This window comes from Kitasatospora sp. NPDC015120, from assembly GCF_043080305.1.
Lineage (GTDB): Bacteria > Actinomycetota > Actinomycetes > Streptomycetales > Streptomycetaceae > Kitasatospora.
Window position 1 is genome coordinate 1 of sequence record NZ_JBIBVJ010000032.1, and the last position, 56145, is coordinate 56145.

At 74.6% G+C, this 56145-nt stretch carries 45 protein-coding genes, 1 tRNA gene, 1 rRNA gene and 1 pseudogene; 15 read left to right on the top strand and 33 right to left on the bottom strand.

What is annotated here, in order from left to right; genetic code table 11:
• Both ACF1AK_RS34735 and fabV read left to right on the top strand, forming a co-directional pair.
• Positions 1-2137 (top strand): type I polyketide synthase (locus ACF1AK_RS34735; RefSeq protein ID WP_391502824.1); only part of this gene is annotated, 2137 nt, incomplete at its 5' end.
• Positions 2138-2156: 19 nt separating this feature from the next.
• Positions 2157-3365 (top strand): enoyl-[acyl-carrier-protein] reductase FabV, encoded by a 1209-nt coding sequence (gene fabV, locus ACF1AK_RS34740; RefSeq protein ID WP_391502825.1) that lies wholly within the window; start codon positions 2157-2159, stop codon positions 3363-3365.
• Between the two features lie 68 nt (positions 3366-3433).
• Here the strand turns inward: fabV and ACF1AK_RS34745 are convergent, their stop codons facing one another.
• The gene (locus tag ACF1AK_RS34745) at positions 3434-4444 is read right to left on the bottom strand and encodes a ketoacyl-ACP synthase III family protein (RefSeq protein ID WP_391502826.1); all 1011 of its coding nucleotides are present in this window, start codon (positions 4442-4444) and stop codon (positions 3434-3436) included.
• A 215-nt stretch (positions 4445-4659) separates the two neighbouring features.
• Between ACF1AK_RS34745 and ACF1AK_RS34750 the strand changes: the two genes are divergently transcribed.
• The 4 genes from ACF1AK_RS34750 to xerC all read left to right on the top strand — a co-directional run bounded on the left by ACF1AK_RS34750 (position 4660) and on the right by xerC (position 7461).
• Positions 4660-4920: an acyl carrier protein gene (locus tag ACF1AK_RS34750; protein WP_391502827.1), complete on the top strand. Its 261-nt coding sequence runs from the start codon at positions 4660-4662 to the stop codon at positions 4918-4920.
• Between the two features lie 45 nt (positions 4921-4965).
• Positions 4966-5775: a class I SAM-dependent methyltransferase gene (locus tag ACF1AK_RS34755; RefSeq protein WP_391502828.1), complete on the top strand. Its 810-nt coding sequence runs from the start codon at positions 4966-4968 to the stop codon at positions 5773-5775.
• A 264-nt stretch (positions 5776-6039) separates the two neighbouring features.
• Complete coding sequence (locus ACF1AK_RS34760) at positions 6040-6513, top strand: 4'-phosphopantetheinyl transferase family protein (RefSeq protein ID WP_391502829.1); 474 nt, start codon at positions 6040-6042, stop codon at positions 6511-6513.
• 414 nt (positions 6514-6927) lie between these two features.
• Positions 6928-7461: a tyrosine recombinase XerC gene (gene xerC / locus ACF1AK_RS34765; protein ID WP_391502830.1), complete on the top strand. Its 534-nt coding sequence runs from the start codon at positions 6928-6930 to the stop codon at positions 7459-7461.
• A 12-nt stretch (positions 7462-7473) separates the two neighbouring features.
• On the opposite strand, the gene ACF1AK_RS34770 is transcribed toward xerC, so the two are convergent.
• The 7 genes from ACF1AK_RS34770 to ACF1AK_RS34800 form a co-directional block, all read right to left on the bottom strand.
• Entirely contained in the window at positions 7474-8256 is a 783-nt protein-coding gene (locus ACF1AK_RS34770; RefSeq protein ID WP_391502831.1) for a hypothetical protein, read from the bottom strand.
• A 681-nt stretch (positions 8257-8937) separates the two neighbouring features.
• Positions 8938-9011: transfer RNA gene (locus ACF1AK_RS34775), tRNA-Pro, on the bottom strand.
• A gap of 134 nt (positions 9012-9145) precedes the next feature.
• Entirely contained in the window at positions 9146-10498 is a 1353-nt protein-coding gene (locus ACF1AK_RS34780; protein WP_391502832.1) for an MFS transporter, read from the bottom strand.
• An 82-nt stretch (positions 10499-10580) separates the two neighbouring features.
• On the bottom strand, positions 10581-11372 hold the full coding sequence (locus tag ACF1AK_RS34785; protein ID WP_391502833.1) for a DUF1684 domain-containing protein: 792 nt from the start codon (positions 11370-11372) through the stop codon (positions 10581-10583).
• A 202-nt stretch (positions 11373-11574) separates the two neighbouring features.
• The gene (tesB, locus tag ACF1AK_RS34790) at positions 11575-12435 is read right to left on the bottom strand and encodes an acyl-CoA thioesterase II (RefSeq protein WP_391502834.1); all 861 of its coding nucleotides are present in this window, start codon (positions 12433-12435) and stop codon (positions 11575-11577) included.
• 270 nt (positions 12436-12705) lie between these two features.
• Complete coding sequence (locus ACF1AK_RS34795; protein WP_380297588.1) at positions 12706-13314, bottom strand: alpha-ketoglutarate-dependent dioxygenase AlkB family protein; 609 nt, start codon at positions 13312-13314, stop codon at positions 12706-12708.
• A 285-nt stretch (positions 13315-13599) separates the two neighbouring features.
• Positions 13600-14391, bottom strand: coding sequence for a transglycosylase family protein (locus ACF1AK_RS34800; protein WP_391502835.1), 792 nt, complete (start codon positions 14389-14391; stop codon positions 13600-13602).
• Between the two features lie 638 nt (positions 14392-15029).
• On the opposite strand from ACF1AK_RS34800, the gene ACF1AK_RS34805 reads away from it, so the two are divergent.
• Together ACF1AK_RS34805 and ACF1AK_RS34810 are read left to right on the top strand one after the other, a co-directional pair.
• A complete protein-coding gene (locus ACF1AK_RS34805; RefSeq protein ID WP_391502836.1) occupies positions 15030-15911 on the top strand; it encodes a hypothetical protein in 882 nt (293 codons plus the stop codon).
• A 228-nt stretch (positions 15912-16139) separates the two neighbouring features.
• A complete protein-coding gene (locus tag ACF1AK_RS34810; RefSeq protein ID WP_391502837.1) occupies positions 16140-16886 on the top strand; it encodes a hypothetical protein in 747 nt (248 codons plus the stop codon).
• 111 nt (positions 16887-16997) lie between these two features.
• Here the strand turns inward: ACF1AK_RS34810 and der are convergent, their stop codons facing one another.
• The 3 genes from der to ACF1AK_RS34825 all read right to left on the bottom strand — a co-directional run bounded on the left by der (position 16998) and on the right by ACF1AK_RS34825 (position 20767).
• The gene (der, locus tag ACF1AK_RS34815) at positions 16998-18452 is read right to left on the bottom strand and encodes a ribosome biogenesis GTPase Der (RefSeq protein WP_391502838.1); all 1455 of its coding nucleotides are present in this window, start codon (positions 18450-18452) and stop codon (positions 16998-17000) included.
• A 187-nt stretch (positions 18453-18639) separates the two neighbouring features.
• Positions 18640-19353, bottom strand: coding sequence for a (d)CMP kinase (gene cmk, locus ACF1AK_RS34820; protein WP_391502839.1), 714 nt, complete (start codon positions 19351-19353; stop codon positions 18640-18642).
• 328 nt (positions 19354-19681) lie between these two features.
• Positions 19682-20767 carry a prephenate dehydrogenase gene (locus ACF1AK_RS34825; RefSeq protein ID WP_391502840.1) on the bottom strand — a complete coding sequence of 362 codons (1086 nt, stop codon included), beginning with the start codon at positions 20765-20767 and terminating at the stop codon, positions 19682-19684.
• A gap of 273 nt (positions 20768-21040) precedes the next feature.
• Here ACF1AK_RS34825 and ACF1AK_RS34830 point away from each other — a divergent pair, with 273 nt between their 5' ends.
• The 3 genes from ACF1AK_RS34830 (at position 21041) to ACF1AK_RS34840 (ending at position 25385) form a co-directional block, all read left to right on the top strand.
• Positions 21041-23353, top strand: coding sequence for a DUF4139 domain-containing protein (locus tag ACF1AK_RS34830; protein WP_391502841.1), 2313 nt, complete (start codon positions 21041-21043; stop codon positions 23351-23353).
• 3 nt (positions 23354-23356) lie between these two features.
• Complete coding sequence (locus ACF1AK_RS34835; protein WP_391502842.1) at positions 23357-24928, top strand: DUF4139 domain-containing protein; 1572 nt, start codon at positions 23357-23359, stop codon at positions 24926-24928.
• A gap of 94 nt (positions 24929-25022) precedes the next feature.
• A complete protein-coding gene (locus tag ACF1AK_RS34840) occupies positions 25023-25385 on the top strand; it encodes a DUF952 domain-containing protein (RefSeq protein ID WP_380296862.1) in 363 nt (120 codons plus the stop codon).
• A 78-nt stretch (positions 25386-25463) separates the two neighbouring features.
• Here the strand turns inward: ACF1AK_RS34840 and ACF1AK_RS34845 are convergent, their stop codons facing one another.
• From ACF1AK_RS34845 to ACF1AK_RS34890, 10 genes are all read right to left on the bottom strand, one after another.
• Entirely contained in the window at positions 25464-26447 is a 984-nt protein-coding gene (locus ACF1AK_RS34845; RefSeq protein WP_391502843.1) for a transcriptional regulator, read from the bottom strand.
• Between the two features lie 230 nt (positions 26448-26677).
• Entirely contained in the window at positions 26678-27946 is a 1269-nt protein-coding gene (locus ACF1AK_RS34850; protein ID WP_391502844.1) for a pseudouridine synthase, read from the bottom strand.
• Positions 27947-28009: 63 nt separating this feature from the next.
• Positions 28010-28603: an SMC-Scp complex subunit ScpB gene (locus ACF1AK_RS34855; RefSeq protein WP_391502863.1), complete on the bottom strand. Its 594-nt coding sequence runs from the start codon at positions 28601-28603 to the stop codon at positions 28010-28012.
• 326 nt (positions 28604-28929) lie between these two features.
• On the bottom strand, positions 28930-29865 hold the full coding sequence (locus ACF1AK_RS34860; RefSeq protein WP_391502845.1) for a segregation and condensation protein A: 936 nt from the start codon (positions 29863-29865) through the stop codon (positions 28930-28932).
• A gap of 207 nt (positions 29866-30072) precedes the next feature.
• Positions 30073-30765 (bottom strand): hypothetical protein, encoded by a 693-nt coding sequence (locus ACF1AK_RS34865; RefSeq protein WP_391502846.1) that lies wholly within the window; start codon positions 30763-30765, stop codon positions 30073-30075.
• Complete coding sequence (locus ACF1AK_RS34870) at positions 30762-31829, bottom strand: ParA family protein (protein WP_376090262.1); 1068 nt, start codon at positions 31827-31829, stop codon at positions 30762-30764. The genes ACF1AK_RS34865 and ACF1AK_RS34870 overlap by 4 nt, the downstream gene beginning before the upstream one ends.
• Positions 31830-32303: 474 nt before the next feature.
• Entirely contained in the window at positions 32304-33419 is a 1116-nt protein-coding gene (ald, locus tag ACF1AK_RS34875) for an alanine dehydrogenase (protein ID WP_391502847.1), read from the bottom strand.
• A gap of 260 nt (positions 33420-33679) precedes the next feature.
• A complete protein-coding gene (locus tag ACF1AK_RS34880; protein WP_391502848.1) occupies positions 33680-35857 on the bottom strand; it encodes a tetratricopeptide repeat protein in 2178 nt (725 codons plus the stop codon).
• 279 nt (positions 35858-36136) lie between these two features.
• Entirely contained in the window at positions 36137-36781 is a 645-nt protein-coding gene (locus ACF1AK_RS34885) for an NUDIX domain-containing protein (protein ID WP_391502849.1), read from the bottom strand.
• Between the two features lie 93 nt (positions 36782-36874).
• The gene (locus tag ACF1AK_RS34890) at positions 36875-38518 is read right to left on the bottom strand and encodes a CTP synthase (RefSeq protein WP_391502850.1); all 1644 of its coding nucleotides are present in this window, start codon (positions 38516-38518) and stop codon (positions 36875-36877) included.
• A gap of 815 nt (positions 38519-39333) precedes the next feature.
• On the opposite strand from ACF1AK_RS34890, the gene ACF1AK_RS34895 reads away from it, so the two are divergent.
• Complete coding sequence (locus ACF1AK_RS34895) at positions 39334-41334, top strand: glycoside hydrolase family 15 protein (protein ID WP_391502851.1); 2001 nt, start codon at positions 39334-39336, stop codon at positions 41332-41334.
• Between the two features lie 27 nt (positions 41335-41361).
• Here ACF1AK_RS34895 and ACF1AK_RS34900 read toward each other — a convergent pair whose 3' ends face one another.
• The 3 genes from ACF1AK_RS34900 to ACF1AK_RS34910 all read right to left on the bottom strand — a co-directional run bounded on the left by ACF1AK_RS34900 (position 41362) and on the right by ACF1AK_RS34910 (position 45327).
• Positions 41362-42543: a glycosyltransferase family 4 protein gene (locus ACF1AK_RS34900; protein WP_391502852.1), complete on the bottom strand. Its 1182-nt coding sequence runs from the start codon at positions 42541-42543 to the stop codon at positions 41362-41364.
• Between the two features lie 224 nt (positions 42544-42767).
• Positions 42768-44501: a DNA repair protein RecN gene (gene recN / locus ACF1AK_RS34905; protein ID WP_391502864.1), complete on the bottom strand. Its 1734-nt coding sequence runs from the start codon at positions 44499-44501 to the stop codon at positions 42768-42770.
• 88 nt (positions 44502-44589) lie between these two features.
• Positions 44590-45327 (bottom strand): YitT family protein, encoded by a 738-nt coding sequence (locus ACF1AK_RS34910; RefSeq protein ID WP_391502853.1) that lies wholly within the window; start codon positions 45325-45327, stop codon positions 44590-44592.
• Between the two features lie 135 nt (positions 45328-45462).
• Here ACF1AK_RS34910 and ACF1AK_RS34915 point away from each other — a divergent pair, with 135 nt between their 5' ends.
• Positions 45463-46959 (top strand): PLP-dependent aminotransferase family protein, encoded by a 1497-nt coding sequence (locus ACF1AK_RS34915; RefSeq protein ID WP_391502854.1) that lies wholly within the window; start codon positions 45463-45465, stop codon positions 46957-46959.
• 66 nt (positions 46960-47025) lie between these two features.
• Here the strand turns inward: ACF1AK_RS34915 and ACF1AK_RS34920 are convergent, their stop codons facing one another.
• From ACF1AK_RS34920 to ACF1AK_RS34935, 4 genes are all read right to left on the bottom strand, one after another.
• Positions 47026-47928: an NAD kinase gene (locus tag ACF1AK_RS34920; RefSeq protein ID WP_391502855.1), complete on the bottom strand. Its 903-nt coding sequence runs from the start codon at positions 47926-47928 to the stop codon at positions 47026-47028.
• Positions 47929-48020: 92 nt separating this feature from the next.
• Entirely contained in the window at positions 48021-48827 is an 807-nt protein-coding gene (locus tag ACF1AK_RS34925) for a TlyA family RNA methyltransferase (RefSeq protein WP_380295802.1), read from the bottom strand.
• Between the two features lie 45 nt (positions 48828-48872).
• On the bottom strand, positions 48873-49148 hold the full coding sequence (locus tag ACF1AK_RS34930) for a hypothetical protein (RefSeq protein ID WP_391502856.1): 276 nt from the start codon (positions 49146-49148) through the stop codon (positions 48873-48875).
• Positions 49141-50031: a hypothetical protein gene (locus tag ACF1AK_RS34935; protein ID WP_391502857.1), complete on the bottom strand. Its 891-nt coding sequence runs from the start codon at positions 50029-50031 to the stop codon at positions 49141-49143. Before ACF1AK_RS34935 ends, ACF1AK_RS34930 begins: the two co-directional genes overlap by 8 nt.
• 185 nt (positions 50032-50216) lie before the next feature.
• Between ACF1AK_RS34935 and ACF1AK_RS34940 the strand changes: the two genes are divergently transcribed.
• Positions 50217-50564, top strand: a complete 348-nt coding sequence (locus tag ACF1AK_RS34940; protein WP_391502858.1) for an alkyl sulfatase C-terminal domain-containing protein — start codon at positions 50217-50219, stop codon at positions 50562-50564.
• An 18-nt stretch (positions 50565-50582) separates the two neighbouring features.
• Here the strand turns inward: ACF1AK_RS34940 and ACF1AK_RS34945 are convergent, their stop codons facing one another.
• Positions 50583-51626: an HAD-IIA family hydrolase gene (locus ACF1AK_RS34945; protein WP_391502859.1), complete on the bottom strand. Its 1044-nt coding sequence runs from the start codon at positions 51624-51626 to the stop codon at positions 50583-50585.
• Positions 51627-51737: 111 nt separating this feature from the next.
• Positions 51738-52340, bottom strand: coding sequence for a tetratricopeptide repeat protein (locus tag ACF1AK_RS34950; protein ID WP_391502860.1), 603 nt, complete (start codon positions 52338-52340; stop codon positions 51738-51740).
• 92 nt (positions 52341-52432) lie between these two features.
• Here ACF1AK_RS34950 and ACF1AK_RS34955 point away from each other — a divergent pair, with 92 nt between their 5' ends.
• Positions 52433-53803: a DUF1015 family protein gene (locus tag ACF1AK_RS34955; RefSeq protein ID WP_391502861.1), complete on the top strand. Its 1371-nt coding sequence runs from the start codon at positions 52433-52435 to the stop codon at positions 53801-53803.
• A gap of 108 nt (positions 53804-53911) precedes the next feature.
• Here the strand turns inward: ACF1AK_RS34955 and ACF1AK_RS34960 are convergent, their stop codons facing one another.
• The 3 genes and pseudogenes from ACF1AK_RS34960 to rrf all read right to left on the bottom strand — a co-directional run.
• Positions 53912-54775 (bottom strand): hypothetical protein, encoded by an 864-nt coding sequence (locus tag ACF1AK_RS34960; RefSeq protein WP_391502862.1) that lies wholly within the window; start codon positions 54773-54775, stop codon positions 53912-53914.
• 150 nt (positions 54776-54925) lie between these two features.
• Positions 54926-55846, bottom strand: a pseudogene (locus tag ACF1AK_RS34965) (hypothetical protein); the annotation flags it as partial.
• Positions 55847-56053: 207 nt separating this feature from the next.
• Positions 56054-56145: ribosomal RNA gene (gene rrf, locus ACF1AK_RS34970) — 5S ribosomal RNA — on the bottom strand; the annotation flags it as partial.

Here is a 56145-nt window from a genome sequence, read left to right on the forward strand (position 1 = left end):
CACACGCCCTATCCGCATCGACGCACGCCCCGACACCAGCGCCGAGACATCATGGACCTGCCATGCCACCGGCACCCTCGACCCCCACACACCCATCCCCGACTGGGACCTCACCACCTGGCCCCCCACCGGCGCGCAACCCGTCGACATCTCCTACGACACCCTCACCACCCACGGCTACCACTACGGCCCCACCTTCCAAGGCCTGCACAAAATATGGCGCCACAACGACCACACCTACGCCGAAATCACCCTCCCCACCGACCCCGACACCTACACCATCCACCCCGCCCTGCTCGACGCCACACTCCACGCCACGTACACCGAGGGCCCTCGACTGGCGACGTCGTGGCATGGAGTCGCCGTGCACGCGGTCGGCGCGTCCGCCCTTCGGGTGCGGATCGGCCCGAACCGCGCCGGTTCGGTGTCGATGATGCTGGCCGACACCGTAGGTGATCCGGTCGCTGAGTTCGGAGTCGGCACCACCCCCGTCGATTTGACAGAGCTGCAGGCGGCCAGGGTCGCGCAACTCGACGCGCTGTACCGGGAGGTGTGGATCGACCACGTCGCGAACCCGTCGCCTCGGAAGACGAACTGGGCAGTCGTAGGCGCGGATCCGCTCTGCGCCGTGGCGGGACTGACCACGGTGGGCGGGTACGTACAGGCGTACTCGGGACTTGACGCCTTGGCCGAAGCCAGCGGGGACGTGCCGGACTACCTGGTGCTCACCGTGCCAGCGGGCGCGGAGGTTGCCGTCACCTCGCGGGAGACACTGAGCCAGCTGGACGCCCTACTGGCTACCGAAACGCTCGCCACGGTGACCGTGGTGTTCCTGACTTCCTCGGCGATGCCAGCCTTCGACCATGCCGGCACCGACCTCGCCGGAGCCGCGGTGTGGGGGCTGATCCGGTCTGCTCAGGCGGAAAACCCCGGAAGGTTCGTACTCGCCGACGTGGACGCCGCCGAAGCATCGTGGCGTGCGCTTCCGAGGGCCGTCAGATCCGGCGAGCCACAGATGGCTCTGCGCGAGGGCCGGGTCAGGGTGCCACGGCTCGCACCGGGCGGGTCTGCAAGCGGCACGGAGCAGTTCGCCGGAGACGAGGGCACAACGCTGATCACCGGCGGGACGACGCCCATGGGCGAACGGCTGGCGCGCCACCTGGTCACCGTGCACGGAGTGCGGCACCTGGTGCTCACCGACGCCGAGGCCCCCGTGCTGACCGCGGAACTCGCCGCGCTGGGCGCCACCGTCACCACCGCGGCCTGCGTTCCAAACGACCGTACCGCGTTGCGCGAGCTGATCGACGGTCTGCCCGCGGAGCATCCGCTAACCATGGTCGTACACGTACCGCAGGTGCTGCCGGGCGACAGGACGGCTGCTCCGACACCGGATTCGCTCGCCGAGGCGTTGCGCGCGACGGTCGGTGCTGCGGAGACCCTCGACCAGGAGATCGGGGCCGCCACCCTCGTCCTGTGCTCATCGTTCGCCGGGACCGTCGGCGGCAGTGGCACCGCCGTCTCGGCCGCGTCGGCGGCCGCACTGGACGCGCTCGCCCGACGGCGCTGGGCGAGCGGTACCCCCGTGGTGTCGCTGGCCTGGGGGCCCTGGGCGCTGGGCGACGCACCGTCCCGTACCGGGATCGCAGGAGTGGATGTGCTGGGGGCGCGGGAGGCCGTTGCGCTGTTCGATGCCGCCTGCCGTGCAGGCGAACCCGTGGTGATTCCGGTGCGACTGGATCTGGCCGAGCTGGCTCGGCAGGGCAGGACCGGGAGTGCGCTGCCGCCGGCGTTCAGGTCGCTGGTCAGGATCACCGGCAAACGCACAGCGGGCGCCGGAGCGGTCTCGGCGACCTCGCTACGGCAACGGCTCGCGTCGATGTCGGACGCTGACCGGGACCACACGCTGTTCGAGCTGATCTCCACGCAGATTTCGGCGGTCCTCGGGCTCGGGTCAGCTGACGCCGTGCAGCCGCACCAGATCTTCCAGGATCTCGGATTCGACTCGCTGTCCCTCATGACGCTACGAAACCGCCTGAATTCGGCGACGGGCCTGCGCCTGGACACCTCGTCGATGTTCCACCGGTCGACACCGTACGACGTGGTCGAGCGCCTCAAGCAGGCGCTGCTAGAAAACTGATGCGGCAGAGGAGAAGATGATGCACCCACCACTTTCGCAGTCCGAACGCGTCGTCGCCCCGACGGGACGTGGTTATCTGCTGCTCGATTCGCATCCGGCTGGATGCTTTCGCAGTGTCGAGTTGATGCGGTCCGAGGTGCCGGCCCCCGAGAAGCCACTGGCACGGCGGCCGACGGCGCTGGTGATCGGGTCGAGTGCGGGCTACGGCCTGGCGAGTACGATCGCCGGGCTGGTGCGATACGGCATCGACGGTGTGGGCATCGGCTTCGAGCGGCCAGCCGGGCACCGCAGTGCGACCGCCGGGTGGTACCGCACCCTCGCCACCGACGCGATCGCCCGCGAGCTCGGAGCGAATTTCTCGTTCCGCAACGCCGACGCGTTCGCCGACACCACCAAGGCCGAGACGCTGGGCCTGCTGGCCGAACGGTTCGGCGGTGTGGACTACCTGATCTACAGCGTGGCGGCGCCCCGGCGCACCGATCCACGAAACGGCACCACCTACCAGTCGGTGCTCAAGCCGCTCGGCGCGCCGCACACCACCCGGAACCTGGAGTTCGCCGATGACGGGGCCGCGTACGTGCGCGAGGTCACCGTCGCCCCGGCGACCGAGGCCGAGACCGCCGCGACGGTGCGTGTTATGGGGGGCGAGGACTGGTCCCGCTGGGTCACCGCGCTGGCGGAGCGCGGGCTGCTGCGCAACGGGTTCCGTACGGTCGCCCTCAGCTACCTCGGGTCGCCGCTGACCGCGGCGATCTACCGCGGGGGCACGATCGGCGCCGCCAAGGCCGACCTGGAGTCCACCGCGGGCGCCCTGACCGAGCAGTTGGCCGGAGTGGGCGGTCGCGCCTACACCTCGGTGAACGGGGCCGCAGTCACCCAGGCGTTGACCGCCATCCCGGGCATCCCGCTCTACGTCAGCTTGCTCCGGGGCGTCCTGGGCGACCGCTTCCCGTCCCCCGTCGAGCAGTCGCTCCAGCTGTGGGACCAGCTCACCGCGGATGCGCCCGACCTGGACGAGTCCGGGCGCATCCGCCTCGACCGCTGGGAGCTGTCCGAGCCAGTCCAGTCCGCCGTGGCCGACCGCTGGCGGTCGGTCACGCACGACACCGTCAACGAGTTGGCTGACCCTCCGTGGTTCCGTGCCCAGTTCCGCGCCCTGTACGGCTTCGACGTTCCCGGCGTCGACTACGCCGCCCCGGTCGAGACCAACCTGCCCTGGCCAAGCTGACAGTGAGTACGAAGCCCGGCCGGGTGATGGTCAGTCCGACCCCCGGCCGGGCCACCACTGCCACAGGCTCACGGCCCGGCGACGATCTCCAGGACGCCGACCGTCCAGGTGAAACCGGCGCCGACGCTTGCCAGCACGCAGGTCTGACCGGGCTTCAGGGAGTCCGCGGCGATCAGGTGGGCCAGGCCCGCGAACTGGTCACCCGCGCCGAGGTGCCCGACCTGTCGGCCCCATGCCCAGGTGGAACGCTGCGGGTCGATGCCGAACGGGTCGAAGTACTGCGCCCGCATCCGGGTGCGGCCAAGGTTCGGCAGCACGAACCAGTCGATGTCGCTGAGCTTCACGTCCGCTTGGACGCAGGCCCGATCGAACGCCTCGCGCTGACCCGCCTCGATGCGGCGTAGCAGGCCCTCCAGCCCGAGCTCGCGCACCAGTGAGTCGCTGTTCGGGTTCAGGTCGACCGGCCCTCCCCTGGCCAACGGTGCGTCGCTGAACCGGTCACCCCGGCCACCTCGCTCCAACTCGGGGTCGGACACCGTGGCGAGCCCGCGGAGCTCAGCGAATCCGGCGCGGGTGGACAGCACGACGGCGGTGGCACCGTCGCCGCAGACGGTGCTCGGGTCGCTGCGCCACCGGTCGAAGCCGGGCAGGCAGAACCGGTCGGCCGTGGTGATCAGAGCAGCCGCCCGATCGTCGGCAAGCAGGTACCCCGCCGCGAGCTCCAGGGCCGCCATCCCGCCGTTGGACATCTGGCGGACCTCCATGGCCGGACACGTGCCGCCGCCGGAGAACTGCTGGATGTACGACGCTGACGGCCACATGTCGTGCCCCTGGTGGTAGGCGCAGGCGTGCAGCATCAGGTCGAGGTCCTGCGCGCCCGACCCGGCGCGTTCGAGCGCGTCCCGCGCGGCCAGCACCGCCATCTCCGGCGCAGACTTGTCCGGCGAGACGCAAACCGACTCGATACCGGTGTTCCACACCCGCGACCGCTCGACGAGACCGGCGGATTCGGCCTCGTCGAGCGTCATGCGCGCGGGCAGCCACGAACTCGCGGCGGCGATGTAGAGTTCGCGGCTCATGGTCACGCTCCTATAGATCGAATCGGGTACCTGCATGGGCCCAGGATCACCAGCTCCGGCGGAGTCTCGTTCGAGGCCGGGGCGAGGCGGAGACGGCCCGGAACCGCGCGCGACGGTCCCCCACGACCGTGTCTCGCGGTCGATCGGCACTCGATCCAAGGTCGAAGCGCCCCGGCGATGTTAGTCGCGATGTGACGAGACGAAGGGGAGCAGCAATGGCGACTTTCACTCTGGCGGACCTGGTGGAGTACGTACGGCGGGGCGGGGGTGAGGACGACTCGCTCGACCTGGACGGCCAGATCGCCGAGACCACGTTCGTCGATCTCGGCTACGACTCGATCGCGATCGTGGAGATCACGCTCCTGATCGAGCGCGAGCTCGGGATCAAGCTGCCGGAGGAGGCGGACAAGAACGTGACACCGGCCCAATTCGTCGACATTGTCAACGGGTTGCTGAGCGAATCGGTCCAGCCGTAGCAGCGTGAGCACTGAGCCGACAGACAGGCCGACGAGGAGACGCCCATGTACAACACGACCCACAAGCAGCGCTTCGACAACGACGCGCCGGCAGCACCCGAGCAGCTGAGCCTGCTCTCCGAGATCCTGAACCGGGAGACGTTCAGCATCCTGGGCACCGAGGTGGCCGTCGGCCACGGCTGGCGCTGCTGGGACGTGGGCACCGGGGACGGCTCGGTCGCCCGCTGGCTGGCCGCCCGGGTGGGAACGAACGGGCATGTCGTGGCCAGCGACCTCAAACCGCAGCACGTACCCGTCCATCCGCGGATCGAGGCGATCAGTCACGACCTCACCAGTGACCCCTGGCCGGAGCCGGGGTTCGACCTGATCCACGCCCGGTTGCTGCTGATGCACCTGGCCGACCGGGACGCCATCGCGGCGAAGTTGACCGCACACCTACGGCCGGGCGGCGCACTGGTGCTCACCGACTGGTTCTGCGGCTGCGCCACCGAAAGCTTGATCAAATCGCCGATCGACGACTACCAGGCGCGTATTTTCCAGGAATTCCACGACGGCGTGCACAAGCTCGGCGCGGAGACCGGGATGGACTTCGACTGGGGGTCGCGGACCGCTGACGTGCTCCGCGCTGCCGGCCACAAGGACGTCACGGTGCGGGACTACCAGGCACCGGGGCGGGGTGGAGAACCGACCGCGCTGCTCGCCCGGCTGCACAGCAGCATGCTGGAGCCCTACCTGCTGAGCCAGACCAGCCTGACCGCGGCCGACCTGGCTGTCATCCGGGAAACGCTGATCGACCCGGAGTTCGAGATGCTGACAAATCACACCTACACGACGATCGTGCGGGTTCCAAAGTGATCGGTTCTGACGAACTACCCGCTTGATGCCCTTTCGTCCTCGTGGTGTTCGGGGTGTGGGCAGGACCGGTTAATTCCCGTACCGCCCGGGTGGGCGGCGGCTGCCACAGGCCGGGGGCGCTGCTTGTGGCTCCATCCAGTCATGCAGGCCAAGGCCCACACCCTGATGCCGCCTTGGGCGGCAGCTCCGCCCTCGTCTTAGCCCCTCTGCGCAGACCAGTGTCCAATGCCGTGTCTCCGCCTGACACCGGATGGCCCGCCGCCCATGCCCGCCACTGCCGCCCCGCCATTGACACCCCTGCCGTTCGCCCCCTCCCCTGGAACAGCACCGTTCGTACGGCTGTGGCTGACCGACATCTCCGGTGCGGCCGAGGACGACTTCGACGCGGACGTACTCGGCCCGGACGGGCACTCACGCTGCGCCGCGTTCGTCCGGCCCGTCGACCGGGTGCGTTACCTTGCCGCGCACACCGGACTGCGCGAACTCCTGGGCGCAGAACTGGACCTGAACACCGCAGTGGTTCGCTTCACCTGCCTGCCCTGCCCGTGCTGCGGCAAGCCGCACGGCCGCCCGGCCCTTGCCGGCCCCGACACGGGCATCCACTTCTCCCTCTCCCACGGCGGCGACCTGGTCCTGATCGCCCTCGCCACCAGCCCGGTCGGTGTCGATGTCGGGCCCCCACCCCCGCCCCGCAACCGTCACGGAGATAGCCCGGGCTCTGCACCCCGCGCAGGCTGACCTGGCCGAGACCGCTGAGCCCGACCGCCCCGCCGCCTTCGCCCAGTTGTGGACCCGCAAAGAGTCCTACCTCAAGGCCCTGGCCTGGGCACCGGCCTGGGCCGCGACCTCGCCGCCGACTACCTCGGCGAAACCCGCCGCACCGAGACACCGAACGGCTGGCGCCCCGTCAGCCTCCTCGTCCCGCCCGGCCACGCCGCGGCCTGCATCTGGCGCGCTGACGACTCCCCGATTGCCGGCCGCCGCCCTTCCGACTTCCCGGTTCAGCGGCCCCAGTTGCGGCGCCCGTGAACCTGCCAATGGCATGCAGGGTCCGGCTCCCCCGCCCATTGACTGGGCGGCGATCCCCGACAGGGTCAAGCTAGAACATGGCCACAGGTCGGGTGGGGGTGGACGCAGTGTTGTGCGCTGTGGGTGCGCTTCCGCCCCTTTGCTCGGTGCAAGATCTTCGTCCGCTGGACGCTGGCCACCATCGGCAACAACGAACTGCACCTGTGCGCGCCGAAGACCAAGGCGAGCCGGAACTGGGTCAGCGTCAATCCACGGGTCCCGGCCTCGCTGCAGCGCCAGGCTGACCACCAGCAATCCCTGCTGCCTGCGGGAGCCCCGCTGCGTGGACTCGTCTTCGCAGACGTCGACGGCGCCCCGCTGCGCCCGCAGTACGTCCTGGACCGGCTGCGGCACCGCCAAGCCGAGGCCGGGCTGCCGCAGATCACGATTCACGATCTGCGGCACACGGTGGCGACCATCATGATCACCTCCGAGGTACCCATCGCGATCGTGTCGAAAGCGCTGCGTCATTCAACCATCGCGACAACCATCAACATCTACGGGCACCTGCTCAAGCACGCGGCCGACGACGCGGTCAACGCGCTCGCCCATGCCTACGAACTGGCTGCCACGGACCTTGAGGACTGGCCCGGATTCCAGCCTCGCCACGCTGCTTGACCGGCCCGGGTGTCAACCGCCCAGGAGTAGATCGGACACCACCCGGGGAGCGGCGAGTGTGACGCGCCCGGGCGACCAGTCGACGCCGCTCTGGTGGACCGCGATCACCCCGGCCCGCCAGAAGGTGAGCGGATCGTGCTCCCGACCGGTGAACGGCTCCGTCTCAAGTAGCGGGAGCGTCATCTGAACCAGATGTACGGGCCCGGCGCACTCCTCTTCAGCGAGCCGCCTTGCCTGGTCGTTTGAGGCCGTGATGAGGCGCTGGACGCTGTCCAGCGCCTCATCACGGCCCTTGCGCCATCTGCCGAACGCTTCGTAGACCGCTGCGGACGCCGCCCGTACGCAGTCCGCCACCCGCGCCTCGCCCTCTGCGCAGGCGCTCTGCCAGCGCATGTACGCCTCCAGCAGCAGCCACTCCCCGTCGACCCCCCAGCTCCCCACAGACGCCGGCAGCCCGTCCCTCAGCCCGACCGGCACGGGCAGGGCCGCCACGCAGGCAGCCGTCAGCAGTTCGCGAGGGTCGACGCGGCGGGCAACCGCTGCGCGAGCCTGCTCGACCGCACCGGTCAGCGCGGACAGCCTGGGCCCCACCCAGGGCTCCCGCCAGGGGAAAGCGGCAGCAGCCACAACGCCCTCAAGCGCGCGCGTCTGCGCGCGCCGCCACACCCGCACCGCCTGGGCGGACTCAGCGCCGCCTGCAGGCCCTGATGTCGGCACCGGACCCGTCGGCGCACCGTCACCCGCCACCAGGGCGGGAGTTCTCAACCCTGCCACCGCGACCGCGAACTCGCTCACGGGATGGTCCGCCGGCAACATCCACGCGCAGGACCCGCACAACGACCCGGCCGCGAGCCCGACACGGCCCAGCCGCGCACCGGGCCCCAACTGGCGGCACGCCCGGTCACCGTGAAGCACAGCCCGGCCCCCGGGGACGCTGTAGCAGTCCAGGACGAGGGAACCCAGCGAACCCAAGGGCACGTCATCGCCGAGGATCTGCCCAAGCCGCACCCCGGCGCGTCCCACCCCTCAGCACACCGTCTCCCGAAGCCCGCGGCCCGCCGAGCCCCTTTGCGCCCCAGCAAGGAGGAGCGCCTGACCAGGGCGGCTGCCGTCTGCGCGGTGGTCGCATGGTGGTCGCAGACCTTCGCCCTGCGAAACCGCCCCGGCGCCGACATCCGGCCCAGAAAATGCGGACAGAGCGGAAGAAAGCTCACAAATTGAACGATGCTCACGCCCGGCCGCGTCACCCCCGCGACGCGAGGTCACCCGCCACAGGACGTCGTGAGTGGTTAACGATCCGGCCACCGATCGGGCCACGTGCGCTAACTCCAGCCATACAGCAGCGAGTCGACCAGGTCAGCCCGCGCCCGGCTGCGATCCGCGGCCGGACAAGGTGCGACCACCACCCCGCGACACGCACAAAAAGGCCGTCCCCATCCTCAGATGGAAACGGCCTCCGACCTGCGGATTCGCAAGTCGGGACGACAGGATTTGAACCTGCGACCCCTTGACCCCCAGTCAAGTGCGCTACCAAGCTGCGCCACGTCCCGTGGTCTCGTGGCCCTGGCGGAGCCTGGGGGGCTCTGCTTCGGGTTCCTCGACCTTGTCGGCCGGTTGTCCCGGCGACGAGGAAAACAATACAGCACGTCGGGGGGTGCTCGCTGCAGGGTTGTGGGGGTGGGGGTCAGGGGGTGGGGTGGCGGGCGTCGTAGCGGAGGAAGGCGGGGCGGCGGGCGGCGAGGAGGAGGATGGCGGCGACGCAGGCGAGGCCGCCGCTGACGACGGAGACGGCCGGGCTGGTGAGGGAGGCGACGGCGCCGGACTCGAAGTCGCCGAGGCGGGGGCCGCCGGCGACGATCACGATGAAGACGCCCTGGAGGCGGCCGCGCATCTCGTCCGGGGCGGCGACCTGCATCATCGTGTTGCGGAAGATCATGCTGATGGTGTCGGCGCAGCCGGCGGCGGCGAGCAGGAGCAGGCCGAGCCAGAGGTTGCGGACCAGGCCGAAGGCGGCGATGGCGAGGCCCCAGGCGATCACGGCAGCCAGGACGGCGGCGCCCTGGCGGTGGATGCGGCCGACCCAGCCGGAGAAGAGGGCGCCGGCCAGGGCGCCGACGGCCGGGGCCGCGGCGAGCAGGCCGACGGTGCGGGCGTCGCCGCCGTAGAAGGTGACGGCGAGGGCCGGGAAGAGGGCGCGCGGCATGCCGAAGATCATCGCGGCGAGGTCGGCGAGGAAGCTGGTGCGCAGGTTGGGTTGCTCGCGCAGGAAGCGCAGGCCGTCGAGGACGGAGGCGCGGCCCTTGCGATCGCCGAGCGGGCGCATGGCGGGCAGGCGCCACATCGCGTAGATGGTGGCGGCGAAGGCGACGGTGTCGACGAGGTAGGCGGCCTGGACGCCGTAGGCGCCGATGAGGACGCCGCCGAGCATGGGGCCGACGGTGAGGCCGAGGTTCATGCTGACGGTGTTCAGGGCGTTGGCGGCGGGGAGCTGGTGGGCGGGGACCAGGCGCGGGATCATCGCGGAGCGGGCGGGCGAGGCGAGCGCGAAGAAGCCGGCCTGGAGGGCGACGGCCGCGTAGAGGATCGCGACGAGGCCGAGGCCGGCGAGGGCCTGGGCGGCCAGGACGGCGGAGACGACGGCGAGGCCGGCCGCGCCGATCAGGCCGAGGCGGCGGCGGTCGGCGGTGTCGGCGATGGCGCCGCCGTAGAGGCCGAAGGCGACCAGCGGGACGAGGGAGAAGAGGCCGACCAGGCCGGTGGCGAAGGTGGAGCGGGTCAGATCGTAGACCTGGACGGAGACGGCGACGGCCGTCATCTGCTGGCCGATCGAGGAGACGGACTGGCCGAACCAGACCCGCCGGTAGTCGGCGTTCTCGCGCAGCGGGCTCAGGTCGGCGAAGGCGCTGCGGGCGAACCGCCGGTACCAGGCGGCCGGCGGGGCGGCGGAGCCGGTGACGGCGGAGGGCGGGAGGGCGTCGGAGGGGGTGGGAGGAGCGTCCCCGGCGGGCGCGGAATTGGCAGGATGATTGGTCGACACAGTGCCCCATCGTGGCCCCGCCCGCCCGGACCGTCGACACCGGGGTGGGAGATCCGGGCGGGCGCGGCAAGGGTGAGGTGCGCTACCGGGTGAGGACCTGCTTCTCCCCCGCCTCCACCGCGAAGTCCAGCCGGTTGCCGGGCGGCGGGAACGGGCAGATGAAGTGGTCGGCGAAGGCGCAGGGCGGCAGGTAGGCGCGGTTCAGGTCCAGCACCGTGCGGCCCTCCTCGTCCGGCGCGGGCAGGGTGATGAAGCGGAACCGGTAGGTGTCCCGGCCGCTGGTGGCATCGGCGATCACGCCGCTCAGGCCGCCGGCCGAGCCGCTGACCGTCAGCGTCCGGTGCTCCCCGGCCACGGTGAACGCGATCTGTCCGCTGACGGCCAGCGGGCGCTCCTTGCCGTCGGCGTTCGGGACGACCACCGCCCGCGCCTGCTCGGCCTCGAACGGGGTGAAGACCGCCGGGACGGCCCACTCCGGCGAGTAGGGGTAGGCGGAGATGCCCGCGAACGACGCGCGTCGGGGCGAGGCCGGGTCGAAGACCCGCAGGGCCAGCTGGCCCTCGCGCTCGATCGGCACCAGCAGCAGCTCGCCCAGCGACGCGGTGTCCGGCGCCGGGTCGGTGTCCGGGCGCAGCAGCACCTCGCCGTCGACGGGAGCGGCCCCGCCCGCGACGGCCAGCCCGTCGGCGGCCGCCGCCCGGACCCGGACGCCCTCGGCGTCGGTCCACCAGAGCCCGGGCAGCCCGGGGATCTCCGCCGGCTCCGGCTCCAGCCAGTACGTGCCGGTGAGCGCGAGCTGGCCGTGCGGGGTGCTGACCGCAGCCGCCCGCCGATCGCTCCAGTGCTTCCATTCCTCCGCGGCCGTCGCCGTCATCGGCTCGCCCTCCCACTGTGGTCCAGGGCCCGCCGGGCGGGCCGTCCGTACTGCACTCACCCCATCGAACATCCGGTACCCGGGCCGGGCATTCCCGGCACCGGATTCCGTCGCGCGGCTGTCACACCGCTCAATACGCCGGTCACATCGTCACACCGCACCCCATGCGTGCCCGGTCGCACCCCGCCGGCCGGCCGGCCCTTCAGTCCTTGATCCGGCGGAACAGGCCCTCCTGCACCACCGAGACCACCAGCCGGCCGCTGCGGTCGAAGATCTGCCCGCGGGCCAGGCCCCGGGCACCGTGGGCTATCGGGGACTCCTGCTGGTAGAGCAGCCAGTCGTCGGTGCGGAACGGCCGGTGGAACCACATCGCGTGGTCCAGTGAGGCCATGTCGAAGTGACGGGTGCCCCAGAGCGGCTCCACGGGGGCGCGGACGGCGTCCAGCAGGGTCATGTCGCTCGCGTAGGTGAGCGCGCAGACGTGGATCAGCGGGTCGTCCGGGAGCTCGCCGTTGGTCCGCAGCCAGACGCCGCTGCGCGCCTCGACGCCTTCGAGCTCCTCGGTGGTCCAGCGCAGCCGGTCGACGTAGCGGATGTCGAACGGCTGGCGCCGGCTGATGAACGGGGGCAGCTCGCCGAGCCGGGAGCCGACCTCGTCCAGCGCGCTGGGCAGCTTCTCCGGGGCGGGCACCTCGGGCATCGGGAACTGGTGCTCGATGCTGTCCGGCTCCGGGGCGTGGAAGTCGGCGGTCAGCGCGAAGATCGACCGGCCGCCCTGGATCGCCAGCACCCGGCGGGTGGTGAACGAGCGGCCGTCGCGCAGCCGGTCCACCTGGTAGACGATCGGCACGCCCGGCACACCGGGGCGCAGGAAGTAGGCGTGCAGCGAGTGGACCGGCCGGTCGCCGTCCACGGTGCGCCCCGCCGCAACCAGGGCCTGGCCGGCGACCTGTCCGCCGAACGTGCGCTGGAGCGCCTCCTCGGGGCTGCGCCCGCGGAAGATGTTCAGCTCGATCTGCTCAAGGTCCAGCAGCGCGACGAGATCGTCGACCGGGGTACTCATGGAACACGTCCTCTCCGGGCCGCCGCCCGGTCGGAGGTCTTCCGCCCGGCTGCCGCGATCCGTTCTCTCGAATTCTCCAGCTCAATCGAATTCCTCAGCGAGCCGGGGCATTCCCGCCGACGGGACCACGGACGCCGATTCACTCGAACGAGGTCGAACGACGCCGAACGGGGTCGAACGGGGTCGAACGGGGTCTGACGCGGCCGTCGGGGACGGCCCACCGAGACGGCCCGCCGGGACACCCCGCAGAACACGCGCACCCGGATGCCCTCAGAGCCCCGACTGCCGCACGGTGATGTTGAGCCGCCCGGTCAGCCCCAGCGCCGGGTCCGCCGTCCCGGGCAGGGTCTTCGTCACGCCGTGGTACGCGAACCGGGCCGGGCCGCCGAAGACCAGGAGGTCCCCGCTGCGCAGCTCCAGGTCGGTCCACGGCCTGGTCCTGGTCTCGGTGTTGCCGAGCCGGAAGACGCACGTGTCGCCGAGCGACAGCGAGACCACCGGGGCGTCCGCCCGTTCGTCGCGGTCCTGGTGCAGGCCCATCCTGGCGCCGTGCGGATAGTGGTTGACGATCGCGGTGTCCGGCGCGTACCCGGCCGCGCCCGCGACCTCGCCGACGGCCGCACCGTACGCCTCGGCCACCGCCCGCCGGGCGAGCCCGTCGAGCTCGGGCGGGAACGGCTTGACCGGCGTGCCGTCCTCGGCGGTGCGGGAGTAACCGTACGGGTACCAGTGCCACCCCAGGCTGACCATCCGCACGGACATCAGCCCGCCGGTGGGCATCCGGACGGTGTGCATCCCGGCGGGCGGGCGGGCCCACGCACGGCAGGCGGCGACCAGCCGCAGCTGCGCCGCCGCGTCCAGCCAGCCCGGGAGCAGCACGGCGCCGGGCGCCGGCTCGGACCGCGCGCGCCCGGCGGCCGCGTCGACGTCGGAGGGGCCGTCGGAAGGGCCACCGGAGGGACCGTCGAAGGATTCGCCGAACAACTCGCCCTGGGTCACTCCCCCATCCTCGCGCACCGCTCCGACAACGGCCCCGGGCGCCGCACCGGCCCGAACCGCACCGCACCGCCCCCACCGACCTGCACCTGCACCCACCCGCGCCGGCCCGCACGCCGACGGCCGCCTCCCCGCAGCGCGGGAGGGCGGCCGTCGGACCGGGCCGGATCAGACGCTGAGGGTCTGGCCCGGGAAGATCAGGTTCGGGTTGGCACCGATGACCTTGGCGTTCTTGTTGTACAGCTCGTGCCAGTCGACGCCCTGGGAGGCGGCGATGGTGCTCAGGGTGTCGCCGGCCTTGACGGTGTAGCCGCCCTTGGCCTGCTTCACGTCGTTCGAGGTCCAGCCCTTGCCCTGCTTCGCGGCCTGGTCGGCCTTCGGCGCGGCGGCGGCCTTCGGGGCCTCGGCGGCCTTGGGGGCGGCCTTCGGCGCGGCGGCGGCCTTGGGGGCCTCGGCGGCCTTCGGCGCGGCCGGCTTCGGGGTCGCGGTGGCGGCCGGGGCGGCCGGCTTGGCGGCGGGGGCGGTGGTCGCCGGGGCGGCGGTGTCGACCGCGGCCGGGGCGCCGCCCTTGGTCAGACCGCCCTTGACGGAGCAGACGGGCCAGGCGCCCGGGCCCTGCGAGGCGAGGACCTTCTCGGCGACGGCGATCTGCTGCGCCTTGGTGGCCAGGTTGGCCTGCGGGGCGTAAGCGGTGCCACCGAAGGCGGCCCAGGTGCTGGAGGTGAACTGCAGACCGCCGTAGAAACCGTTGCCGGTGTTGATGGCCCAGTTGCCGCCGCTCTCGCACTGGGCGACGGCGTCCCAGGTGGAGACGGAGGCGGCGGAGGCCGAGGTGGCCGTGACGAGGCCGGCCACCGGCAGGGCCGCGACTGCGGCGCCTGCCACGACAGCCATCCGGACGCGGTTGCGCTTGGTGGCGGAGGTGGAGGTGGCAGCGGCGATCTCGTTACGGAAAGTCATGGCGTTCCTCTCGACAGCCCCGGGCGGGCATGCGGAACCAAGCCCTGGAGAAGGACTGGAATCGCCGGCCGCGTCCGTCGGGCGGCCGGAGACGTGTCGGACGTCCCGCGCCGCCCCTGGCCACCCGCCACGCACCGGCGACCTGTTCGAGCGGTCGCATCGGCGGGCACGGCCGGCGCCGGGAGAAAACCGGCGGGCTGTGCGTCGGGGGTGAACCCGGGTGGTGCTCGTTGCACCGCCAAAGAAGCTACGAGTCGGCCGTCGGGGATCCAAACAGTTACGGGTCTCCCCAGCTCAGCAGGGGATTACCGCCGGTAACAGCCCGCCATTCATGCCCTGAATGTCCGTTTTAGGCGTCATTTCCTAGATCAAACATCGACAGGCCGTGGCTCACCTCACACGTCGAATCCGGCAGCCCCGCCACCCGGATCGACACATTGCGATGCCATCGACACCCTCCGCGATCGAATCCGGGGCAATTCCCGTCACCCCGGTCCCCCACCCGTGACCCCTGCCACAAGGGCCCGTTGGGCAGGGCGGCCGGGCCGTCCCCGTCTCCGGCTCGAACAGGGCCGGCCTCCACGACCGCCACCGGGCCGCCCCGTCCGATCCCCGACACCGCACCGAGGAGACCATCAGTGCCGCGCATGCTCGACGTCAGCGACGAGGTCCGTTCCGAGATCGGCGACGACGAGGCCGACCGCCTGCTCGGCGGCGCCCACGCGCCCGACAGCTACGAGTGCACCTCCTGCCGCACGCCCGGCGACGCGCTCCAGGAGCCCACCAGCACCGTGCTGTTCGTCGGCGAGGAGACGGCGGTCCTGGCCTTCGCGCACGCCCGCTGCATCCCCTCCCAGGTGGTCCCGGTCTCCGAGGAGCAGCTGGCCGGCGCCGTCCGCAGCATCAGCCAGGCCCAGGGCGACCCGGCCGCCGACGCCGCTCCCGCCCACCCGCAGCCGCCGCTCCCCGCCCCGGCAGCGGTTCCCGGACCCGCCCCGGCCCCGGACGCGGCGTCCGCCCCGGAGGCCGGCCGGCCCGGCACGCCGGGCCAGGCCGCGATCCTCGGCATCACCTGCGGGCTGGTGCTGCACGGCGACACCGGCCACGCCTCCCTGGTCGTCGAGCCGACCGGCCCGGTCGGCCGGCCGGGCACCATCACCGGCGAGGACGAGTTCCTCGACCTGCTCCAGGACGCGGGCTTCCAGCCGGTCACCGACCTCGACAAGACGCCGGACCAGCTGCCGGGCTGGTCGGTGCTGGTCGCGATGGGCAAGCTGCACGCCGTCCTCCAGCCCTCGGCGGCGGGCGGCAGCACCGGCTGGTGGCAGGCCCACCAGCCGCTCCAGGTGACCGACGCCTGGCGGTTCGCCGCCAACCAGCTCGGCGAGGTCACCATGTACGCCGTCCCGGCCGGCACGGTCGGCCGGCAGCCGCGCGAGGACCTGCTGCGCCAGGCGCTGGAGCGGGCGGTGGCGCTGGGTCAGGTGGTCGCGGCCTCCCTCCCGCTCGCCGGCACCTGAGCCGGACCCGGCCGGGGCGGCCGGGAGGCGGCCAGGAGGCGCCGGTGGGCGTGGGGTGGCCGCCGTGGCCCTGGGACGGCCGGCCGTGGGGTGGCCGCGGGGCCTGCCGGAACACCGCCCCGCGTCCACCGCCGCGCGGCCGCCCCGGCCCGCCGCTCCCCGGCCACCCGGCCGCCGGCGGCGGCCGCCGACCCGCATCCCCGGGCGTGCTCGCTCGTTGGGCCCTGCGTGTACAGCTACGACGGCCCCTCCTCCCCCCGGCGTTCCACCACCGCCTCCCGCGCGATCCCGGGCATGCGCCCGTCGTACGACGCGGAGCACCCGCACTCGGCGACGCCGATCTACGACGAGCTGTACTCCGAGTACCGCCGGCTCTTCCGGGCGCTGCCGGGCGACCGTTCCGGCGAGGAGGACCTGGCCTTCACCGGCTTCGCCGTGCGGGACGCCGCCCCCGCACGCAGCGAGCCGCGCCCCTATCCGCCGCAGCACCAGGCCTTCCAGACGTACGCGGGCCAGGCGATCGGCATCCCGCAGTTCATGCCCGGCCGGCCGGGCGGCCCCGAGCACACCGGGCCGGCGGAGCAGCCCTTCGGATCCGGCGGCCACAGCGGCCACCCCGGCCACCCGCACGACCACGGCACCGCCCACGGACGCCACCCCAATGACGGCGCCGGCCCGTACGCGACCGGCTTCCACCCGACCACCGCCCCCGGCCGGCCTGCGGGCGTTCAGACCGGGGGACAGCCCGGCGGCCAGGCGGGCGGCCAGCCCGGCAGTCAGGCGGGCACCGGTCAGGGCTGGATCGCGGCCGGCTACCTGGGCTCCGCCCCGCAGCCGCCCGCCGCGCCCGTCCCCGCGCCGGCCCCGGTGACGGTCCCGGTCCCGGCGCCCGCCCCGGCCCCCGGCGCGACCACCGGCGGCCGTCACCGCAGCCTGCTCTCCCTCCCCCCGGGCCGCGGCACCGACCACCGCTGACCGGGCGGGGCCGGCCGGCACCGCGGAGGGGCCGGCGCGCGACGACGGAAGGGCCTCGCCGTCCGGTCCCGAGACCGGACGGCGAGGCCCTTCCGCAGCTACGACCGCGTCCTACTTCTTCTTGCGCTTCTCCCGCACGCGCACCGAGATCGAGATCGGCGTGCCGACGAAGCCGAACTCCTCGCGCAGCCGGCGCTCGATGAACCGGCGGTAGCCCGCCTCCAGGAAGCCCGAGGCGAACAGCACGAAGCGCGGCGGACGGGTGCCCGCCTGGGTGCCGAACAGGATGCGCGGCTGCTTGCCGCCCCGGATCGGGTGCGGGTGGGCGGCCACCAGCTCGCCGAGGAAGGCGTTCAGCCGGGCGGTGGTGATCCGGGTCTCCCAGCCCTCCAGCGCGGTCTCGATCGCCGGGACGAGCTTCTCCATGTGCCGGCCGGTCTTCGCCGAGACGTTGACCCGGGGGGCCCACTGCACCTGGACGAGGTCGCGCTCGATCTCGCGCTCCAGGTAGTAGCGGCGCTCCTCGTCGAGCTGGTCCCACTTGTTGTAGGCGATGACGACGGCGCGCCCGGCCTCGACGGCCATCGAGATGATCCGGGTGTCCTGCTCGGCGAGGGTCTCGCTGGCGTCGACCAGGACGACCGCGACCTCGGCCTTCTCCAGCGCGGCGGCGGTGCGCAGCGAGGCGTAGAAGTCGGCGCCGGCGGTCAGGTGGACCCGGCGGCGGATGCCGGCGGTGTCGACGAACTTCCAGGTCTTGCCGCCGAGCTCGATCATCTCGTCGACCGGGTCACGGGTGGTGCCGGCCAGCTCGTTGACGACCACCCGCTCCTCGCCGGCGACCTTGTTGAGCAGGCTGGACTTGCCGACGTTCGGCCGGCCGATCAGCGCGATGCGGCGCGGGCCGCCGGGGGCGGCGTCGCCGAAGGTCTGCGGCGGGGCCTCGGGCAGCGCGGCCATCACGGCGTCGAGCAGGTCACCGGAGCCGCGGCCGTGCAGGGCGGAGACCGGGAATGGCTCGCCGAGGCCGAGCGACCAGAGGTAGGCGGCCTCGGCCTCGGTGGACGGGCCGTCGACCTTGTTGGCGCAGAGCACGGTCGGCTTGCCGGCCCGGCGGATGATCTTGATCAGGGCTTCGTCGGTGTCGGTGGCGCCGACGGTGGCGTCGACCACGAACAGCACCGCGTCGGCCTGCTCGATGCCGAGCTCGGCCTGGGCGGCGACCATGGCGTCGATGCCGAGGACGTCGATCTCCCAGCCGCCGGTGTCGACGACCTTGAAGCGGCGGCCGTTCCAGGCGGCCTCGTAGGTCACGCGGTCGCGGGTGACGCCGGGCTTGTCCTCGACGACCGCCTCGCGGCGGCCGATGATGCGGTTGACGAGGGTCGACTTGCCGACGTTCGGGCGGCCGACGACGGCCAGCACCGGCAGCGGGGCGTGGCTGCCGTCGCCGAGGCCGTCGACGTCGTCGATGTCGAAGCCCTCCTCGGCGGCGAGCGCCATGAACTCGGCGTACTCGGAGGCGTCCAGCTCGCCGTGGCCGGCGGTGGAGTGCTCTGCGGTCATGTTCGTACTGTCCGTTTCCCGGCCCGGCCCTTCCCAGGGACGTGCCGTGCGTACCTGCCCCTCCGGGGCAGCGCGAATGGTTCCGGGTGCCACCATGGCACCCCGTTCATCGGATGGTCGGCTTTCACTCGTTCCGGGCGGCCGGACCGTCCCCGACGGCCGGACCGTCCCGGGCGGCCGGGCCGCGTCAGACCAGCGCGGCCCCGGCCCGCTCCGCCACCAGGGCGGTGATCCGGTCGATCACCTGCTCCAGGGTGAGCGTGCTGGTGTCCACCAGGACCGCGTCCACGGCCTGGGTGAGCGGCGCGGTGGCCCGCGAGGAGTCCGCCGCGTCCCGGCGCGCCAGGTCGGCGGCCATCGCGGTGATGGTCGCCTCGTCGACGCCCTTGGCCCGCAGTTCGGCGGCCCGGCGCTCGGCGCGGGCCGTCTCGGAGGCGGTCAGGAAGATCTTGACGGTGGCGTCCGGGAAGACCACGCTCCCCATGTCCCGGCCCTCGGCGACGATGCCGCGCGCGGCGACCTCGGCGCAGCCGCGCTGCAGCTCGACCAGCCGGGTGCGCACCGCCGGCACCGCGGCGACGGCACTGACGTGCGCGGTCACCTCGGGGCCGCGGATCGGGCCGGCGACGTCCCGGCCGTCCACGGTGATGGTCGGGCCGTCCGCGTCCGTACCGGACACGATCACCGGCTTGCCGCACGCGACGGCCACCGCCTCCGGGTCGTTGACGTCGACGTCGTTGGCCAGCATCCACCAGGTCATCGCCCGGTACATGGCACCGGTGTCCAGGAAGCTCAGGCCAAGTCGGGCGGCGACCGCCCGGGAGACGGTCGACTTGCCGGAGCCGGAGGGTCCGTCGATGGCGACGACGACCGGGGCGTGCGCTCGGTCGGCAGTGTCCACGGCGCGAACCTCTCTCTGAATCTCTGAGCACGGCAACCCGTAAGGACGGGGAAGCCGGGGATGGTCTCCCTCAAGGTTAATGGACCGCCGCCCCACCCGGACCCGCCGGTGACGGGCCCGCTCCGCCCCTCCCGGACGCACCGCTCACGGCGAGCACCACGCGGCATCGCGAGCACCGCTAGGACAACGAGCACGACGCGGACAGCGAGCGGACGCCGCCAGAACGACGAGCAGCGCCAGAACGGCGAGCACTGCCATATTCGGCGAGCGCTGTCGTCAACGGCGAGCGCCCTTCATCAACGGCGAGCACCGCCGGAACCGCAGGACGTCAGTCCCGCACGCTCCAGCCGCTCGCCCGCAGCGCCGCCGTCAGCGGACGCACCGCCGCCGGCGCCACCGACAGCTGGACGAAGCCCACCTGCTGCCCGGTCGAGTGCTCGATGTCGACGTCCTCGATGTTCACGCCCGCCGCACCGACCTCGCCGAACAGCCGGCCGAGCTCGCCGGGCTGGTCGCCGAGGACGACGGCGACCGTCTCGTACCGGGTGGGCGGCGCGCCGTGCTTGCCGGGGATCCGCGCCTGGCCGGTGTTGCCGCGCCGCATGACCGCCGCGATGCCCGCGGCGCCGTCCTGCCGCTCGGCCTCCTCGGCGGCCTGCAGCGCGCGCAGCGCGGCGACGGTCTCGCCGAGGTCGGCGGCGACCTCCTCCAGCACGTCGGCGACCGCACCGGCGTTGGCGGAGAGGATGTCCACCCACATCGCGGGGTTGGAGGCGGCGATCCGGGTCACATCGCGCACGCCCTGGCCGGAGAGCCTTATGGCGGTCTCGTCGGCGTTCTCCAGCCGGGCGGCGACCAGCGAGGAGAGCAGCTGGGGGGCGTGCGAGACCAGGGCGACCGCGCGGTCGTGCGCCGCGGCGTCCATGACGATCGGCACGGCCCCGCAGAGCGCGACCAGTTCGAGGACGGCGTTCAGCGTTCCGGTGTCGGTGTCGGGGGTGGGGGTGAGCACCCACGGCCGGCCCTCGAAGAGGTCCGCCCGGGCGGCCAGCGGTCCGGAGCGCTCGCGTCCGGCCATCGGGTGGCCGCCGATGTAGTGGGTGGTGTCACAGCCGAGCGCGGCGACCTCGGCGCGCGGGCCGGCCTTCACGCTGGCGACGTCGGTGTAGCAGCGCGCCAGCCCGCGGCGCTGGCAGTCGGCGAGCACCTTGCCGACCAGCGCCGGCGGAACGGCGATGATCGCGAGGTCGACGGGCCCGTCGGCGGGCTCGGTGATCCCCGCGCCCAGCGAGGCGGCGGTACGGGCGGCGTCCGGGTCGGCGTCCTCCAGATGGACCGTCAGGCCCCGTCCGGTGAGGGCGAGCGCGGCGGAGGTGCCGATGAGTCCGGTACCGACGACGGCGGCTGTGCGCATGGCGGGGTGGCTCTCCTCACGGAACTGCGCGGAACACGGTCGACTGCGACACGGTCACCCGCGGGGAGCGGGTCGGCCCCCATCCTCCCCCATCACCGCCGCCGCCCGTACCGCAACCGCACCACCGCCCCCGGCCGTCCCCCCTCACGCGGCCCGCGCCACCAGGCGCCCGCGGCGCCGCCCGCCCGCCGCGCACGGCGGAAAACCGGCGCCGCGGGCGCCCGCGCACGGCAGGATGGGCCGCCGACGGTACGCGACGAAGGGGTTGGCCGGGTGAACGATCAACACAGCAGCGACCAGCATCGACCGCACGACGACGACGGCGCCGGGGGAACCGGCGAGCCCGCCCCCGCCCCTGCCGTCCCCGCCGTCCCCTCGGTCCTGGACTCCGTGGTCGTCCACGCGGCCGGCGCGGTCTGCCGCCGCCGGGCCCGGGCGGCCCTGCCCCCGGGCGGACGCCTCCGGCTGACCGGCCTGCCCGACGGGCTCGACCCGCGCTCGCTGCGCGCCCGGGTGCTCGCCGGCCCGGCCGGCACCGCCGTCACCGAGGCCCGCCTGGAGGCCGTCGCCGAACTCCGCGAGCCCTCCGAACTGCCGGAGCTGCGCCGGAGGCTGGACGCCGCCGAGGAGCACGGCGAAGCCCTGCGCGAGCAACACCGGCTGGTCCTCGCCGCGATCGCCGAGACCTCCGCGCTGCGCGCCGTCCCCCCGCCCCGCCGCCCTGACGAACCGCTGCGCCGCACGCCCGCCGACGCCTGGCTGGAGCTCGCCGCGTTCGTCGACGAGCGCCTCACCGGCCTCCACGAGCGCGCCGGGCGGCTCGCCCACGAGATCGAACTCGCCGACCACGAGCTCCGGGTGCTGGCCGACCGGCTCGCCCGGCTGTCCCCCGCGGAGCGGCACGAGACCGTCGAGACCACGACGACCGCCCTGCTCACCCTCACCGCCCCCGGCCCCCAGGGCTCCCCCTCCGGGGCGAACCCCCCGGCCGAGCCGGATCCCGGGACCCCGCCGGACCCCGGGACCACTCCGGCCCCCGGGACCCTGCTGGACCTCGAACTGGAGTACACCGTCCAGGCCGCCCGCTGGGTGCCCTCCTACCGGCTCGCCTACCGCCAGGGCGCCGACACCGGTCACCTCCTGCTGCGCGCCTCCGTCGCCCAGCAGACCGGCGAGGACTGGACGGGCGTGCGCCTCGCCCTCTCCACCGCCGACCTCGACCGCCGCACCGACCTGCCCAAGCTGCGCTCGCTGCGGATCGGCCGCAGCCAGCCGGCCCCGGCGCCCTCCGGCTGGCGCGAGCCCCCGCCGGGACTGGCCGAGCTGTTCACCGGCTACGACGCGGCCGGCCCCCGCCCGGTGCCGCACCACCCGCACCGTCCGCAACACCCGCACCCGGTGCCCGGCGGGCCCGCCGTCGCCCTGGCCGCCGCCGAACCCCGGCTCTCCGCCCCGGTCAGCCCCGTCGTCCCGGCGCCGGCCCCGCTTCCGCCGCCGTCCGCCGCACCTGCACCCGCACCGCAGCCCCCGGGCGGACTCGCCCGCGCCCGCACCCGCGGCCTCCGCTCGGCCGACGAAGCAGGCGGACCCGGCGCCCCCGCCGGACCCGGCGGACCCGGCGAGCCGGTCGCCGCCTTCGGCTACGGCGCACCCCCGCCCGCCCCCGGCTCCCCGGCCCCTGGCGTCCACGCCGAGACGGAGCTCGCCCGGTTCGCCGCCCCCGCGCCGTTCACGCCCCCGCCCGGCCCGCCGGTCCCGGACGGAACCCTGCTCGACTACCCCGCCCTGGAGCTGTCCGGCCCGGACGCCCCCGCCGACCGCCGCGGCACCCTGCACCACCCCGACCACTTCGGCCACCCCGGCGGCCACCCCCGCCACCCCGGCCACCCGGCCCCCGGACTGACCCGCCTCCCCCTGCCGCACCACGCCGTGCCGCCGCGCGTCTCGGCCGGCTCCTTCGACCACCGCTTCGACGCCGTCGCCCCCGCCGACCTGCCGTCCGACGCCACCTGGCACACCGTCACGATCGGCGAGATCCCGGTCAGCGTGAGCCCCGAGTACGTCACCGTGCCCGCCGTCGAGGAGCGGGTCTACGCCACCCTGGTGATCACCAACGCCACCGCGCAGGCCGTGCTCGCCGGACCGGTCGAGGTGACCGTCGACGAGGAGTTCCTGCTGACCGCCGCCCTGCCCACCCTCGCCCCCGGCGGTGTGCGCCGACTGGGCATCGGTGTCGCCGAGTCGGTCGAGGTGACGCGCCGTACCGAGCTGCGCGAGTCCACCGCGGGCATGCTGAACAGCAGCACCGTGCTCGACCACCGGGTGCACGTCGAGCTGGCCAACCGGCTCGGCCGCCCGGTCACCGTCGAGGTCCGCGAACGGGTACCGGTCAGCTCCGACGCCGACATCCGGATCGAGGAACGGCCCGGCTGGCACGCACCGGACGAACCGTCCACCGAGTGCCCGCCCAGCACCCGGCTCCGGCGGGTCGAGCTGCCGCCGGGCGGCCGGGCCGAGCTGGACGGCGGCTACCAGATCAGAATCCCGGCCGGAAAGGCCATCGTCGGCGGAAACCGGAGGAACTGAACGATGAGCACCACCCCCCTCCCCGTCACCCCGCGGCCCACGACGCCGCTGCCCGTCACCGCCGTCACCTGCCTGGAGGACCGCGCCCAGGTCGAGCGCACCGCCACCGCCGAGCTGACGGCCGGCGTCCAGCGGCTGCGCCTGGGCCCGCTCACCGCGCTCGCCGTCGACCACACCCTGCGCGCCGAGTCGGACACCCCGGGCGTGCGCGTCCTGGACGCCCGGATCACCCGGGTCTGGACGCCCCGCGCCCCGCTGCCGCCCGGCCCGGAGGGCTCCGGGCTGCGCCACCGCCTGCACGCGCTGGACGAGCGCCGCCGCGCCGAGGACCAGCTCGCCGACCGGCTGGAGGCCCGGCTGGCGCTGCTCGCCCAGCTCGCCGCCGACCTGCTGCGCGAGGTCGGCGAGGGCGCCGGCGTCGGTGAGGTGGAACGCACCCGCTGGCACCGTGAGCTGAACCGGGTCGACGCCGAGCGCGAGCGCGCCGCCGAGGAACTGCGCGCCGCCCGTCACCGGATCCGCGCCCTGGAGAAGGAGCGCGGCGCGGCGCTCACCGCCGTCGAGCAGGCCGAGGAGGAGCCCGCCGAACTGGTCGCCCATCTGGACCTGACCGTCGAGGCCCGGGAGGCCGGGCCCGCCCGGCTGACCGTGAGTCACCTGGTGCCGTGCGCCCTGTGGCGGCCGTCCTACCGGGCCACCCTGGCCGAGGGCGTGCTGCGGCTGGACTCCGAGGCGGTGGTCTGGCAGCGCACCGGCGAGCCCTGGACCGGCGCCCGGCTGACCTTCTCCACCGCCCGCTCCGCCCTCGCCACCGAGCCGCCGGCGCTCGCCGAGGACGTGCTGACGCTGCGCGAGCGCACCGCCGGGGAACGGCGCACCGTCGAGGTGGAGCTGCGCGAGGAGACCATCTCCGAGCTCCGCCCGGACGGGGTGCTGCCGGGCGTGGACGACGGCGGCGAGGTGCGGGTGCTGACCGCCCCGGCACCGGCCACCGTGCCCTGCGACGGCCGGGCGCACCGGGTGCCGCTGGGTTCCTTCGAGGCGACGGCGCGCAGCGAGTACGCCTGCGCGCCGGAGCTGTCGCCGCTGGTCACCCAGGTGGTCCGGTTCCGCAGCACGGCCGGGCACCCGCTGCTCGCCGGGCCGGTCGAGCTGGTCCGCGGCAGCGGTTTCACCGGGCGCGGGCGGCTGCCGTTCACCGCGCCGGGCGCCGACGCGGAGCTGTCCTTCGGCAGCTCGGACGGCTACCGGGTGGTGCGCGAGACCGACGAGCGCCGTTCGACGGCGGGGCTGGGCCAGCGGTCGGTGACCACCCGCACGGTGCGGCTGCACCTGTCGCGGTTCTCCGGCCCGGAGGAGCGGGACGAGCAACTGGTCGCGGTGCGCGAGCGGGTGCCGGTCTCCGAGGTGTCGGCGGTGGAGGTGCGGCTGCGCAAGGAGGAGTGCTCGCCCCCGCCGGACGCCTTCGACGCCGAGGGCGTCGTGCGCTGGGACGTCCCGCTCGGCCCGGGCGCCCGCCGCACGCTGACCCTGGTGTACGAGGTGTCCGCCTCCGGGAAGGTGGCGGGCCTCTAGCGGTCCCCCGGCGCCCGGGACTCCGCCGCGGCGTCACGAACCGCCGGGCCCGGGCGCCCGCCCGGGCCCGGCCGGAGCGGGTACAACAGGAAGCATGATCCTGCACCTAGCCCCCCTGGACGACTGGCTGGCCGACCCGGGCCGGCCGTACGCGACCGCCTCGCTGCTCACCGACGGGTTCATCCACTGCTCGGCCGACGAGCAGACCGCACTCGCCGTGGCCAACGCCTTCTTCGCCGACGCCCGCGAACCGCTGATGGTGCTGCTGATCGAGGAGTCGCTGGTGGAACCGATGGTCAAGTGGGAGGCCCCGCACGGCGGCCCGCCGCCCGGGGCGACCCCCGGGGTGCTGTTCCCGCACATCTACGGGCGGCTGAACCGCACGGCGGTGGTCGGCCTGGAGAAGGTCGAGCGCGGCCCGGACGGCCGCTGGGCCGCTCTCTCCCCCTGGAGCTGACCCCGGCCCGGGCCCCACGGGCCCCCGCCACGGCCCCAGCCCCGGCCCCGACCCGGGGGGCCCGCCCCGGCCGCGCCGCTACAGCCAGCCCCGCTCCCGGGCCGCCATCCCGGCCTGGAAGCGGGTGGTGGCGCCCAGTTCCCGCATCAGCGACTGCAGCCGGCGCTGGGTGGTCCGCGCGCTCCAGCCGAGCGAACGGGCGATCGACTCGTCGGTGAGGCCGGCCGCCAGCAGCCCGAGCAGCTTGCGGTGGTCGGCCTCCGGCTCCAGCGTCCCGTCGCAGGCGCCGATCGCGGCCTGCAGCTGGACGGCGCGCTCCCACTCCGCCTCGAACAGCGTGTCCAGCGCCTGGAGGAGCGCCGAGGGGTGGATGACGTAGGCGGCGTCGAGGACGCTGTCGCCGACGCTGATCGGGATGATCGCCATCCGGTCGTCGGACATGATCATCTTCATCGGGAGCACCGGCCGCACCCGGGCCTCCTCGCCGTCGGCGACCCCGACCAGGATGTTCTTCTCCAGCCGGCCGGGCCAGGCCACCGCCTCGCGGTCGTAGACGGTCCGGAACCGCACGCCCTCCTTCAGCCGCCGGCGCTGCAGCGGGATGTTGGCCACCGGGTCCTGGATGTAGGGCGGGCAGTCGAAGCCGCGGATCTGGTACTGGCTGGTCCCGGTGATGTGCTCCAGCCGCTGGGCGATGGCCTCGGCGCCGGTCAGCACCTCGACCGAGTGCGCCGGGTCGGTGTAGCGCGAGGCCTCCCGGAAGGCGTCCATCAGCCGGTGCATCTCGGCCCGGGCGTGGCGCAGTTCGGACTCCCGGTGGCCGATCAGCGTGCCGATGGCGACGTCCGGGGCGACCGGCAGGAACCGCTGCCGGTCCACCGGGGCCCGGGTGGCCATGCCCTGCTGGGCGAGCCGGTCCAGGGCCCGCAGGCTCTGCTGGAGGGTCAGGTCGCAGAAGACGGCGAGGTCCTCGGCCGTCGACTGCGGGTTGGCCACCAGCGCCGCGTAGACCCGCCCGTCCGGTCCGGCCAGTCCCAGAGCGCTGAGTGGTGCATCGGACACGGCGTCGCTCCCCGTTCGCCTCTCGCCCCGCGCCGGGTGGCGCACTCCCGCCACTCGGCGGGCCCTGGGCAGGTGGCAATCCTCGGCCACGGATCATCGGGCTGACAAGGCGATCACCGCCGATGCGGTCCGCTTCACAGCAGGACCCGCCGAACGACGGAGGGCCTCCCCGCCACTCGGCGGGGAGGCCCCGGGCGAACCGTCCGGCACGGCGCGGCAGCGGCCGTCCGTTACAGGCCGACCTCGCGCATCAGCTGGCCGACCTCGGGGTTGGTCAGCCGGCGCAGCCAGCCGGACTTCTGGTCGCCGAGCGCGATCGGGCCGAAGTGGGTGCGCACCAGCTTCTCGACCGGGAAGCCCGCCTCCGCCAGCATCCGGCGGACGATGTGCTTGCGGCCCTCGTGCAGGGTCACCTCGACCAGGTAGTTCTTGCCGACGTTCGAGACGACCTTGAAGCTGTCGGCGCGGGCGTAGCCGTCCTCCAGCTCGATGCCCTTGGCGAGCTGCTTGCCCAGGTCGCGCGGGATCGGGCCCTGGATGGCGGCCAGGTAGGTCTTGGTCACGCCGTAGCGGGGGTGGGTGAGCCGGTGGGCCAGCTCGCCGTGGTTGGTGAGCAGGATGATGCCCTCGGTCTCGGTGTCCAGGCGGCCGACGTGGAACAGCCGGGTCTCCCGGTTGGTCACGTAGTCGCCGAGGCACTGGCGGCCGTCCGGGTCCTCCATGGTGGAGACCACGCCGGCCGGCTTGTTCAGGGCGAAGAACAGGTAGGACTGGGTGGCGACGGTCAGGCCGTCCACCTTGATCTCGTCCTTCTGCGGGTCGACCCGCTTGCCCTGCTCGGTGACCCGCTTGCCGTTGACCTCGACCCGGCCCTGGTCGATCAGCTCCTCGCAGGCGCGACGGCTGCCGACGCCGGCCCGGGCCAGCACCTTCTGCAGGCGCTCGCCCTCGGGCTCGCCGAAGGTCTTGGGGAGCTTCACGGCCGGCTTGTCGTGCCGGGCCAGCACCGCGTCCTCGATCCGGGCCTGCAGCTCGCGCGAGCGCTGGGGCTGGCGGCGCGGGTCGCCCGGGGCGCCCTGGCCCTCACGGCGCGGCCGCGGGGCGGGGCCGGGACGGCGCCCGGTGAAGCCGCCGCGGGCCGGGGTGGCGTTGGGGCCGCCGCCGTACTCGGGGCGGTCGTACTTGCGCTCCTCGGGCCGCAGCGGGCGGTCCGGGTAGCGGCGGTCGTCCCTGCGGTCGTCCCGACGGCTGTCGCGCCGGTCGTCGCGGCCGTACGAGCCCGAGCCGCCGCGCGGGGCCGAGCCGCCCCGGCCGCCGCCGGAGCCGCCGCCGTACGAACCCCCGCCGCGCGCGCCGGAGCCACCGCGCCCCGAGCCGCCCCCGTAGGAGCCGCCCCGGCCCGAGCCACCCCCGTAGGAGCCGCCTCGGCCGCCCCCGCCCTGTCCGCCGCGACCGCTGCCGCCGCCGCTGCTGTTCCTGCCGTTGCCACTGCTACGCATCAAAGTGTCCGTACGTCGTTACCGTCTGGGCTGTGCGGTCGTTTCGGCCGACCTCACCGCCCCCTACCGATCGGGCGCAGCCCGACCGGCCTCGCCACTGCCGTCCGCGGCCTGCGCGGCAGCGGCGGCGACCGCCTCCGCGATCATCGTGCCCTCCAGGGACTCCGCTTCCACGTCGTCGACCTCGGGCAGGAAGGGAGCGAGCTCCGGCAGCTCGTCCAGGCCGCGGAGCCCCATCCGTTCCAGGAAGTAGTTCGTCGTCCGATACAGGATCGCACCTGTTTCGGGCTCGGATCCGGCCTCTTCCACCAGTCCTCGCTGTACCAGGGTACGCATCACACCGTCACAGTTCACACCGCGGACGGCCGAGACCCGCGATCTGGACACCGGCTGCCGGTACGCGACCACCGCGAGGGTCTCCAGTGCGGCCTGGGTCAGCCGGGCCTGCCGGCCGTCCAGGACGAAGCGGTCGACGGCCGGGGCGCAGGCGGCGCGGCTGTAGAAGCGCCAGCCGCCGGCCACCAGCCGCAGGTCGAAGCCCCGCCCCTGGGCGGTGTACTCGGCGGACAGCCCGCGCAGGGCCGCCGCCACCTCCGCGCGCGGGCGTTCCAGCACCGACGCCAGGTGGGCCTCGTCGGCCGGTTCGTCGACGATCATCAGGATCGCCTCCAGCTCGGCCCGCAGCCCGGGCCCGTCGTGCGCCCGCGGCCCGTGGTCCACCGCCTCCGCCTCCGCTGCCGGCCCGGCCACCGCCGGCACCGCCACGGCCACCGCCGGCGGCGCGGACGCCGGCTCCGGCTCCGGCTCCGGTACGGCCACCGCCTCCGGTACGGACCCCGGCCCCGTATCCGGTACGGCCACCGCCGCCGCCACCGCCGCCACGCCCGGCGCCGGCTCCAGCCACTCCCCGGCGCGCGGCCGGCCCGGCACCCCGAGCACCCGCCGGGCCGGCCGCCCGCCGCCCGTACCGCCGTTCCCGGCCGTCATCGCCCGTCCTCCTCGCCCTTCGCCGCCCGCGCCGCGGCCTCGCCGGCCGGCCGGTCGAACTCGTCCGTCACGTCCACCGCGCCCCGGTCCGCCTGGGCCACCCACCGCACCACGAGTTCGCCGAGCGCGTCCGGCTGCTCGAAGGCGAGCACCCGCTCCCGGTAGAGCTCCAGCAGGGCCAGGAACCGGGCGACCACGACCATGGTGTCCGGCGCGTCGGCGACCAGCCGCTGGAAGGTGGCCTCGCCCAGTTCGGTCAGCAGCCCGGCCACCAGGCCCGCCTGCTCGCGCACGCTGACCGGCGGGCTGTGGATGTGGTCGACGAGGACGACCGGCGCGGGCCTGGGGGCCGTCGCCCGGGCGGCGAGCTCCGCGAGGCGTTCGGCGCCGACGCCGATCACGACCTCGGGCAGCAGCGCGGCGTACCGGGGCTCCAGGCCGGCGGTCCGGGGCCGCAGCATCAGCTCGGCGGCCCAGCGCTCGCCGAACAGCGCCGCGGCCCGCTTGTACGCCCGGTACTGCAGCAGCCGGGCGAAGAGCAGGTCACGGGCCTCCAGCAGGGCGAGGTCCTCGTCGTCCTCGACCTCGGCGGCGGGCAGCAGCCGGGCCGCCTTGAGGTCCAGCAGGGTGGCGGCGACGACCAGGAACCCGGTCGCCGCGTCGAGGTCCCAGTCCGGTCCCATGGCGCGGATGTGCGCCATGAACTCGTCGGTGACGGTCGCCAGCGCGATCTCGGTGACGTCCATCCGGTGCTTGGCGATCAGGCTCAGCAGCAGGTCGAACGGGCCCTCGAAGTTGTCCAGCCGGACCCGGAAGCCGCCCTGCAGCCCGTCCTGCGGCGCACCGGGCGCACCCGGTGGATCCGGCGTGCCCGGCCCGGCCGCTCCGGCGGCGGCCTGGGCGACGGCGGGACTCTCGGGCGTACTCGGCATGACGGTCCATCTTCACCCGCCCGCGGCGCCCGCCCCGCACCGGGGCCCGCCGACACGCCGGACCGCGCCGCGCCGGACCGCATCGTGCCGCGCCGGACCGTGCCGTACTGAACCGTGCCGTACTGAACCGTCCCGCAACGGGCCGCGACAGGCCGTAGCGGGCCGCACCGAACCTCCCCGGACCCCCCGCGGCCCCGAGGAACGCGTTCAGCGCCCGCGCAGCCGCCGCACCAGGATGCTCGCCTCGCCGCGCTGCTCCAGGTCCGCCAGCACCACCGCGATGGCCTCCCGGACGATCCGGCCGCGGTCCACCGCCAGGCCGTGCTCACCGCGGAGCACCAGCCGGGTGTGTTCGAGGTCCATCAGTTCCTCGGCGGACACGTACACGGTGATCTTCTCGTCGTGCCGCTCGCGCCCGGTCGGGCGGCGGGGGGCACGGCTGCGCGGACGGGGCCGCCCCGCGGCACCCGTCTGGTCCTCGGCCGCCCCGACGTGCTGGCGCGGCGCCGGGGCCGCGGCACGGCCGCCCTGCGCGGCCTTGGCGGCCGCCGTCGTGGCGCTGCCCGGCGCGGTGGCACCCTGGCCGCCCGGCTGCGCGGGGGCGGGCACGGTGGCCGCCCCCTGGGCGCCCGCGGTGCGGCGCGGCGCGCGCCTGGCCGCCGTCCGGTCCCCGGACGGCTCGGCGCCGCCCTCGGCGTGCTCCGGGCCCTCGCCGCCGACGGCGGAGCCGGCACCGCCGGTGACGTCGGTGCCCTCGGCGTCGTCCGCCTCACCGACGCCGTTGACCGCCCGCGCGGTCTCCGGTCTGGGCGCCTCGGCGGCCGAACGCGACGCGAGGGACGGCGACAGCGCCATCCCGCCGGTGGTCCGGAACAGCTCGTCGGCACCCGGGAGACTCACTCGGCGGGGCGGCACCGGTCGAGCACCTCCCTGGCGAGCTGGCGGTAGGCGGCGGCACCGACCGAATTGGTCGCGTACGTCGTGATCGGTTCGCCGGCGACGGTGGTCTCCGGGAAGCGCACGGTCCGCCCGATGACGGTGTGGAAGACGTGGTCGCCGAACGCCTCGACGACGCGTGCCAGCACCTCGCGGCTGTGCACGGTGCGCGAGTCGTACATGGTCGCGAGGATGCCGTCCAGCCGCAGCTCGGGGTTGAGCCGCTCGCAGACCTTCTCGATGGTCTCGGTGAGTAGCGCGACGCCGCGCAGCGCGAAGAACTCGCACTCCAGCGGCACGATGACGCTGTGAGCGGCCGTCAGCGCGTTGACCGTCAGCAGGCCGAGGGAGGGCTGGCAGTCGATGATGACGTAGTCGTAGTCGGGCAGCAGCGGCTTCAGGGCGCGCGCGAGCGCGGACTCCCGGGCGACCTCGCTGACCAGCTGCACCTCGGCGGCGGAGAGGTCGATGTTGGACGGCAGCAGGTCCATGCCCGGCACGGCCGTCTTGAGCAGCACCTCGTCGGCCGTCAGCCCGCGCTCCATCAGCAGGTTGTAGACGGTGACGTCGAGTTCCATCGGGTTGACGCCGAGGCCGACGGAGAGGGCGCCCTGGGGGTCGAAGTCGACGAGCAGCACGCGGCGGCCGTACTCGGCGAGCGCCGCGCCCAGGTTGATGGTCGACGTGGTCTTGCCGACGCCGCCCTTCTGGTTGCACATCGCGATGATCTGCGCGGGGCCGTGCTCGGCCACCGGCGCGGGGATCGGGAAGTAGGGCTGGGGGCGGCCGGTGGGGCCGATCCGCTCGCGGCGCTGGCGGGCGGCGTCGGGGGCGAGCGTGGCCGCGTACTCCGGGTCCGGCTCGTACTCGGCGTCGGGGTCGTCGTAGGCGCCGTAGGCGAACTCGCCGTAGGCCAGGCCGTGGGCCGGCAGTTCGGCGTCGTAGTCGGTCACCGTGGTCACCTGTGCTGTGTTCTGGCGTGCTTCGAAAGTACGGAGAGCGACCGAGCCGACCTCGGCCGAGCCCACGGAGGGCTGCCTGGCCCCGGGCTCCTCACTCGGCTGGCCGGCGGTGTGCGCCGCCAGTCCTGGCTGACCACCCCCGGGAGCAAATGTCGACTCATTCACAAGTCGTCTTACCTCCTTGGGCATCCAGGACTCTATGTCGATTCGTCAGCGTGGCAGCATGCCGACGGTTTGCGACTCTAGGCCGTTCAAGGCGTTCGCAGCAACACAATCCACGGTAGTGGGCAGGATGTGTCGACGATCGGGCGACCCTCTGTCAAGGGAGTCGAGGGGCCCTGACTCCGGGCTTTCCGGGGTCGGGTGATACGACCGACGGAGATTGACGACAGAGCGACCCGCACCCTGCGCCCCCGATGTCATCACCGGATTCACCCCTCGTTCACACGGTGGCCGGGCGCCCCCGGTGACCCCCCGTGCACGGGCACGGCGAAGCCCCCGGCCCGGAGGAAACCGGGCCGGGGGCAACGCACGTCACACTCAGGCGAGCACGGACTCCAGGGAGACCGACTCCAGGCCGAACGCCTCGGCGACGGCGGCGAAGGTGATCTGGCCCTCGTGCACGTTCAGGCCCTTGGCGAGCGCGGCGTCGCGGCGCAGCGCCTCCTTCCACCCACGGTTGGCCAGCTCGACGACGTAGGGCAGCGTCGCGTTGGTCAGCGCATAGGTGGAGGTGTTCGGGACGGCGCCCGGCATGTTGGCCACGCAGTAGAAGACCGAGTTGTGGACCTTGAAGGTCGGCTCGGCGTGCGTGGTGGCGTGCGAGTCCTCGAAGCAGCCGCCCTGGTCGATGGCGATGTCGACGAGCACGGAGCCCGGCTTCATGCGGGAGACCAGCTCGTTGGTGACGAGCTTCGGGGCCTTGGCGCCCGGGATCAGCACGGCGCCGATGACCAGGTCGGCCTCGACGACGGCCTTCTCCAGCTCGAAGGCGTTGGACATGATGGCCTTGATCTTCGTGCCGAAGATCTTGTCGGCCTCGCGCAGCTTGTTGATGTCGCGGTCCAGCAGGGTCACGTCGTAGCCCATGCCGATGGCGATGGTGGCCGCGTGCCAGCCGGAGACGCCGCCGCCGATGACGACGGCCTTGGCCGGGTGGGTGCCGGGCACGCCGCCGGGCAGGGTGCCGCGGCCGCCGGCCGGACGCATCAGGTGGTACGAGCCGACCTGCGGGGCCAGGCGGCCCGCGACCTCGGACATCGGGGCGAGCAGCGGCAGGGCGCCGTTGGCGAGCTGCACGGTCTCGTACGCGATGGCGGTGGTGCCGGAGGCGAGCAGCGCGTCGGTGCCGGGCCGGTCGGCCGCCAGGTGGAGGTAGGTGAAGAGGGTCTGGCCCTTGCGCAGGCGGTGGTACTCCTCCGCGATGGGCTCCTTGACCTTCAGCACCAGGTCCGCGGTGGCCCACACCTCGTCGGCGGTGGGGAGGATGGTGGCACCGGCGGCCACGTACTCCTCGTTGGGGATCGAGGAGCCGACACCGGCGTTGTCCTCGATGTAGACCTCGTGTCCGTTGCGGACCAGCTCATGCACACCGGCAGGCGTGATGGCCACGCGGTACTCGTGGTTCTTGACCTCGCGGGGGATGCCGACCTTCACGGCTAAACACGTCCTCTTGCCATGGGGGTCCCTACCGGAGAAGACCGGCGGGCGACGCGCACGGGGGGAAGCCTCCGGAAGACACCGGGGCACGGATCGCTGCGCGACTGAGTTCGAGTGTAATGAAGCCCAGGCGGCCTGTCAGCCTTCCAAAGTGAATAAATCTGCCGGAGACATTGGCAGGTTCGTAGGCTTCCCGCGTGATCTTCCTGCCAAAGGGCACCGTCCGGGCATCTTCGACAATACTCCCGGAACGGTTGTTACCACCCGGCCAGGACGCGTTCCCGCAGGTCCGCGAGGGCGGTGCCGACGGCCTCCCGGCCGCGCTCGTCGCCGATCCGGCGCAGCACCGCGAGGGACGCCCGGTACTCCCGCTCGGCCTCCTCGAAGCGGCGCTGGGCGGTGTGCGCCTCGGCGATCCGGGCCAGCAGCCGGGCCTCGGCGGCGTGGTCCCCCATCGACTGCCGCAGGCCGAGCGCCCGGCCGTACCAGTCGGCGGCGCGCACCGCGTCCCCGAGCGCCCGGTGGCAGCCTGCCGCGCCCTCCAGCGCGCGGGCACAGAGCGCCTCGTCGTCGGCGGTCCGGGCGTGCTCCAGGGCGGCCCGGTAGTGGCCCAGGGCCGGTTCCCAGCGGCCGGCGGCGGCCTGGAGGTCCCCCAGGTTGAGCAGCGCGGCGGAGGCCCGGCGCGGGCGGCCGTGCCGCTCGGCCACGGTCAGCACCAGCTCGTGCAGCTGGAAGAGGTCGGCCGGGGCGGCGGCGCCGGTCAGCGGCAGTGCCCGCAGCAGCGCGGTGACCAGCCGGCCGGCCGAGCCGTCGAGGTCGCCCTGGCCGATCGCGTCGGCGACCGCGCCGAGCAGCAGGTCGCGCTCGCCGAGCAGCCACTGCCGGGCGTGGGCGGCGGACCTCAGCCGCAGCGGGCCGGGCAGCGGGTCGGGGCCGGGGCCGGCGGCGGGGTCGAGCAGCGCCCGGGCGGACTCGGCGAGCCGGACCAGCCGCTCCAGCAGCCGGGCCCGGGCCAGCTCGATCTCGGCGGGCCGGTCCTCGCGCTCGCGCAGCCGGACCAGCCGGGGGTGCAGGCGGCCGGGGACGCGGTAGCGGGCGGTGCCGTCGGGGGCCGGCGGCTCCTCGGTGAGCAGCTCCCGCTCGGCGAGCGCGGCGAGCGTCACGGCGGCCTCCGGGGCCGGGCAGCCGACGAGCGCGGAGGCGGTGCGCAGGTCCGCGCACTGGGCGGGGGCCAGGGTGAGCGCGCGCAGCATCCGCGCCTGTGCGGCGGACAGGCCCGCGTAGGCGAGGGTGAAGGCGCCGACCAGCGGGTCGTTGTCCGGCACCGGGACGGGCTCGGCGGGCTCCGGTGCGGGCCGCACCCAGGCGGCCGGGTCGCGGGCCGGTTCGGCCGGGGGCGTCAGGACGGGCTCCGGCCCGGCGGCCTTCGGGGCCTGCGCCCTCGGGGCCTGCGCCTTCGGGGTCTCCGTCCTCGGGGTCTCCGTCCTCGGGGCCTGGCCGCTCCCCTTCCTCTTCTTCTTCGCCGGCACCGGGTGCGCGGGCCGCGCGGCCGGCTCCGGCCTCGCCTCCTCGACGGGCTCGGCCGCCTTCGTCTCCGCCGCAGTCCCGGCCGCGCCGGCGGCAGCGGACGCGGCAGCGGCTCCCGGCGCGGAGGCCTCGGCGACGGCCCGCACCAGCTCCTGCGCCGCCTCCGTCACCGCCAGCTCGGGCTTGCTGCGCAGCCGCCCCGCCATCAGCCGCAGCGCCGCCGGCTGGGAGCCGCAGGCCTCCGCCAGGTCCGCCCCGCCGACCGGGTCGCAGCCGATCCTGGTCCCCCCGACGAGGTCGCCGAGCAGTTCGACGGCCGCCGGGCGGTCCAGCCCGCCGAGGATGACCGGGTCGATGTCCTCGATGCCGGTGAGCGGCCCGGCGGTGGTGGCGAGCACCAGGCAGCCGGGCTCGTCCGCCAGCAGCGGCCACAGCTGCCCGGCGTCCCGGACGTCGTCCAGCAGCAGCAGGGCCCGGCGCCCGGCCAGTGCCGCGCGCAGCGCCACGCACGCCGGATCGTCCCGGCTGTCCTCGACGGCGCCGGGCAGCGGGACGCCGGCGGTGTCCACGCCGAGCTCCTCCATGAGCCGGCGGGCGACCCGTGCGGGCGGCACCCGGCCGCCGTCGGGGGCGGACAGCCGGGCGAAGAGCACGCCGTCGGGGTACTCGGCGGCAACGGTGACGGCGAACCGCACGGCCAGCGCGGTCCGGCCCGAACCGGGCCGGCCGGCCAGCACCAGGACGGTGCTGCGGCCCTCCGCCGGCCGCGCGGCGGCGGCCCGGAGCGCGGCCAGCTCGGTGCGCCGGCCCACGAACAGGGCGGGGCCGGCGGGCAGCCGGTCCAGCCCGGGAACGCGCTCGGCGGACGCGCCGGCCCCGGCCTCCATCGTCACCGTCTTCCTCGCCACCCGCGCCACTCCCGACCTCGCCCGCTCCCGGAGGCGGCCCGCAGCGGACGCCCCGTCTGCGAAGCGTAGTTCGGCGACCCGCTCCGGCCGAGGTGACATCCGGTCGTACGAATCGGCAAATCACCCCGCCGGCCGAAGCCCGGCCCGGAACCCCCCGCCGCCCCGCCCACGAGCGAGGAGCGACACGGCCCCCTGCCCGCCGGCGGGCAGGAAGGAGGGCCGGCGCAGGAGGGAGTGCCGGGGCGACGAGCACCGGCACACAGCGCCCCGCGGGCGGGCCTAGGAGAACGGCCGCGCCGGCCAGGGCGAGTCGGCGGGGCGCAGGGCGTCCAGGCCGCCGGGGCCGTGCAGGGCCGCGTAGAGCGCCAGGGTGCCGGTGATCAGGGTGGGGTTGTGCAGCTTCCCGGCGTGGATCAGCCGGATCAGCTCCTCCACCGGCACCCGGGCGGACTCCAGCTCCAGTTCCTCCCCGTGCGCCTCGTACCGCTTCCCCTCCGCCTCGGCGAGGTCGGTGGCGAGGAAGAGCCGCAGCGCCTCGTCCGTCCCGCCGGGAGAGGTGTAGAAGTCGACCAGCACCCGCCAGGTGCCCGCCTTGCAGTGCGCCTCCTCGAACAGCTCGCGCTGGGCGGCGTGCAGCGGGTTCTCGCCGGGCACGTCGAGCAGGCCGGCCGGCAGCTCCCACAGCCGCTGGCGCACGGGGTGGCGGTACTGGCGCAGGACCAGCACCCGCTGCCGGTCGTCCAGCGCGAGGACGGAGACCGAACCGGGGTGGGTCTGGTAGTCGCGGCGGGCCCAGCTGCCGTCGGGCATCCGGACCTCCTCGCTGCGCACTCCGGTGACCCGGCCCTGGAACGGGGTGGTGCTCCCCCGCACCTCCCATTCCTCGGCCCGGTCGGCGACATCGGCGGTGCTGCGGTCGTCCATCACGTCTCCCCTTTTCGTCAGTACGACACAATCTAACGCCGGACGGCGGCCCCGCAGGCATCGCGGGGCCGCCGTCCGGTGGAACGCGGGTGCCTACTCGGCGCCGGCCGGGGCCGTCTTGATCTCGATCGCGGCCTTCACCAGACCCGCGAACAGCGGGTGCGGGCGGGTCGGACGGGACTTCAGCTCCGGGTGGGCCTGGGTGGCCACCAGGTAGGGGTGCACCTCGCGCGGGTACTCGACGTACTCGACGAGGTCGCCCTTCGGGGAGAGGCCCGAGAAGACCAGGCCGGTCTTCTCCAGGTCGGCCCGGTAGGCGTTGTTGACCTCGTAGCGGTGGCGGTGGCGCTCCTCGACGTACTGCTCGCCGTGGTAGACCTCGCGGACGATCGAGCCCTCGGCGAGCTTGGCCGGGTACAGGCCCAGGCGCATGGTGCCGCCCAGGTCGCCCTTGCCGTCGACGATGGCCAGCTGCTCGGCCATGGTGGAAATCACCGGGTGCTTGGCGGCGGCGTCGAACTCGGTGGAGTTGGCCTCGGGCAGGCCGGCCAGGTTGCGGGCGGCCTCGATGACCACGCACTGCAGGCCCAGGCACAGGCCCAGCAGCGGGATCCGGTTCTCGCGGGCGTAGGTGATCGCGCCGACCTTGCCGTTGACGCCGCGGTCGCCGAAGCCGCCGGGGATGCAGATCGCGTCGACGTCGCCGAGCTGCTCCTGCGCGCCCTCGGGGGTCTCGCAGTCGTCGGAGGTGACCCACTTGATCTCGACCCGGGCGTTGTTGGCGAAGCCGCCGGCGCGCAGCGCCTCGGTCACCGACAGGTAGGCGTCCGGCAGGTCGATGTACTTGCCGACCAGGGCGACCTTGACGATGTGCTGCGGCTCGTGGACGCGGCGCAGCAGGTCGTCCCAGGTGGTCCAGTCCACGTCGCGGAACGGCAGGTCCAGGCGGCGGACGACGTAGGCGTCGAGGCCCTCGCCGTGCAGCACCTTGGGGATGTCATAGATCGACTTGGCGTCGATCGCGGCGACCACGGCCTCCTCGTCGACGTCGCACATCAGCGAGATCTTGCGCTTGATGGCCTGCGGGACCTCGCGGTCGGCGCGCAGCACGATGGCGTCGGGCTGGATGCCGATGTTGCGCAGCGCGGCGACGGAGTGCTGGGTCGGCTTGGTCTTCAGCTCGCCCGAGGGGCCGATGTAGGGGAGCAGGGAGACGTGCACGAAGAAGACGTTGTCCCGGCCGACCTCGTGGCGGACCTGGCGGACGGCCTCCAGGAACGGCAGCGACTCGATGTCGCCGACGGTGCCGCCGACCTCGGTGATCACCACGTCGACGTCCTCGGTCGCCATCCGGCGGATCCGGGACTTGATCTCGTTGGTGATGTGCGGGATGACCTGGACGGTGTCGCCGAGGTACTCGCCGCGGCGCTCCTTGGCGATGACGGTCGAGTACACCTGGCCGGTGGTGACGTTCGCCGAGCCGTGCAGGTTGGTGTCCAGGAACCGCTCGTAGTGGCCGATGTCGAGGTCGGTCTCGGCGCCGTCGTCGGTGACGAAGACCTCACCGTGCTGGAACGGGTTCATGGTGCCCGGGTCCACGTTGAGGTACGGGTCGAGCTTCTGCATCGTGACGCGCAGGCCGCGGGCCTTGAGCAGGGCACCGAGGCTGGAGGCGGTGAGGCCCTTGCCGAGCGACGAGGCGACACCCCCGGTGACGAAGAGGTGCTTGGTCGTCACGGCGCGGCCGTTCGATGCCTTGCCGGAATGGGGCTGTGCCAAGAGGGGGCTCCCGTGGGTCGCGAGTCGAAGGTGACGTGGTGGGAGGCTCGCGGCGCGCCGTCTCGACGGGGGCGGGCGGTGCGGGGCACTGCGCCCTGAGGTCGTCGGTTCGGCCGGTCCGGGGCGTTTGATCCCACCGGTCCACGGGATACCAGGGTATCAGTGCCCCGGCCCGAACGCGTTCCGGCCCGCCCGCGCGTGGCGTCGTGGAGCCGGTTTCGCGGGCGGGATCCCCGGGGACGCTCCCGGGGGCGTACGCCGGGCGCGCCACCGGCGCATCACCCGGCGCAGATGTCACAGGTGTCGCACCACCGGCCCGGGCGGGCCACCTCCCGGCGGTCCGGACCGGCTCGGCCGGGCCATGGCGGACCCCCGTTTCGTGCCATCCGGAGCTGATCCTTCCGAGCCATCCTGTCGGCCTCCCCCGCGATGCGCGGTATTTCCGCCGAAATGCGGGGCCACCTCGCGCTGCGCCCGCGTGCTTCGCCCCTTTCGTCCGTCGTAAGCTGCTCGGACGCATCGCCGACAACATGAGCCGCGGAGGGCGTGGGAGGGTCAGGAACCTCTCGGTCCCCGATGCGCGACCGGACCTCCCCGTAATTCCCGCTCTCCCCCACCCAGAGGCTCGACCGAGCCCTCGCGGACACTCCAGCAAGGCCCGCCACCACCCGCGGCGGGCCGGACGTCCCGGGGTGGTCCCCGGTCCCGCCACACCCGCAGGCTCCCCCTCGGATCGCCGATGCGTCGTGACCACATTGCGAACTGGAGATCACGTGGCCGGCCGTATCGAGGACTACGCACTCATCGGGGACATGCAGACCGCCGCCCTCGTCAGCAGGGACGGAGCGGTGGACTGGCTCTGCCTGCCCCGATTCGACTCGCCGGCGGTCTTCGCCGGACTGCTCGGCACCGACGAACACGGCTTCTGGCGCATCGGCCCCGCCGAGGCGGTCGCCGCCGACCTGCCCGCCCCCGCCGCCGAGCCCGTCCCCGCCGCCGGGCGCAACCGGCTCACCGACACCGGCGACCTGCGGATCCCGCCGCCCACCGCCGCCGCCCCCGCCGTGCCCGCCGACCGCCGCCGCTACCGGGGCGACTCGCTGATCCTGGAGCAGGAGTGGGACTGCCAGGGCGGCACCGTCCGGGTGATCGACTTCATGCCGCCGCGCCCGCTGGCCGGCAAGGACGCCGTCCCGCAGGTGATCCGGATCGTCGAGGGCGTGGCCGGCACCGTGCGGATGCGCTCCGCGCTGCGGATGCGGTTCAGCTACGGCCGGGTCGTCCCCTGGGTGCACCGGGTCGAGCAGCCCGACGGCGTCCACCGCACCGTCGCCATGGCCGGGCCCGACTCGGTCTGGCTGGACGGCGAGGCCGACACCTACGGCCGCAACCTCACCACCTACGCCGACTTCACCGTCGCGGCCGGCGAGCGGATCGCCTTCGCGCTCACCTGGCAGGCCTCCCACCTGGAGCCGCCCAAGGCCCCGGACGCCGAGGAAGTGCTCGACGCCACCGCCGACTTCTGGCACGAGTGGGTCGGCCAGTGCACCTACCAGGGCCCCTACCGGGAGGCCGTGGTCCGCTCCCTGATCACCCTCAAGGGCCTCACCTACGCGCCCACCGGCGGCATCGTCGCCGCCCCCACCACCTCGCTGCCCGAGGACATCGGCGGCGAGCGCAACTGGGACTACCGCTACACCTGGCTGCGCGACGCCGCGATCACCCTCTCCTCGCTGCTGCGCACCGGCTACCGCGACGAGGCCAAGGCCTGGCGCGAGTGGCTGCTGCGCGCGGTGGCCGGGGACCCGGAGAACCTGCAGATCATGTACGGCATCGCCGGCGAGCGCGAGCTCACCGAGTCCTCGCTGGACTGGCTGCCCGGCTACGAGGGCTCCCAGCCGGTGCGGGTCGGCAACGGCGCGGCCGGCCAGCTCCAGCTGGACGTCTACGGCGAGGTCGTCGAGGCGCTGCACCTGGCCCACATGACCGGCCTGGTCCGCAACGACCACGCCCACCACCTCCAGCTGCGGCTGATCGAGTACCTGGAGGAGCACTGGCAGGAGCCGGACGAGGGCATCTGGGAGGTGCGCGGCCCGCGCCGGCACTTCGTCCACTCCAAGGTGATGGCCTGGGTGGCCGTCGACCGCACCATCAAGCTGCTGGAGCAGACCCCCGAGGACGCCCCGCCCGGCGGCCACCTGGAGCGCTGGCGGGAGCTGCGCGACACCATCCACCGGGACGTCTGCGAGCGGGGCTACGACCCGGGCCGCAACACCTTCACCCAGTACTACGGCGGCAGGGAGCTCGACGCCTCGCTGCTGCTCATCCCGCAGGTCGGCTTCCTGCCGCCGGACGACAAGCGCGTCATCGGCACCATCGAGGCGATCCAGCGCGAACTGGCCACCGAGGACGGCTTCGTGCTGCGCTACCCGACCCACGACGAGTCGGGCAACAACGTCGACGGCCTCTCCGGCCACGAGGGCGCCTTCCTGGCCTGCTCGTTCTGGCTGGCCGACGACCTCGCGATGATCGGCCGGGTGCAGGAGGCGCGCGAGCTGTTCGACCGGCTGCTGTCGCTGCGCAACGACCTCGGGCTGCTCGCCGAGGAGTGGGACCCGCGCCTCAAGCGGCAGGTCGGCAACTTCCCGCAGGCCTTCAGCCACGTGCCGCTGATCGACACCGCGCTGCGGCTGACCGCCTGCGGCGGGGCCTACCTCTCCGCCCAGCCGGAGGGCCCGGCCGCCGACCGGGTCGGCGAGCAGGCCACCGTCTGAGCCCCCGCCCGGGCCGCGGCGCACGCCCTAACCGTTGCGCTGCACCAGTTCGTCGTAGGTGCTGAGCACCTGGGCGACGGTGGCGGCCTCGTCCGGCCAGGTCTGCGCCTGCTGCCGGCCGGCAGCCACCAGGCGCTCGCGGCGCGCCGGGTCGGCCAGCAGTTCGCGGGCCGCCCGGCCGAGCGCGGCCGCGTCCCCGGGCGGGACCAGCACGGCGGCGTCCCCGACCAGCTCGGGGATGCCGCCGACGGCCGTGGCCACCACCGGCACGCCCGCCCGCATCGCCTCCTGGACCACCAGCGACCGGGCCTCCCAGCGGCTGGAGAGCACCAGCACGTCGGCGGCGGCCAGCAGGTCGGGCACGTCGGTGCGGTAGCCGAGCAGCCGCACCGGCAGCTTCTCGGCCGCGACCCGCTCCCGCAGCCCGGCGGCCTCCGGGCCGTCCCCGGCGAGCACCAGCAGCGGCTGCGGGTCCGCCGCGGACAGCTCCCGGGTGGCGTCCAGCAGCAGCCCGAAGGCCTTCTGCGGCACGAGCCGCCCGACCGCCAGCACCAGCGGGCGCTCCGGCCCCCCGTCGAGCAGTTCGGCCCGGGCCCGGGCCCGCCCCAGCCGGCCCTCGGGCATCGGCGGGGCGGCGACCGGGCCGAGCCGGGCGTCGGTGGCGCCGAGCTCCCGGGCCCGGGCCACCAGGTCCGAGGAGGCGCCGAGGACGAGGTCGGCGGCGCGCGCCACCCGGCGCTCCATCAGCCGCTGGAGGCGGCGCTCCATGCCGGTGGCGAGCAGCGCGTGGTGCGCGGTGACCACCAGCGGCGTCTCCGGGCGCAGGCCCGGGAAGCGGCCGGCGGTCCGCAGCGCGAGGTCGGACAGCAGGGCCGCGCGCAGCCCGTGGGCGTGCACCACGTCGGCGCCGGTGAAGGCGCGGCGCAGCTCGCCGATGGCGGTGGCGTCGCTGCGGGCGCCCGCGGTCGGGGTGATGTCGACCAGGTGGAACCGGGCGCCGGTGCGGGAGAAGCCGAACAGCGCGTCCGCGGCGGCGGGGGCGCACACCGTGACGCCCACTCCGTGCGCGACCAGGCCCTGGGCCAGGGAGCGCACGTGCGCGCCGATGCCGCCCGAACTGGCGGCCAGGACGAGCACCACGTTCAGTTGCCCCGGTTCGGGGGTGGCCGCAGCGGCCCGGGCGGCGGAATGGTCCACGTCGTCTCGCATCCGACTCGATCAGCTACGCGCGCCCCGGGCGGGGGTTTCCCGCCGGCGGCGCTCGGGACAGGAAGGCCAGTGTCCAGCGGCCACCATGCCAGGTCGGCGGCCCTCTTGGACAGTCGGCGCCCCCGGTGGGGCGCGTCGCGACCGGTCCGTGAGGGCCGTCCGGGCGGACCGGCACCGCACGCGTGGCGCGCGGCCCGCCCGGCGGCCGCGGACGGCCGTCGGCGCTAGCGCCGGCGGGGGGCGCGGGCCGCGGCGAGCAGTTCCTCGGCGTGGGCCCGGCCGAGCTCGGAGTCCTCCAGGCCGGCCAGCATCCGGGAGAGTTCGCGCACCCGTTCCTCGTCGTTCAGCACCTTGACGCCGCTGCGGGTCACGGTGCCGTCGTGGGTCTTCTCGACCACCAGGTGCCGGTCGGCGAAGGCCGCCACCTGCGGCAGGTGGGTGACCACGACGACCTGGGCGCTCTCGGCCAGCTTGGCGAGCCGGCGGCCGATCTCGACCGCCGCCTTGCCGCCGACGCCCGCGTCCACCTCGTCGAACAGGTAGGTGGGGACGGGGTCGGCGCCGGCGAAGACCACCTCGACGGCGAGCATCACCCGGGAGAGCTCGCCGCCCGAGGCGCCCTTGGCGATCGGCCGGGGCTGGGCGCCGGGGTGCGGGGCGAGCAGCACCTCGACCTCGTCCACGCCGTGCGGGCCGTAGGCGACGGTCCGGCCCTCGATCTCGATGCCGGACAGGTCGTCGAGGCGGGTGATCGAGAAGGTGACCCGGGCGTGCGGCATGGCCAGCTCGGCGAGTTCGGCGGAGACGGCGTCCGCGAAGCGCCCGGCGGCGGCCTGGCGGGCGGCCGACACCTCGGCCGCGAGGTCGGCCAGTTCGGCGCGCAGCGCGGTCTCCTGGGCGCCGAGCTCGTCGATCCGCTCGTCGTCGCCGTCGAGTTCGGCGAGCCGCGCGGAGCCGGCCTCGGCCCAGGCGACCACCTCGGCCAGCGTGTTCTCCGGGCCGCCGTACTTGCGCAGCAGCTGGGCCAGCACGGCCCGGCGGTCCTCGACGGCGGCGAGGCGGACCGGGTCGGCGTCCAGGTCGTCCGCGTAGCCGGCGAGGTCGCCGGCCACGTCGGCCAGCAGGTAGCCGACCTCGTTGAGGCGGTCGGCGAGGGCGGCGAGCCGCTCGTCGTGGTGGCGCACGGCGTCCAGGGCGCGGCGGGCCTGGGCGAGCAGGGTGCCCGCGTCCAGCGCCTCCGGGTCGGCGGGGTCGCCGGCCAGCGCGGCGTGCGCCAGGGTGGCGGCGGAGGAGAGCGCGTCGGCGTGGCCGAGCCGTTCGGCCTCGGCGGACAGCTCCTCGTCCTCGCCGGCCACCGGCTCGGCGGCGGCGACCTCGTCGAGGCCGAAGCGCAGCAGGTCGGCCTCCTGGGCGCGCTCGCGGGCCCGGGTGGTCAGCTCCTCCAGGGTGGTGGAGACCTCGCGCAGCCGGCGGTAGACCTCGCGGTAGCGCGCCAGCGGTTCGGCGACGGACTCGCCGGCGTACCGGTCGAGGGCGCCGCGCTGGCGGGCCGGGCGCAGCAGCCGCTGCTGGTCGGTCTGGCCGTGCACGGCGATGAGGTCCTCGCCGAGTTCGGCGAGCAGGCCGACCGGGACGGACCGGCCGCCGACGTGGGCGCGCGAGCGTCCCTCGGCGGAGACGGTCCGGCTGACCAGCAGCGCGCCGTCGTCCAGTTCGGCGCCGGCCTCCACGGCCCGGGCGGCCACCGGGGAGCCGGGCGGCAGGTCGAGGCGGCCCTCGACGACCGCGCGGGCGCTGCCGTTGCGCACCAGGCCCGGGTCGGCGCGGCCGCCGAGCAGCAGGCCGAGGCTGGTCACCACCATGGTCTTGCCGGCGCCGGTCTCGCCGGTCACGGCGGTGAAGCCGGGGGCGAGCTCGACGACCGCGTCGTCGATGACCCCAAGATCCCGTATCCGCATCTCGTCCAACACGGAGACGACCTTACGAGGTTCCGCCCCCGCCGCGCGACGAGCGACAACGCCGCGCGGCAACTCCGTGCCGTGAAGTTCATCCGTTCCGGGAGTCCGCGGCCGCCTTTTCCGGCCCGGTGGCGGGCTCCTCGCCAAAGTCCGCGGCGGGAACGGTGCACCAGGGCAGGAAGAGCTGCGCGAGCGGGCCGATGGCCAGCGCGTAGGCGACGGTGCCGACGCCGACCGTGCCGCCGAGCAGGAAGCCCGCGGCCAGCACGGACAGCTCGATGCCGGTGCGGATCAGCCGCAGCGAGCGGCCGGTGCGCCGGTGCAGGCCGGTCATCAGGCCGTCGCGCGGGCCCGGGCCGAGCCGGGCGCCGATGTAGAGGCCGGTGGCCAGGCCGTTGAGGACGATCGCCGCGGCCATCAGCGCGATCCGGGCCGGCAGCGGTCCGGGGCCGTCGACGACCCGGGCGGTGGCGTCCATCGCCGCGCCGATCACCAGGACGTTGGCGACGGTGCCGACGCCCAGCCGCTGGCGCAGCGGTATCCACAGCAGCAGCACCAGCGCGCCGCAGATCGTCACCCAGGCGCCCACCGAGAGGCCGGCGGTGCGCTGCAGGCCCTGGTGGAAGACGTCCCAGGGGTCCAGGCCGAGGCCGGAGCGGAGCATCAGGCCCATGCTGGCCCCGTAGAGCGCCAGGCCCGCGAACAGCTGCGGCAGCCGGCGGCCGAGCGCGTGGGTGTCGCCCAGGACGCGGGCGGCGGGGCCGGGCCGCCCGGGGGCGGCGGCGGACGGGGAGGGCGAGGGGCGGGTGCGCGCGGTGGTGGCCATGGGATCTCCGTGCCGGTGGTGCTGCACCGCCGGGCCGTGGGCCGGGCGGTGGCGGACGTGACGGCCGCCCTGTCATGATGGCCAGGCCAATACGGCCCCCGACAGGGCCAATCCCCACCAAGTGGACTGATTCGCATGGCCGACTGGCAGACCACCGTGACCTCCCCGGCCCTCGCCCGGCTGCTCGACGGCGCCCGGCTGCCCGAGCCGCCCGGCACCGCCCGCCGCCCCGCGTACCGCACGCTGGCCGCCCGGATCCGGCTGCTGGTCTCCGAGGGCCGGCTGCCGGTCGGCGCCCGGCTGCCCGCCGAGCGCGAGCTCGCCGTCGCCCTGCGGCTCAGCCGCACCACCGTGGCCACCGCGTACGAGGCCCTGCGGGCGGACGGCTACCTGCGCAGCCGCCGCGGCTCCGGCAGCTGGACCGCCCTGCCCGAGGGCTCCGCCCCGCCCGGCGACGCCCTGCACCCGGTGCCGCCGGACGAGCAGGGCCGGATCCTGGACCTCGGCGTCGCCGCCCTGCCCGCCCCGCAGCCCTTCCTCTCCGCGGCCGCGGCCCGTGCCGTCGAGCAGCTGCCCGCGTACGCCGCCGGGCACGGCCACTACCCCACCGGCGTCCCGGTGCTGCGCGAGGCGGTCGCCCGCCGCTTCGCCGAGCGCGGACTGCCGACCACCCCCGACCAGATCCTGATCACCATCGGCGCGATGGGCGCCCTGCACCTGGTGCGCCAGACCCTGCTCGGCCGCGGCGACCGGGTCGCCGTCGAGGCGCCCAGCTACGCGCACACCCTCCAGGCCCTGCGGCTCGCCGAGGCCCGGCTGGTCCCCGTGCCGTTCACCCCCGCCCAGCGGTGGGACCTCGCCGAGTGGCGCCGGGTGCTGAACGGGGCCGCGCCGAAGGCCGCCTACGTGATCCCCGACTTCCACAACCCCACCGGCACGCTGATCGACGAGGAGCAGCGGCGCGAGCTGCTGGCCGCCGCCCGTTCCGCCGGCACCGTCGTGCTGGCCGACGAGACCACCGCCGAACTGGGCTGGGGCCTGCCCGAGGGCGTCGCCCCGCCCCGCCCCACGGCCGCCCTGGACCGCGCCGCCCAGGTGATCACCGTCGGCTCGGCCGGCAAGCTGCTCTGGGGCGGCCTGCGGATCGGCTGGGTGCGGGCCGCGCCCTCCCTGGTCCGCCGACTGGCCGCCGCCCGCGTCCACAGCGACGTCGGCGCGCCCGTCCTGGACCAGCTGATCGCCGCCGAGCTGCTGACCGAGGACCTCCCGGCCGTCCGCGCGCACCAGCTGGACCGGCTGCGGGAGACCGCCGGGGCGCTGTCCGGCGCCCTGCGCGAGCAGCTGCCGCAGTGGCGGTTCACCCTGCCGCCGGGCGGCCTGTCGTTCTGGGTCGCGACCACGGGGGTCTCCGGGGCGGCCCTGGCCCGGGCCGGCGAACGCGCCGGGGTCCGGATCGCCGCCGGCAACCGGTTCGGCTCCGACGGTGCCTTCGAGCACCACCTGAGGCTCCCGCTCACCACGGCCGCCCCGGCCGTGCCGGACGCCGTCCGGCGGCTCGCCGAGGTCGCCGCGCGCGCCGAGGAGGAGGGGCGCTGGCAGGGCGCCGACGACACCCAGCCGCTCGCGGTCTGACCGCCCGCCGGGGCCGCCCGAACCGGGGGGCCGACGGGTCCGGCGGGTCCGGCGGGCCCGGCGGGCTCAGTGGGTGTCGGCCCGGCCGCGCCAGCCGGTCACCGGCAGCGCGAACTTCGCCACCAGCCGGTCGGTGAACGGTGCCCGGTGCAGCCGGGCCAGACGCACCGGCGTCTGCCCCCGGCGCACCTCCACCCGCGCCCCGGCGGGCAGTTCCACCGAGCGCCGGCCGTCGCACCACAGCACCCCGTGCGGGGTCTTCGGCTGCACCTCCACCGCCAGCACCGAGTCCGGCGAGGTCACCAGCGGGCGGGCGAACAGCGCGTGCGCGCTGATCGGCACCATCAGCAGCGCCTCCACCTCCGGCCAGACCACCGGCCCGCCACCGGAGAACGCGTACGCGGTCGAGCCGGTCGGCGTGGCGCACACCACCCCGTCGCAGCCGAAGTTGGACACCGGGCGGCCGTCCACCTCGGTCACCACCTCCAGCATCCGCTCCCGGGACGCCTTCTCGATCGAGGCCTCGTTCAGCGCCCAGTCGTGGTGCACCACGTCGCCGTTGGTCCGGACGATCACATCGAGGGTCATCCGCTCCTCGACCTCGTAGTCGGCGTCCACCACCCGCTCGACCACCACGGCGAGGTCGTCCCGCTCCGCCTCGGCCAGGAAACCGACCCGGCCCAGGTTGATGCCGAGCATCGGCAGGCCGTGCTCGCGGGCCAGCTCCGCCCCGCGCAGCAGCGTCCCGTCCCCGCCCGCGACCAGGATCAGCTCACAGCCGTCCGCCGCGCCCGGCCCCCCGGCCACCGTCTCCACGCCGTCCGGCAGGTCCAGGTCGACCGCCTCGGCCGCCAGCAGTCTGATCCGGATCCCCGCCTTGAGCAGGCCGTGCACCAGTCCCTCGACGCTGCGCAGGGCCGCCTCGCGACCCGTGTGCGCGATCAGGAAGACCGTACGTTCATCACTCATGCCCGCTGCCCTCTCCCTACGCCGGCCGGGTCCTCGTCGGCCCGGTACGGCCGCGCCACCCAGCATGACGGACCGGACGTCCGCAGAGCACCCTATCGGGGGCCCTCGGCGACGGCCCGGTCCGCCTCCGCGGGGTCCAGCGGCGGCGCGTCCCGGCGCATCCACAGGAAGTACTCGACGTTCCCGGACGGTCCGGGCAGGGGGCTCGCGGTGACCGCGCGCACGCCCAGTCCCAGCTCCCACGCCTGCGCCGCCACCTGGCGCACCATCTCGGCGCGCAGCTGCGGGCTGCGCACCACCCCGCCGCTGCCGAGGCGCTCCTTGCCGATCTCGAACTGGGGCTTGACCATCAGCACCAGGTCCGCGTCCTCGGCGGCGCAGCCGGAGAGCGCGGGCAGCACCAGGCCCAGCGAGATGAACGACAGGTCGCCGACCACCAGGTCGACCCGGTCGCCGCCGATCATCTCCGGGGTCAGCTCGCGGACGTTGGTGCGGTCCATCACGGTGACCCGCTCGTCGCTCTGCAGCGACCAGGCCAGCTGCCCGTAGCCGACGTCCACCGCCAGCACGTGGGCGGCCCCGGCGCGCAGCAGCACATCGGTGAACCCGCCGGTGGACGCGCCCGCGTCCAGCGCCCGGCGGCCCTCGACGACCAGGCCCTGCGGGACGAACGCCGCGAACGCCCCGGCGAGCTTGTGGCCGCCGCGCGAGACGTAGTCGGGGTCGTTCTCGTCCTTGGCCACCACGACCGCCGCCGAGGTCTCCACCTGGGTCGCCGGCTTGGTCGCGGTGGTCCCGCCGACGGTCACCCGGCCGGCCGCGATCAGCTCGGAGGCGTGCTCCCGCGACCGGGCCAGCTTGCGGCGGACCAGCTCCGCGTCGAGTCGGCGTCGTGCCACTGCCACTGGTGTTTCAGCTCCTACGGATGGTTCTCGTTCGCCCGGTCAGTCCCGGTCGAGAGCGGCGAGCGTGTCGGCCAGCCGCCGATGGACATCTTCGTACACCGCGACGTGGGCGTCGGTCGGCACCCCGTCCAGTACCTCCAGCCGGGCCAGGGCGGCGTCGACCGCCGGGTGCCCGGTGGGGGCCAGGTCGACGCCGAGCGGCAGCGGCTCGCCGGTGCCCGGCAGGGGTCCGTCGGCCGGGTCGGTGGCGGGGAGGGGGACGGGGGTGGGGGCGGCGGCGGTATGGGGATCGGGCCGGGTCTGCGGATCAGGCATCGGGCTTCTTCGTGGTGGTCCGGCGCACGGTGGTCTTCCTGGCCGTGGTGCGCTTGGCGGGCGGCTGGTCCCGGCCGGTCCCGTCGGCCTCGGGCGCGGCGGTGGTCCTTTCGGTGGCCGTCTTCTTCGCCGCGGCCGGGGTCCGCTTCACGGCGGTCTTCTTCGCCGCGGTCTTCGTCGCCGCGGTCTTCGTCGCCGCGGTCTTCGCCGCTGCGGTCTTCTTCACCGCCGCCGTCTTCTTCGCCGCGGTCTTCTTCGCGGGCGGCTGCGCGGCGGTCCTCCCGGCGGCCGCCTTCTTCGCCGGAGGCGCCGTCGCAGCCGGGGCCACCGGGGCCACCGGGGCCGCCGCGGTCGCCGGGGCGGCCTCCGCGACCGGCGGCACCGGCGGGTCGACCTCCACCGGCTCGTCCACCGCTATCCGCTCGGCCTCCGCCGAGGACGCCGTCTCCCGCTCCCAGCCCTGCTCGAACAGCCCGCCGGCCCGGGGCGCGGGCGGGGCGGGCGGCGCGGGCGGCACGGACCCGTCGCGTCCCGCCGCCTCGTCCTCCTCGACCTCGCGCAGCTTGTTCTCCAGGTAGGCCAGCACCACCCCCACCTTGGTCACCTGGTCGCCGACCCGCTCGAAGGCCTTCTCCACCTCACCGCGCGCCACCCCCACCGCGAGGTCCACCCCGGCCCGCCCGGCGGTCACCGCCTCCTCGGCCAGCGTCTGGAGGGACTTCGCCGACGGGGGGAACTGCCCGCCCAGCCGGCGCTCCACCTCCGCGACGTCGATCCCGCCCTTCTCCAGCAGGCCGGCCGCCGTCCCGACGACCCGCTTGCCGACCTCCTCCACCAGCACGGCCGCGGCCGCCACCGCTCCTCGTACCGTCCTCGGCAGCATCCGGGTGCCTCCCATTCGCCTGCGCGCATCGCTCCGTCGCGTCGACGCCCGGACGAATCCGGGCATCCCACGGACGACGCTACCGCCAAACACGTCCTGCGGTACCGTGGCCCGGCAGTCACCCGCCGCCGGGCCCGGCCACCCGCCGGGGCGCCGCGGCCCGCAGAAGGAGGGGATCCGCCGCCATGGCCGACGCCGAGGAGTGCCGCCAGGCGCTGGAGCAGCTCAGCCGCAACCTCGCCAAGGCCACCGGCGACGTCCGCAAGGCCGCCGAGCTGGACCGCTCGCTGAGCTGCCGGATCACCGACCTGGACCTCACCTTCACCGGGCGGCTGCGCGGCGGCAGCATCGAGAACCTCCGGCAGGCCCCCGGCGCCCCCGCCGCGAAGGCCGACATCCGGCTCACCATGAGCAGCGACGACCTCGTCGCCCTGGTCGACGGCGGCCTCAACTTCGCGTCCGCCTGGGCGGCCGGACGGGTCAGGCTGGAGGCCGGCTTCCGCGACCTGCTGCGACTGCGCACCCTGCTCTGACCCGCCCGGTCACCGGGCTCAGAACCCCAGCTCGGCCAGCGCCTTCCGGCCGTCCGCCGGGTTGCCGTCCGCGTCCAGCGCCGTCCACGCCGCCGCGCACAGCGCCCGCAGCCCGTCCCAGCGGTCCGCCCCGACGCCCTCCAGCCGCAGCACGCCGTCCTGCGCGACCGCGGTGTACCCGCCGCAGGAGAACCCGCCGCCCGGCTGCGCGGTGACCGGCGCGTGCCCGGTCAGCAGCCCCCGCAGGTCGGCCGCCAGGTAGGTCGGCCGGTGCTCGGCCGGGGCCGCCAGCAGCTGCGCCGCCGTCGTCACCCCGGTGAAGACCAGCAGGCTGTCCACCCCGCCGTTGAACGCGCCCTCGATGTCGGTGTCCAGCCGGTCGCCGACCACCAGCGGCCGCTTGGCGCCCGTCCGCAGGACCGTCTCCCGGTGCATCGGCGGCAGCGGCTTGCCCGCCACCTCCGGCTCCACCCCGGTCGCCGCCCGCACCGCCGCCACCAGCATCCCGTTGCCCGGCGCTATCCCGCGCGCGGTCGGGACCGTCACATCGGTGTTGGACGCCACCCACGGCAGCCCGGACTGCACCGCGTACGAGGCCTCCGCCAGGTGCGTCCAGCCCACCGAGGCGTCGAAGCCCTGGACGACCGCCTGAGGCTCCTCGGCCAGCGTGCGGACGGCGACCAGGCCGCGCTCGGCCAGCGCCTCCTCCAGCCCCAGGCCGCCCACCACCAGCACCTTCGCCCCGGCCGGCAGCTTCTCGGCGAGCACCCGGGCCGCCGCCTGCGCGGAGTTGATCACGTCCTCCGGCTCGGCCGGCACGCCCAGCTCGCTCAGGTGCGCGGCCACCACCCGCGGCGGGCGGGAGGCGTTGTTGGTGACGTACGCCAGCCGCATCCCGGCCGCGCGGGCCGCCGCCAGCGAGTCCACGGCGTGCTCGATCGCGTCCGGTCCGGCGTACACCACGCCGTCGAGGTCCAGCAGCGCCGTGTCGTACGCCTCGGTCAGCGGCAGCTCGCTGCCGCCCGGGGCGGTCCGTCGCACGGTGGTGGCCGTCTCGGTCATGCCTGCTCTACCTCACTCATCGCGTCAGTCGTGCTCGTCGTGCTCGTCGTGCTCGTCGGTGCCGTCGTGCTCGCCCGTGCCGTCATCGCGGCGGGTGCCGCCGGGCCGGGCTCAGCCGTCCTGCCGGTCCCGCTCATCCGTCGGCTCCGGGCCCCCCGTGGTTCCCGGCCCCGGCCCGGAATCCCGGCCCCGGGGCGGCTCCAGGTACCCCGGCGCCCCCGGCAGCAGCGGGCCGAACGCCCCGGCCCGGGCCGCCAGCGTCGCCCGGGTCTGGCGCAGCGCCGCCCGGTAGTGGTCAGTGTCCGGCCGCATCGCCACGGCCAGCGCCAGGTGCTCGGCGGAGGTCTCGAAGTCCCCCAGCCGGGCCGCCGCCACACCCCACCCGAACTGAGCGTAGTCGTCCGAGGGATCCGCCAGCGCCACCGCCCGGAAGTTCTCCAGCGCCGCCGCGTACGAGCCCGCGTCGTACTGCGCCCGGGCGAGCGCCTCCCGGATGCTGCGCGACGCCGGCTCCGCCGCGGCCGCCCGGGCCAGCAGCTGCTCGGCCGCCGCCGGGTTGCCCTGGGCGAGCAGCTTCACCCCCCGGCGGAACCACTCGTAGACGTCGCCCTCCGGCTCCCCGGACCGCCGCTGCTGCTCCGGCACACCGCCGCCGACGGCCCCGGCAGCGCTGCCACCAGCACCGTCGTCCACCCGCTCGTCGCGCTCGTCCACGCCGTACCTCGCCCTCGGTCACGACACCCGCCCGCCGGACCGGCCGGGTGTTCCGATCTCTGAACAACGCGTACCCGGTTACGATGCCCAGAATGAGCACACCCAGTGCAGAAAGCGGAGCGGAGTCTCCGCACGGCGGCCCCGGCGATCCCGGGCACGTCGCCACCGCAGGTCTGTCCCTGTCCCCCTTCCGCGGCCTCAGGTACGTCCCCGACCGGGTCGGCGCCCTGGCCGCCGTCACCTCACCGCCGTACGACGTGGTCGACCCCGGCCGCCGGCTCGACCTGGAGACCGCCGACCCGCACAACGTCGTCCGGCTGATCCTGCCGCGCCCCGAACCGGAGGACACCGGCGACCGCCCCGACCGCGACACCCGCTACCGGCACGCCGCCCGGCTGCTGCGCGAGTGGCAGCGCGAGGGCGTCCTGGCCGCCGACCCGGTCCCGGCCCTGTACGTCTACGAGCAGCGGGTGCCCGCCAGCGGCGACACCCCGGAGCTGCTGCAACGCGGGCTGATCGGCGCCCTCGCCGTCAGCGGCAGCGAGGCCGGCGTCGTCCTCCCGCACGAGGATGTGATGCCCCGGCCGGTCGCCGACCGGGTCGGCCTGATGCGCACCACCCGGGCCAACCTCGAACCGCTGCTGCTCACCTACCGCGGCGGCGGCGGGGCGTCCGACGTCGTCGAGAGCGCCGTACGCGGCGAACCGCTGCTCACCACCACCACGTCCGACGGCACCCACCACCGGCTGTGGGCGGTCACCGACCCCGCCGAGATCGCCGCCGTCGGCCGCGACCTCGCCACCTGCCGGGCCCTGATCGCCGACGGCCACCACCGCTGGGAGATGTACCTGCGGCTCCAGCGCGAACACCGCCACCTGCCGCGCAGCCCCTGGGACCGCGGCCTGGTGCTGCTGGTCGACACCGCCCGCTACCCACTGCGGGTGCGGGCCATCCACCGGGTGCTGTACCGCCTGCCGGTGGCCGAGGCCCTGCGGCGGCTCGGCGACCAGTGGCGGGTCAAGGAGGTCCCCGGCCCGCTGGAGACCGCCCTGCAGGCCCTCGCCGAACAGAAGCGCCACGGCGGCAGCAGCTTCCTGCTGACCGGCGGGGACGGCGTCTACCGGCTCGTCGGCGACCCCGACGAACGCCTCCTCGACGCCACCGTGCCGCACGACAAGCCCGAGGAGTGGCGCCACCTGGACGCCACCGTGCTGCACGCCACCCTGCTCGACCACACCTGGCGGGTGCCCGACAGCCCCGACGACATCGGCTACCTGCACACCGCGGCCGCCGCCGAACGCGAGGCCGCCCGCTCCGGGGGGACGGCCGTCCTGCTGCACCCGGTGCGCGAGAGCGTGGTCCGCCGGCTCGCCGAACAGGGCGTCACCATGCCGCGCAAGTCGACCTCCTTCGGTCCCAAGCCGGCCACCGGGCTGGTGCTGCGCAACCTCGAACTCGGCTGACGCCCCCGCCTCGCGGCCGGCGACCCGGCCGACACGCAGTGAGGCCCTGCCGTACTCCGGGATCTCCCGGGGCGCGGCAGGGCCTCACTCGTCGGTCAGGCCGGGCGCTTACTTGCCGGACTCGTCGGCCTGCTCGGCCTTGTCGGCCTGCTCGGCGACCGGGGCACGCTCGGGGACCTCGCCGTCGAAGTCCTCGTCGATCTCCAGGTCGTCCTCGTCGTAGTACTCCTCGACGTCCTCGTCGTCCTCGTAGATGACCTCGTCATCCGAGGCCTCCCCGCCCTTGCGCCTGGCCGGCTCGGCGGCGGTCTCCTCGGCCTCCTCCTCGGCGAGCTCCGGGTCGAGGGCGTCCACGAACTCCACGCCGTCGATCTCGGCGAGGCGCTCGGCGGCGTTGGTGGTGCCGTCGGTGTCCGCCTCGACGGCCTTGGCGAACCAGTCGCGGGCCTCCTCGGCACGGCCGGCCGCGATCAGCGCCTCGGCGTAGGCGTACCGCAGACGCGCGGTCCACGAGTGCACGGCCGGCGAGGCCAGCTCGGGGCTCTGCAGGGTGACGACGGCCGCGTCGAACTGCTCCATGTCGCTGCGCGCACCGGCCGCGACCAGGCGCATCTCGACCTGACCGGCCTTGTCCAGCTGCTTGACCTCGGGCTCACCGGCCATCGCCAGCGCCCGCTCCGGGCGGCCGAGACCGCGCTCGCAGTCGGCCATGACGGGCCACAGGTCCGCCCGGCCGGTCATCCGGCGAGCGGCGCGGAACTCGGTCAGCGCCTCCGAGTAACGCTGGGTCATGTACGAGGCGAAACCGGCCGCCTCACGGACGGCGGCGACGCGCGAGGCGAGCCGCAGCGCGACGCGCGAGTACTGGTAGGCCTCCTCCGGCTCGCTGTCGAGCAGGCGGGCGACCATCACCAGGTTGCGGGCGACGTCGTCGGCGAGCGTCTTGGGCAGGCTCTTGAGCTCCTGGCGCACGTCCGCGTCGATCTCGAAGCCGGTGACGTCCTCCGGGATCGGCAGGCGCTTGACCGGCTCGTAGTTGCCCCGGCGGTCGTCCTGGTCCCGGCCGCCGCGCTCGTCGCGGCCACCGCGGTAGCCACCCCGGTCGTCACGGCCGCCGCGGAAGCCACCACGGTCGCCGCGGTCGCCCCGGTCGTCACGGCGGAAGCCGCCACGGTCGTCCCGGCGGTCGTCCCGGCGGAAGCCACCACGGTCGTCACGGCCACCGCGGTCGTACCCGCCCGACGGACGGTCGTCACGACGGAAGCCACCACCGGCGGGGCGGTCATCGCGGCGGAAACCACCACGGTCGCCACCCCGGTCGTCACGGTCGCGGAAGGGGCGGTCGTCGCGGCGCGGACGGTCGTCACGGTCGTCCCGACGGAAACCACCCGGACGGTCATCGCGACGGAAACCGCCACCGGCCGGACGGTCGTCGCGGCGGAAGCCGCCACGGTCGTCACGGCCACCGCGGTCGTACCCGCCCGACGGACGGTCGTCACGGCGCGGACGGTCGTCACGATCGTCCCGACGGAAACCACCCGGACGGTCATCGCGACGGAAGCCGCCACCGGCCGGACGGTCGTCACGACGGAAACCACCACGGTCGTCACGGCCGCCACGGTCGTACCCGCCCGACGGACGGTCGTCACGGCGGAAGCCGCCACCGGCGGGGCGGTCGTCACGGCGGAAACCACCACGGTCGTCACGCCCACCGCGGTCGTAGCCGCCCGACGGACGGTCATCGCGACGGAAACCGCCACGGTCGCCGCCCTGGTAGCCGCCCGGACGGTCATCACGGCGGAAGCCGCCGCGGTCGCCACCACGGTCGTCGCGGTCCCGGCCGCCGTAGCCGCCGGAGGGACGGTCGTCGCGACGGAAACCGCCGCGGTCGCCGCCACGGTCGTCGCGGCGGTCGTCGCGGCGCGGACCACGGTCGTTCGACCAGCCCCCGCGAGACCGGGGCTCGTAGCCGCGGCCGTCGTCCGATCGACGCTCGGGACGGTCCTGAGGCTGGTTCGCCATCGTGGTGACTCCTTCTGCTGCTTCATCTCCACCGCGGAGCGGGCAGCACCACTGCCCTCACGCGGTTCGGCGCCGGCCTTCTGGCCGTGCACCATCTCCATTGTCCGGCATCGAGGGACGCCCCGCGTCTGGGCGGAAGTCCCGTTCTGCCGGTCGTGCACACCTGCGCACCTACGCAAAAAGCCGCGGCCCCCAGCGAATCGCTGGGGGCCGCGGCTTTGAATGATTGTTCGGCGGCGTCCTACTCTCCCACAGGGTCCCCCCTGCAGTACCATCGGCGCTGTGAGGCTTAGCTTCCGGGTTCGGAATGTAACCGGGCG

Bases quoted from the DNA above. Each gene is read 5' to 3' on its own strand.
- ACF1AK_RS34800 (WP_391502835.1), bottom strand. From the start codon at position 14,391: ATGACTTTCCGTAACGAGATCGCCGCTGCCACCTCCACCTCCGCCACC.
- ACF1AK_RS34885 (WP_391502849.1), bottom strand. From the start codon at position 36,781: ATGGACGACCGCAGCACCGCCGATGTCGCCGACCGGGCCGAGGAATGG.
- ACF1AK_RS34835 (WP_391502842.1), top strand. From the start codon at position 23,357: ATGAGCACCACCCCCCTCCCCGTCACCCCGCGGCCCACGACGCCGCTG.
- ACF1AK_RS34940 (WP_391502858.1), top strand. From the start codon at position 50,217: ATGGCCGACGCCGAGGAGTGCCGCCAGGCGCTGGAGCAGCTCAGCCGC.
- ACF1AK_RS34750 (WP_391502827.1), top strand. From the start codon at position 4,660: ATGGCGACTTTCACTCTGGCGGACCTGGTGGAGTACGTACGGCGGGGC.
- ACF1AK_RS34915 (WP_391502854.1), top strand. From the start codon at position 45,463: ATGGCCGACTGGCAGACCACCGTGACCTCCCCGGCCCTCGCCCGGCTG.
- ACF1AK_RS34760 (WP_391502829.1), top strand. From the start codon at position 6,040: ATGCCCGCCACTGCCGCCCCGCCATTGACACCCCTGCCGTTCGCCCCC.
- fabV (WP_391502825.1), top strand. From the start codon at position 2,157: ATGCACCCACCACTTTCGCAGTCCGAACGCGTCGTCGCCCCGACGGGA.
- ACF1AK_RS34910 (WP_391502853.1), bottom strand. From the start codon at position 45,327: ATGGCCACCACCGCGCGCACCCGCCCCTCGCCCTCCCCGTCCGCCGCC.
- ACF1AK_RS34785 (WP_391502833.1), bottom strand. From the start codon at position 11,372: ATGACGGCGACGGCCGCGGAGGAATGGAAGCACTGGAGCGATCGGCGG.
- ACF1AK_RS34850 (WP_391502844.1), bottom strand. From the start codon at position 27,946: ATGCGTAGCAGTGGCAACGGCAGGAACAGCAGCGGCGGCGGCAGCGGT.
- ACF1AK_RS34920 (WP_391502855.1), bottom strand. From the start codon at position 47,928: ATGAGTGATGAACGTACGGTCTTCCTGATCGCGCACACGGGTCGCGAG.
- recN (WP_391502864.1), bottom strand. From the start codon at position 44,501: ATGCGGATACGGGATCTTGGGGTCATCGACGACGCGGTCGTCGAGCTC.
- ACF1AK_RS34945 (WP_391502859.1), bottom strand. From the start codon at position 51,626: ATGACCGAGACGGCCACCACCGTGCGACGGACCGCCCCGGGCGGCAGC.
- ACF1AK_RS34935 (WP_391502857.1), bottom strand. From the start codon at position 50,031: ATGCTGCCGAGGACGGTACGAGGAGCGGTGGCGGCCGCGGCCGTGCTG.
- ACF1AK_RS34860 (WP_391502845.1), bottom strand. From the start codon at position 29,865: ATGCCGAGTACGCCCGAGAGTCCCGCCGTCGCCCAGGCCGCCGCCGGA.
- ACF1AK_RS34955 (WP_391502861.1), top strand. From the start codon at position 52,433: ATGAGCACACCCAGTGCAGAAAGCGGAGCGGAGTCTCCGCACGGCGGC.
- tesB (WP_391502834.1), bottom strand. From the start codon at position 12,435: ATGAGTACCCCGGTCGACGATCTCGTCGCGCTGCTGGACCTTGAGCAG.
- ACF1AK_RS34745 (WP_391502826.1), bottom strand. From the start codon at position 4,444: ATGAGCCGCGAACTCTACATCGCCGCCGCGAGTTCGTGGCTGCCCGCG.
- ACF1AK_RS34755 (WP_391502828.1), top strand. From the start codon at position 4,966: ATGTACAACACGACCCACAAGCAGCGCTTCGACAACGACGCGCCGGCA.
- ACF1AK_RS34825 (WP_391502840.1), bottom strand. From the start codon at position 20,767: ATGCGCACAGCCGCCGTCGTCGGTACCGGACTCATCGGCACCTCCGCC.
- ACF1AK_RS34855 (WP_391502863.1), bottom strand. From the start codon at position 28,603: ATGATCGTCGACGAACCGGCCGACGAGGCCCACCTGGCGTCGGTGCTG.
- ACF1AK_RS34900 (WP_391502852.1), bottom strand. From the start codon at position 42,543: ATGCGAGACGACGTGGACCATTCCGCCGCCCGGGCCGCTGCGGCCACC.
- ACF1AK_RS34840 (WP_380296862.1), top strand. From the start codon at position 25,023: ATGATCCTGCACCTAGCCCCCCTGGACGACTGGCTGGCCGACCCGGGC.
- ACF1AK_RS34930 (WP_391502856.1), bottom strand. From the start codon at position 49,148: ATGCCTGATCCGCAGACCCGGCCCGATCCCCATACCGCCGCCGCCCCC.
- der (WP_391502838.1), bottom strand. From the start codon at position 18,452: ATGACCGCAGAGCACTCCACCGCCGGCCACGGCGAGCTGGACGCCTCC.